Raw genomic sequence first — 55,399 nt, 5'->3', positions numbered from 1 at the left:
TCCCGGAAATAGACGAGCAGCGGCGAGTACCAGATCGCCATGAGAAGCGGCAGCGAGAGGAGCATGCCGATGAGCAGCGCGCTCGAGACGGCCTGCGCGTCCTGCGTCGCACCGGCGGCACGGCCGGCCTGTGCGGCGGCCTTCAGCGCCGACATCGCCTCGCCGCCGATCGCGTTCACGACCATCATGACGCCCAGATTGCCCACGAGCGACACGCCGCCGACCGTGACCAGATGAGCGGCGTTACGGCGGAAGCCGCAGGCCAGATGCGCCAGCACGAGCGGCTCTCCGCGCTCGAGCGCCCGGCAGCCTTCCATCACACCGGCGATGAAGAGCGGCATCAGCAGCACGAACAGCAGGCCGAGCAGCGGCACCACGGCGAGCAGCCTGGTGCCGGCGAAGAGCAGCAGCACGATCGCGAGCCACCCGGCGGGACTCGCTTTGAACAGCGCGAAACCTTGCTTGATCCACATCCAGCCGTGACCGGCGCGGACTGTTCTGGGGTGCATCGTTATCTTTGCAGGTCGGGCGCGCGAGAGCCCGTATGGTACTTCAGGCGGACAGCGCGCGCGGATGCGCGAGGTGCCGTTCGAGGATGCGCTGGAAGTGCTTCGGGTCCTTGGCGTGCGTGAGCTCGCCGGGGCGGGGCAGGTGGAAGTCGTAAAGGCGCGATATCCAGAAGCGTAGCGCCGCCGCACGCAGCATGACGGGCCAAGCCTCCCGCTCGTGCGCGGTGAACGGCCGGATCGCGCGATAGGCGTCGGTCAGCGCGGTGCTGCGCTGCTCGTCGACGTCGCCGCCGGGATTCACGCACCAGTCGTTGACGCAGACCGCGACATCGAACAGGAAGGCGTCGGTGCACGCGAAATAGAAGTCGATGACGCCGGAGATGCGCTCGCCTTCGAACAGCGCGTTGTCGCGGAAGAGGTCGGCATGTATCGCGCCGGCGGGCAGGTCGGCGAAGCGCTGCGACGCCTGCAGATCCACTTCGCTCCTGAGGAGCGCGGCGTCATCGGGCGGGAGAAAGCCCGCGATCTCCGGCGTCACCGCCTGCCACCATTTCAGACCGCGCGGATTCTCCATGCGTGCGAGGTAGCTCGTGCCCGCGCGGTGGATGCGGGCGAGCACCGTTCCGACCGCGCGGCAATGAGAAAGACCGGGCTGCTCGATATCCTTGCCCGGCAGGAAGGACACGAGCGCCGTCGGCTTGCCGTTGAGCTCGCCGAGGAGCTCGCCTTCGAGGTCCGGGATCGGACGCGCGCTCGGAATGCCGTGGTCCGCGAGGTGCGCCATGAGGTTCAGATAGAACGGAAGCTCGGCGGGCGTGAGCTTCTCGAACAGCGTGAGCACGTAGCGCCCCGCCGTCGTGGTCACGAAATAATTCGTGTTCTCGATGCCGGCGGAGATGCCTTTAAGGTCGACGAGGGTGCCGACGTTGTGCTGGCCGAGCCAGACGCTGAGCTGCTCGGGGGTGACGGTGGTGTAGACGGACAATTCAGCGCGTGTTCACCACTGAAAGAGCACCCACATCGGGGGGCGCGTCATCGTGTCGTAGTTGTCGTAGCGCACGAACTCGCCGCGGCCCACGTTATCGATGAGGTAGTACGGCACGCCGTGGCTGGGCGTCACCTTGACCATGTAGAGCCGGCCGTTGAGGCGGTATTCCTCGACCGTCTGATCGGCGCGACGCTGGATCGTGACCTGCGGCTCGAGCGACGGGTCGAGCTCCATTCCCGGCGGCGGGGGCGGCGGCTCCGGAATCGGCTGGAGCTGCTGGTTGCCGCGGGTGAACGGCTTCCCGGCGGGAGCTTTCTGGGCGGGAGTCTGCGAGGGCAGCGCGCGGTCGTTCGGAGACTGGGCCAGAACGGGCAGCGCTAACCCGAGCAGCAATGTGGCGAATAGTGTGCGCATGAACCTTCCTTGATCGCTCGATTATCCGCGATGCACACCGAATCTCAAAGCACGATCCGTACCGCTCACAGGTTGAGCAGTATCTCTTCCTCGGCCTGCGACGGCTGGAATCCGCGCTTCTCGTAGTAATCGAATATCGCTTCTACGACCGAGCGCGGCTCGTCGATGAGCTGGATCAAACCCATGTCCTCCGGCGAGATCATGCCTTCGGCGACCAGCGTGGCGCGGAACCAGTCGATCATCCCGCGCCAGAAAGGCTCGTGGACGAGGATGATCGGCATCTTGCGCGTCTTGCCGGTCTGCACCAGCGTCAGCGCTTCGCTCACCTCGTCGAGCGTGCCGAAGCCGCCGGGAAACACCACGTACGCCATCGCGAACTTCACGAACATCACCTTGCGGGCGAAGAAATAGTGGAAGTTCTGCGAGACGTCCTGGTACAGGTTCGATTGCTGCTCGTGCGGGAGCTGGATGTTCAGGCCGACGCTCGGGCTCTTGCCTTCGTAAGCGCCCTTGTTGGCGGCTTCCATGATGCCGGGCCCGCCGCCCGAGATCACGCTGAAGCCCGAGTCCGAGAGCAGGCGCGCGGTCTCCTCGGCGAGCGTGTAATAGGGGTGTCCGGGCGCGGTGCGCGCGCTCCCGAAGAAGCTCACGGCAGGCCTGATCGCGGCGAGCTTCTCGGTCGCCTGGACGAACTCTGCCATAATACCGAGCACCCGATATGCTTCGCGCGCCGCCCACGATTTCTGGCTCAATTCGGGCGCAAGCGGGTGCGGGAATTTGTCAGTCATATCCTGTCGTGAAACGTGAAATGTGAAACGTGAAACGCGTTTCACGCCTCACGTTTCACTTTTCACCGTCCTTCAATGAAGACTCTGCTGCTCGTCGACGGCTCGTCGTATCTGTACCGCGCCTTTCACGCCCTGCCCGACCTGCGCAACACGCGCGGGGAGCCGACCGGCGCGATCTACGGCGTGATCAACATGCTGCGCAAGCTGCACAACGATACGCGCGCGGATTATAGCGCCGTGGTCCTCGACGCCAAAGGCAAGACCTTCCGCGACGACATGTACAGCGAGTACAAGGCGACGCGCGAAGCGATGCCCGACGACCTCACGTTCCAGGTCGAGGCGCTCAACACCACGATCCGAGCGATGGGGTGGCCGCTGCTGGTCGTCGGCGGCGTCGAAGCGGACGACGTCATCGGCACGCTCACCAAGCAGGCCGAAGCGCGCGGCATGCGCGTCATCATCTCGACCGGCGACAAGGACATGGCGCAGCTCGTGTCGCCCAACGTCTGCCTCGTGAATACGATGTCGAACGAGACGCTCGACGAAGCAGGCGTGGAGAAGAAGTTCGGCGTGAGGCCGCCGCAGTTCCTCGATTACCTCACGCTGATCGGCGACACCATCGACAACATCCCCGGCGTCGACAAAGTCGGGCCGAAGACCGCGTGCAAGTGGATCGCGCAGTACGGCTCGCTCGACGAGATCATGAAGCGCGCGAGCGAGATCGGCGGCGTGGTCGGCGAGAACCTCCGCAAGAAGCTCGACTGGCTGCCGACGGCTCGCGAGCTGCTCACGATCAAATGCGACGTGCCGCTCGACGTCACGCCGGAGCAGCTCGCGATCGCGGCGCAGGACAAGACGACCCTCGCCACGCTGTTCGAGCGCTACGAGTTCAAGACGTGGCTGCGCGAGCTTCGCGACGGCGGCGACGAAGCGGACCGCCAAGCGGTCGTCGAAGCGGCGGCGTCGATCATCACGCCGCGCGCGGCCGAAGCGTGCGATTACGAGACCGTGCTCACCGAAGAGCAGCTCAACTCGTGGGTGCTGCGCCTCGAAGGCGCGGAGATCGCCGCTTTCGACACCGAGACCACGAACATCGATCCCTTCCGCGCACAGATCGTCGGCCTCTCGCTGTCGGTCGAGCGCGCCTGCGCGGCCTACATCCCGGTCGCGCATACCTACGCCGGCGCGCCGGAGCAACTCACCGAATCCCTCGTGCTCGAGCGCCTGAAGCCGTGGCTCGAGGACTCCACCAGGCCCAAGGTCGGGCAGAACGTGAAGTACGACGTGCAGGTGCTCGCCAATCGCGGCATCCGGCTCGCGGGCGTGCAGCACGACACGCTGCTCCAGTCGTACGTGCTGGAGAGCCACAAGTCGCACGACATGGACAACCTCGCCGAGCGGCATCTGCAGCTCAAGACGACGACCTACGACGAGGTCACGGGCAAGGGCGCCAAGCGCATCCCGTTCGAGCAGGTGAGCGTCGAGACCGCGACGAGCTACTCGGCGGAAGACGCCGACATCACGTTGCGGCTGCATCGCTGCATGGCGCCGCAGGTCGAGAACGACGAGAAGCTCTGCCGCATCTACCGCGAGATCGAGATGCCGGTCATGAGCGTGCTCGCGACGATGGAGCGCAACGGCGTGCTGCTCGACGTGAAGCACCTCGCGGAGCTCTCGCGCGAGTTCGGCGGCAAGATGATGGACGTCGAGCGCCGCGCGCACGAGCAGGCGGGGCAGCCGTTCAACCTGAACTCGCCGAAGCAGATCCAGGACATCCTGTTCGACAAGGCGGGGCTGCCCGTCATCAAGAAGACGCCGTCGGGCACGCCGTCGACCGACGAGGACGTGCTCGCGCAGCTCGCGCTCGATCATCCGCTGCCCAAGCTCATCCTCGAGTACCGCGGGCTGTCGAAGCTCAAGTCGACGTACACCGACAAGCTCGCCGACATGATCAACCCGGCGACCGGCCGCGTGCACACGTCCTACGCGCAGGCGGTGGCGGTGACCGGGCGGCTCTCGAGCAGCGACCCCAACCTCCAGAACATACCGATCCGCACGACCGAAGGGCGCCGCATCCGCGAGGCTTTCATCCCGGTGCAGGGCTCGCAGATCGTGTCGGCCGACTATTCGCAGATCGAGCTGCGCATCATGGCGCACATCTCGCGCGACGAGAGCCTGCTGCGCGCGTTCGCGGAAGGGCGAGACATCCATCGCGCGACCGCGTCGGAAGTGTTCGGGTGTCCCGAATCGGACGTCACCTCGCAGCAGCGCAGCCACGTCAAGGCGATCAACTTCGGGCTGATCTACGGCATGTCGGCATTCGGGCTGTCGAGGCAGCTCGACATCGAGCGCTCGGCGGCGCAGCAGTACATGGACAAGTATTTCGCGCGCTATCCGGGCGTCGCGGAGTACATGCAGCGCACGCGCGAGCTCGCGCGCAAGCAGGGCTTTGTGGAAACGGTGTTCGGCCGCAGGCTATGGCTGCAGGAGATCCGCAGCGGCAGCCCGATGCGCCGCCAGGCGGCCGAGCGCGCGGCGATCAACGCGCCGATGCAGGGCACCGCCGCGGACCTCATCAAGCTCGCGATGATCCGCGTGCAGGACTGGCTGGAGAGCGAAACGCTCGGCACCAGGCTCATCATGCAGGTGCACGACGAGTTGGTGCTCGAAGTGCCCGACGCGGAAGTCGAACGGGTGCGGGAAGAGCTGCCGAAGCTCATGACCGGCGTGGCGGAGCTCGCGGTGCCGCTGGTGGTCGAGGTCGGCGTCGGGCCGAACTGGGAAAAGGCGCACTGAGAAGCCGTCATTCCCGAACCGCGGTAGCGGGACTATCGGGAATCCATTTTCGGAGCCTCCAACGTCAAAATGGATCCCCGCGTTCGCGGGGATGACGGTTGTCGCGGTCGCGACAACCGTCACTTCGCGGCGCTGAAGACGCGCTTGACAATATCGCTCGCCGCGCCCATCGGATTGGCACGAAATGCCTTCTCCTGTTCCGCGATCATGAGATACAGTCCGTCGAGCGCTTTCTCAGTGACGTAGCCTTCGATCGTCGATTGCTGCTCGCGGACGAGCCCGAGCTGCGCCGCCTGCCCGGCGAGGTTGTTGTACTGCTGCGCCAGCCCGACCTGATCGGTCGCCTTCTTCACGATCGGCCGGAAGCGCGTGGTGAGCTGCGATTGGGTGGTGCGCTTGAAGTAGTCGGTGGCGGCGGTGTCGCCGCCGGTGAGGATGCCTTTGGCGTCCTGCACGGTCATCTTCTTCACCGAATCGACGAGCAGCGTCTTCGCTTCGGGCACCGCCGCCTCGGCGGCGCGGTTCATCGCGACCACGAGCTCGTCCGCCTGGCGCTTCATGCCGGCGAAGCGCAGTGCGCTCTCGACGCGCTGGAGCGCAGGCGGCAGGGGGATCTTTACCTTGGGATTGTTGAGAAACCCGCCTTCCTTTCCGAGCTGGGCGACCGCAGCCGCGGAACCATCGGTGAGCGCCTGCTTCAAACCCGATGACGCTTCGCTGTTGCTGATGCCTGCGACGCCCGCGGCGACGGCGGAGCCCGCAGCCAGGCACGCCAGTAGAATCAGTATCCGACCCATCGATCCCCCTTTGACGCGGCATGAAATCGCGCCCTCTCATTCTAGGCCTGCTCGTGCTGGCCGTCGCCGGCTACGCCGGGTATCGCGCGCTGTTCGCGACGACGGCGGCGCCGGCGGTCGCTTTCACCTCGATCAAGGGCGAGCGCCTGACGACCCGGGACCTGCGCGGCCGCGTGGTGCTGGTCAACTTCTGGGCGACCGATTGCGTGGTGTGCATGAAGGAAATGCCGCGGATGGTGACGACGTACAAGAAGTACCAGCCGCGCGGCTTCGAGTTCATCGCGGTCGCGATGCGCTACGACCCGCCGAACTATGTCCTCAACTACACCGAGAAGAACGCGCTGCCGTTCCGCGTGGCGCTCGACCCGCTGGGTGAGATCGCGAAAGCGTTCGGCGACGTGAAGCTCACCCCGACCTCGATCGTCATCGACAAGCGGGGCAACGTGGTGGCGCGGATCATCGGGGAGCCCGATTTCGCGAAGCTCGATGCGTTGATCGAGGCGAAGCTGGCCGAGCAAGTCTAAAAAGCTGATATGAGACGACCGTGAGCAATGCCGCACCCATAATCACTGCAGCAGGCACATTCGATAGGAGCTTCGGCGGCGACGGGATCGTAACGACTGCCGTCGATCCTCAAGCGAACGATCAGGCGTTCGGCGTCGCGCTGGATGCGTCCGGCCGGATCGTCGTCGGCGGAAGCATGTCGCACGGGAGCGCGGGCTCTATTGGAGTCGGATATACCTTCGCACTCGCGCGATACAACCCCGATGGCGCACTCGATACCACGTTCGACGGCGACGGCAGGCGCCTCGACAATCCGGCTCTGTCCTCCCAGATACACGGCCTCGCAATCCAGGCCGATGGCAGGATCGTAACCGCAGGCTTCTTCCGCGTGGGCGGCCTTACTCAAGATTACGGGATTGTGCGTTACGAAGATGACGGCAGCCGTCAAGGCCTGATCGACGGCGACCCGAACTCCGCGTCTTTCAGCGACCTCGCGGCGGTCGCGTTGCAGTCCGACGGCAAGATCGTCGCCGTCGGTAACACGGACGGGCATAACCCCGGGGGCGCGCTCACCGACACGGTTCGGCTGCTGGTCGTTCGTTACAACGCCAGTGGTGCCATCGATAGCACTTTCGACGCCGACGGCCAGGTCATCGCTCCAATTGGAGGCTTAGGCTCCGCGATGGCACTGCAGGACGACGGCAAGATCGTCGCTGCGGGCCTGAGCATGATATACCGGCTGAACGCGAACGGCACGTTCGACTCGACGTTCGACGGCGATGGCATTCGCACCGACAGCGGCGGCTCGATCATCACGATCAAAGGCCTCGCGCTGCAATCGGACGGCAAGATCATCGTCGCGGGCACGGTCGGCACGTCCGGCCATTACGATTTCGGTCTCGCACGCTACAACACCGACGGCAGCCTCGATACCGCCTTCGGCACCGGCGGCAAGGTCGTTACCTCGATCGGCGCGAACGACGATGTGATCAACGCGGTGACCCTGCAAGCCGACGGCAGGATCGTCGTCGGCGGCTATACCACCAACGGCACGTACACCGACAGCGTGCTCGCGCGCTATAACGCGAACGGCACGCTCGACACGAGCTTCGACGGCGACGGCATACTCGTCCGGTCGTTGGGCGCGCAGGGGGACGTCATTACGAGCCTGGTCGTGCAAAAGGACGGCGCCATCGTCGGCGCCGGCTGGAGCCGCGAGGACGACGTCGAGTTCAACGACTTCGCGGTCGTTCGCGTGCTGGGCGGCGGGATTCCGGCAGCCTCCGCGACTCCGAACGCGTTCTTCGGCTATACCCTAAACGCAAACACGTTCAGCGACCCGGACGGCGACGCGCTGACCTACAGCGTCGCGGGCCTGCCGTCGTGGCTGAAGTTCGATGCCGCGACGCGCACGTTCTCGGGCTTCGCGCGACCGGACGATCTCGGCAGTTCGACTACGGTGACGGTCACCGCCACCGATCCGAGCGCGGCGAGCGTGAGCCAGAGTTTCGTGATCCCCGTCGTGGCGCCGCAAACCCTCACCGGCACATCGGGCGACGACCGGCCGCTCGGCAGCAGCGGCAACGATTTCTTCGTCAGCAGTGCCGGCAACGATGTCTACGAGGGGGGCGGCGGCAGCGACACGGTTTCATATGCCGCGAGCAGCGGCGCTGTTTCTCTGGACCTCACGATCACGACCGGGCAGTCGACGCCGGACGGCGTCGATACCCTGCTGCGCATCGAGAACCTGATCGGCGGCGGCGGTGACGATCGGCTGTCCGGCAACGCGAGCAACAACGTTCTCATCGGCGGTGACGGCGGCGATGTCCTGATCGGCCGCGGCGGCGACGACCTGCTGGTCGGCGGCAGCGGGTTCGACACGGCGCAATTCGCGGGTTTGAAGCACGATTACACCGTGACCAAGATCGGTCTCGATCTGGTCGTCACCGGCCCCGACGGCACCGACACGCTGAGCGGTATCGAGCGTCTCGCCTTCGACGACGTGCTGATGCGAGCCGGCCCCACGCCGGGCGACTACTACCCCGACGGCCGCGCGGACGTGCTGTGGCGGCATACCGATGGCACGGTGTTTTTCTGGCGTCTTCTCGACGACGCGGGCGGCATCGCGGGCGACAACGCGGGTGCCGTGGGCAACGACTGGCACATTGTCGGGACGAAAGGCGATTACAACGGCGATGGTGTGTCGGACATCCTGTGGCGGAACGACGACGGCCACACGTTGATCTGGCAGCTCGACGGCGCTGGCGGGCCGATGGCCGGGCCGACGTCCTCTGGCGCCACACCAATGGGGATGTGTTCGTCTGGCTCCTGAACGCCTCGGGCGGCGTGAATGGCGTCAATACCGGCAATCTCGGTGCCGATTGGCAGATTCTAGACGGCAGCGCCGATCACAACGGCGACGGTACGTCCGATCTCGTGATGCGCCAAACGAACGGCGACGTGAGCGTGTGGCTCATGGATGGGAGCAATCACGTAGAGAAGGCGCTGCCTCATCTCGACAACGCCGGGAGTCTCGTCAGCGCGAGAGGCGATTACAACGCCGACGGCATCTCGGATGTAATGTGGCGTCACACGGACGGGACGGTCCTGGAGTGGCTGATGGACAGCGTCGGGGATGTCGGCGCCAGTAACCAGTTCAGCGTCGACACGACGTGGAGCATCGTCGATGCAGTCGGCGATCGGGACGCCAACGGTAGCTCAGACGTGCTGTGGCGCAGTTCCGGCGGGACCGATGAGCGGGTCTTCCTGTGGCACATGGACCCGACCAGCGGCTCGCTCGCGAGCGGCCACTATGTCGGCGGAGCCGTGACCAGCGACTGGCAGATCGCCTGATCTGAAGTAGTACTCCTGAGGTCTAAACGACCCCCGCTCCGTGCGCCTGCTGGTCGGCGTGGTAGCTCGAGCGCACGAGCGGGCCGCAGGCGGCATGGACGAAGCCCAGGGCTTCGGCGGTGCGCGTCCATTCCTCGAAGATTTTCGGCTCGACGTAACGGCGCACCGGCAGGTGGTGCGCCGACGGCTGGAGATACTGGCCGATCGTCAGCATGTCGACGTCGTGCGTGCGCAGGTCGCGCATCACTTCGACGATCTCTTCGTCGGTCTCTCCCAGGCCCACCATCAGGCCCGACTTGGTCGGGATCTCCGGGAACCGCGCCTTGAAGTCCTTCAGCAGCTTGAGCGAGTGCGCGTAATTCGAGCCGGGCCGCGCTTCCTTGTAGAGCCGCGGCACGGTCTCGAGATTGTGGTTCATGACGTCCGGCGGGCATTCCGACAGCACATCGAGCGCGACGTCGAGGCGGCCGCGGAAATCGGGCACCAGGACCTCGATGCGCGTCTTCGGTGAACGCGCCCGCACTTCGCGGATGCAATCCTTGAAGTGACCCGCGCCGCCGTCGCGCAGGTCGTCGCGGTCCACGCTCGTGATCACGACGTATTTCAGGTTCAGCGCCGCGATCGTGTCGGCGAGATGCCGCGGCTCTTCCGGATCGGGCGGCAGCGGACGGCCGTGGGCGACGTCGCAGAACGGGCAGCGCCGCGTGCACAGATCGCCGAGGATCATGAAGGTCGCGGTGCCTTTGCCGAAGCACTCGCTGATGTTCGGGCACGTCGCTTCTTCGCAGACCGTGTGCAGCTTCTGCTCGCGCAGGATCGACTTGATCTCGTGAAAGCGCGTCTGGTCGCCGAGCTTCACCCGGATCCAGCCGGGCTTCTTCAGCCGCTCGGCGGGGACGATCTTGATCGGGATGCGCGAGGTCTTCGCGGCACCCTTCTGCTTTGCGCCGGGTGCTTTGTCGGGCGCAGCGTCTTTCGTGCCGGGTGCGCTCATTTCAACAGCCTCATCAGGTGTTGGGTCACTTTATCGGCGACGAGTTCAAAAGGCGCGTCGACACCGAGGTCCTTGAGCCGGGTCACCGAAAGTCCCGGATAGCCGCACGGGTCGATGTCGCTGAAAGGGGAGAGGTCCATGTCGACGTTGAGGGCGAGGCCGTGATAGCAGCACCCGCGGGTGACGCGCAGGCCCAGCGCTGCGATCTTGGCGGCGCCGACGTAGACGCCGGGCGCTTCGACCCGGCCGGCGGCCGCGATGCCGAAATCGGCGAGCGAGTCTATCACGGCGGTCTCCATCAGCCTAACCAGCGGCCTCACGGTGATCCCGCGCCGCTTCATGTCGAGGAGCAGGTAGACGACGACCTGGCCCGGTCCGTGATAGGTGATCTGTCCGCCGCGGTCGATGCGTACGAGCGGGATGTCGATGCGCTCGCGAGGCAGGTGCGCGCTGCGTCCGGCGACGCCGACGGTGTACACCGGCGGGTGCTCGACCACCCACAGCTCGTCGGGCGTTTCCTCGCTGCGCGCGGCGGTGAACGACTGCATCGCGCGCCACGTCGGCTCGTAATCGGCGCGGCCGAGATGTTTCACGCGGATCGGTCTGTCGCTGCCGGCGGCGCTCGCGCGGTTCAGACTTTGCATCGGTCCTGTCGGGTTGTTTCGTGCGATCAACGGTAGCACAATGCGCAACCATTCCTTTCCGGATTCCCAAATGCGCAGTCGGTGGTGGACGGCCGGGGCGTTCGTCGCCTCGTTTCTATGCACGGCTGCCGCGAGCGCGGCAGTGACGGCGAGCGAATATCGCACCAGCCTGCTGGAGGTTTACGGACGCTATCAGGCGGTGTTCGCGCTGCGCGACGCGTGCAGCACGGCATTTCCGGCGATGAAAGCGGCGAACGAAAAGGCGTTCACGGGCTGGCAATCGCGCCACCGCAGGCTGCACGACGAGCTCGACCAGCGCTTCGCGCTGATGATCCGCGCGTATTCGAAGGACGACAAGGATTACGCCAGGAATTTCGGCAAATACAACGGTGCCGTGCTCCGGCAGCGCGACGAGGTGAAGCAGTCGCTGCTCGCCGACCGCGGCGACCTCGAAGTGCGCTGCAAAGGGCTTCCCGAATTCCTCGCCGGCCGCGACTCCGATCTCGAGACCGAGTTCGCGAACGAATGGCTGGTATTGCGGCAGTGGCAGCTTCCTTCAAAGTAAGGAGCATCACAGTGTGCGCCTCGCCAGCAATCCGACTCCTGCCGTAGTTCAACTTAGCGCGGGCTGAGTCTTAATTCCAGCTCGTAGCAGCTACAGGGGTTCGTGCACTTGAGTAGCCACGATCAACCGTTCGCTGCGGGTGCCGAGGGCAGTGCTTTCAAGATTGCAGCGGAACGCTGTGCTAGCTACGCCGCGCGTGTCCACGGCAGGTCCTCCATTGTGAACGCAGCACCCCTGCGTTAGCCTTTAGGTATATGTTAACGAGAAGAACGATTGAGACCTAGGATCGTGCAATCAGCCGACGAAAGTGATATCGCGATTGAAGAGCTTGATGCGGTTGTCCTGGTGGATTACGACAACATTAAGCCCTCAGATGAGATTACGACAAAAGACGCCGCGGACAACCTGATACAAATCAGGGCATGGGTCGATCAAGCTCTCGCTCAACTTCCCGTCAGAATAAGGGAGGTTCAGTTCCGCATTTACGGCGGCTGGACAGACGAGCGCGGCGGATTTACCAGACGAGGAAACTGGGTGTTAGCTAGCTTATCCCATGTCCGTGGGTTGCTTTCGGGTGTGCGCTATCTGCCGGCGCTGCCCACGTCAATAGCCGCAAAACAACTGCGCCTCCGTGGATTGTATCGCTCTGCCGGTGCGGCGATGATCCAGAAAATGGTCGATACCCTTATGGCTGTTGATGCAATGCATTTTTGCGAAAGCGAGCCGATTGTGCTTGCGATCGCAACAGACGATGACGACTTGGTGCCTGCGCTAATGGCGGCGTCTATCAAGACAAAAGTTTGTAAGGTTTGTTGTCTTTTGAGAGTGCGGGCAACCGGCGCCGCGATCAACGACGATGGCTTGCAAGCCGAAGGCGTTCGCATTGTTCAAGTTGGAGTCTAGACCAATGAGTACAAGCGGGCTCGAGTATCAGCAGTTTTTCGATTACTGGATGACGCGGCTGGAGCGCGACCTTACGCCATTCATAGATCCCGGTACCACTTTAGAGTTGATGCCGAAAAATCGATCTGTGATCGCCTCATTCGCACGCCGGGGTCGCGTGAGGACGATTAATTTCGCTATTTCACGGGAAAACGGTGTCGAGGCTGGTTTCGAGAATAAGAACATGCCATATCGCGCGTTCATGGCGAGTCCCGACATGGCTGATTTGCTTGCGCTGGCGAAGATGACGCTGCAAGCGCAAAAGGACCGGATCTTCGTTGAAACGAAAGCGCGAAGATTTGACAAAGCCAACGCCGAGCCAGCATTGGGTGTGCTGCAGAAAGCTTTAACCGAGGGCGCTGACAGCGATGCTACTGTCGTGGTAATGGTCACGGGGGAGGCAGGGACTGGCAAAACGAGCGTCTTGAAGCAGCTGGTGAAGATGCAGAGTGAGTCGTATACGCGTGGCCAGACCCAGTGTCTTTATCTTTACGTCAACGCGCAGGGCCGGGCTCTGGCGCGATTTAATGAGGCACTAGCAACTGAATTAGATGAGCTACGCGCTGCGCTTACGTTTCATGAAGTAGCTCCGTTGGTTCGATCTGGCCTTCTAATTCCGATTATCGATGGTTTTGATGAACTGCTCGGTGTTGGTGGCTACGACGATGCGTTCAGTTCACTGTCTGCTTTCATCGAGGAATTGGACGGCACCGGGCACCTAATCGCGTCAGCACGAAGCACGTATTACGAACAGGAGTTCGTTGCCCGTGCGAATAAGTCGTCTTCGTTGGGCTCGCACGTATGGCGTCAAATCCCTGTGGAAATTCTGGAGTGGGGAAAGGACGAATTTGATGACTATGTCAGTAAGCGTTGCGAGGCAGAGCAACTAGACGAGCCTCGTAGTGAGCAGCTTGTTTCTGACATCGAAGAGCTGTTTGAAGGGTCTAACGAGGCGCTTCGGTCAAAGCCTTTCTTCGTCTCGAGAGCGGTAGATCTGGAACTTAAGGGGCAGCGCGTCCTACGAAGCGGCAATTTGCTTGAGCAACTAGTCGACAATTACGTCGAACGCGAGAGAACGGAAAAGCTTCTGGATCGTCAAGAAGCGCCAATGCTGACGAACGCGCAGATCCGCGGTCTCCTGATTGAACTCGCCGAGGAGATGTGGAATCAAGAAACGCGGGAGCTGGACCAGCGGTCAGTGCGTGAGGTGGCTGACTATTATCTTCAAACGTGCGGCCTTGCGGAAAACACTCGACGGATCGTTACCGAGCGAGTTACTGCGTTCGCGTTCTTAATGGCGGGCGAACTAAAAAGCAGTATTGCATTCGAGCACGAAGTTTTCTTTGCCTATTTTTTGGCTCATCGAATCTGCCAAAGTGTCGAGAGCGGGGGCGCGCTCTCTAAGTTATTAGGCCGTTCGATTTTGCCGCTTGATACGGCAAGAATTGCGGCACAAATCCTGACGCGACCCGAACAGGCGCATAGCGTCCAACAAATACTCACACTTTTACGTAAGGCTGCCGTGACAGCATCCGTGCGGCAGTCCCAGACGCAGGAGAATGCTGGTGTGCTGAGTGGCACGACATTGGTGGCCGCAGCTGGCGCTGACGGCGTTGTGTCGAACGTCGAATTCGGCGATGTCGTAATTCCAGGGCTCGACTTGTCGGGTCTTCGCTTACGTGAGAGTCGGTTGGCCAATGTAACGTTCCGTAGAGTGGATCTCGCCGGCGCCCGCATGGAGAATTGCCGTGCGGATGGCGTTTCTATGATCGAGGTCACGATAGATCCGGCTGTTACGTACCTTGATGTCCAAGGGCTTGATATCGATCGTGATATTGTCGGGCTGCGTGTAAAGAGTGAGTCAGGCACGGAGACTACATACGATCCCGCACAAATCCGGTTGTTCTTACAGCAAATCGGGGTACCTGGCATAGACGTCGACGCTACCGATGAGGTGCGGCATGTGCGAAAGCATGTTGTCGCGTTAATGGAGCGCTTCGCTCGTATGTATCTTCGAAGCAACCCCGTGTGCGTTAGCGACGACAATTTACGCGGTGTATTTGAAGATCGCGACTGGAGCAGTATCCAAGACCTGCTGATTCGGTTTGAAGTGGTGACGCAGGAGTATCGCGCGACAAAAGGCCATGGGCCTAAGCTGTTTTTGAGGCGCCAGGTTTTGCCTGAAGAAATATTGGCCGGAATAAATCGCGACGCGACCGTGCCGTTGTCGGTACGTAAATTTTGGGAAATGCTGGAGAACGAATTCCCGGCGTCGGACTAGAGCTATCAGGAGAAATTTGATGGGCAAAGGCGACAAGCGTTCGCGCAAAGGCAAGATCTTCCTGCACTCGTACGGCAAGACCCGCCCCCACGACCCTGACAAGAAGAAGAAAGAAGCCGCGGCACAGGCGGGCGGCGCGAGGGCGCGCCCAGGGCGGCCTGCAGGGCGTTAGAGGTTTACAGCACCATGACCACCATCGGGTGGTCGCAGAGCTGTTGATACAGCGCGTCGAGCTGCTCGCGCGAAGTCGCGCGGATCACGCAGGTGACGGAGAGGTACTTGCCGCCCTTGCTCGACTTCATCTCCATCGTCGCCGCGTCGAAGTCGGGTGCGTGCGCCTTCACGATCGCCAGCACCGTCTGAGCGAATCCCGCCTGCGTCTTCCCCATGATCTTGATGGGGAAGTCGCTGGGGTATTCGATCAGACTCGGTTCGGCTGCCATCGGCTGAAAAAGTGACGGATGAAGCAGTGACGGATAAGGCGGTGACGGGTGAACCGGTGACGAAAGCCGTCAGGCGGCTGCCCGCATCACGTCACGTTTGAAGTCCTGATAGAGCTTGTGCATCTGCTTGAACACCGCGCCCGGCGTGCCGCCGCCGACCGCGCGCTCGTCGAGCGTGGTCACCGCCAGCACTTCCTTGGTCGATGAGGTCACCCAGATCTCGTCGGCGGCGCGCACTTCGGCTTCCGATACCGGCCGCACTTCGTGCGGCAGCCCGTGTTTCTGCGCGAGCTCGAGCACGACGTCGTAGGTGATCCCCGGCAGCACCAGGTTGTTCTTGGGCGGCGCGAGGATCACGCCGTTCTTCACCACGAAGACGTTGCTCGCCGAGCCTTCGGTGAGGAAGCCGTCGCGGAACATGACCACTTCCAGCGCGCCGGCGTCGGCGGCGACCTGGCGCAGCAGGCAGTTGCCGAGCAGCGAGGTCGATTTCACGTCGCACTTCAGCCAGCGGTAGTCGATCGTCGTGATCGCGTGCGCGCCTTTCTCGACGGCCTCGCGCGAGGGGGTGACGAGCGGGTTGCTCATCGCGAACACCGTGGGCTTCGTATCCTTCGGAAAGGGATGATCGCGCTTCGCGACGCCGCGCGTGACCTGGATGTAGATCGACTGGTCTTCGCCCGCGTTACGCGCGACGAGGTCCTCGACGAGCTTGGCCCACTCGGCGTCGCTCATCGGATAGGTCAGGCGGATCGCGTCGTGGCTGCGGCGAAACCGCGCCAGGTGCTCCTGCAGGCGGAACGGCCGCCTGGAGTACACCGGGATGACTTCGTATACGCCGTCGCCGAAGATGAAGCCGCGGTCGAGCACCGAGACCTTCGCGTCCGCGAGAGGGATGAACTCGCCGTTGAGATAAACGATTTCGCTCATGGATGTCCGTGTCTGTGTGAATGATCGGGCAGACCGCGCTGCGCGGTCCGTCGCTACTTGAAGAGGAGCCGGAGGCTGTCCCACCCGCGGCCGAGGATGCCCGCGAGCGGTACCTGTTCCAAGGCTACCACAGGGAATTCGCCGTAAGGTTTTCCGTCGAGCTGAACCTTGAGCACGCCGATCTTCTGGCCGGCCGCGATCGGCGCGAGGAGCGGCTGCTTCGTTTCCACCGTCGCCTTGAGCTTGTCGTTGGCGCCCTTGGGGATGCTGACATAGAGGTCGTACGGAAAGCCCGCATTGACCGTGTTCGAGCTGCCTTTCCAGACCTTGACCGTGGACACCGCCTGGTCCTTGTCATAGAGCTTCGCGCTGTCGTAGAACTGGAAGCCGTAGTTCAGCAGCTTCTGGCTCTCGGTAGCGCGCGCCGCTTCGGAGTTGGCGCCGAGCACGACCGAGACCAGGCGGCGGCTGCCGCGCCGCGCCGAGGTGACCAGGCAGTAGCCCGCGCCTTCGGTGTAGCCGGTCTTCATGCCGTCGACCGTCGGGTCCACCCACAGCAGCCGGTTGCGGTTCGACTGCGTGATGTTGTTGTAGCGGTATTCCTTCAGCGCGTAATACGGGTAGTACTCGGGAAAGTCGCGGATGATCGCCACGGCGAGCAGCGAGAGGTCGTACGCGGTGGTGTAGTGCTGCGCGTGCGGCAGCCCCGTGGCGTTCATGAAGTTGGTGTTGTTCATGCCGAGGCGCTTCGCTTCGCGCGTCATCATCTGCGCGAACGCTTCCTCGCTCCCGGCGATGGCCTCGGCGAGCGCGACGCACGCGTCGTTGCCCGACTGCACGATCATGCCCTTGATGAGCTCCTCGACCGCCACCGGTTTGTTCGGCTCGATGAACATGCGCGAGCCTTCGCTCTTCCACGCCCGCGGCGAGACCGGAACGATCTGGTCGGACCTGAGCGTCTTCTGCTTAAGCGCCTGGAAGGTGATGTAAGCCGTCATCAGCTTGGTCAGCGATGCGGGCTCGATGCGCTGGTTGGGGTTGTGCGCGACGAGCTGGCCGCCGCTGTTGTAGTCGAGGAGGACGTAAGCCCGGGCCGCGATCGGCGGAGGGCTCGGGACCTGCTGCGCGAAGGCCGAAAACGGGAGCAGCAGGAGCAGCAGGCGCAGCAGCGCGCGGAGTAGTGCCATGAGGTGCCGCGAAAAGCCGTGATTATACGTTGCGGGGTGCAGGGCAAGCTGGAACAATCCGGCGCTTTCGAGGACAAACGTTCCATGATCCGTGTTCATCATCTCCTTACAGGCCTCGGCGCGCTGCTGCTTGCGTCGGGTGCATTCGGCCAGTCGGTGAAGGTCGAGAACGCGTGGGCTCGCGCGACCGTTCCCGGACAGAAGACCGGCGGCGTCTATGTCGATCTCACGAGCCCCGCCGACAGCGCGCTGGTTGCCGCGGCCAGCCCGGTTGCCGCGCGCGGCGAGCTGCATTCGATGTCGATGGACGCCGGCGTGATGCGCATGCGCTCGCTGCCGCGCATCGAGCTTCCCGCGGGCAAGACGGTCAAGCTCGCGCCGGGCGGCTTGCACGTCATGCTCGTCGACCTGAAGCAGCCCCTGAAGGCGGGCGACAAGATCCCGGTCACGCTCTCGCTGCAGGGCCCGGGCGCGGCACCGACCACGCTCAAGCTCGAGGTCCCGGTGCGCGCGGCCGACGCCCCCGCGGAGCACGGGCACAAGCACTGACCGTCGCCAAGTACTTACCGTACAACGCGTTTTCTCCTCGTTCGCGAATCCGCGCCGAGACGCTTGAAAAACGTTTCGGGGCTCCCATATTCGTGACGTCGGCGCTGATCAAGGCGCCCCAACTTTCAAGGAGAACGCAATGGCCACTCTTACCCGTTTCGACGAGGCTTTCGACGACCTGCTGCGCGGCTTCTTCGTGCGCCCGGTCGGTTTCCAGGGCACGCATGCCGGTGACTCGGCTCCGGCGCAGTTCCGCGTGGAAGTGACCGAAGCCGAGCAGTCCTACACCATCCGCGCCGAGATTCCCGGCGTGAAGAAGGAAGACATCAACATCAGCATCGACGCCGACCAGGTCGCGATCAGCGCCGAGGTGAAGAACGAGAAGGACGTGAAAGACGGCGAGCGCGTGCTGCGCTCCGAGCGCTACTACGGCAAGGTTTACCGCGCGTTCGCGCTCGGCCAGCCGGTCGACGAGAACGGCGCGTCGGCGAAGTACGCCGACGGCATCCTCGAGCTCGTGCTGCCCAAGAAAGCCGCGGCGCAGGCGAAGCGCATCGAGATCCAGTAAAAAGCGACCGTCATCCCGGACGCGTTCGCGGTAGCGCACGCGATCCGGGATCCATTTTGACTTTCGTTCCAAAGTCAAAATGGATTCCCGCCTGCGCGGGAATGACGGTTTTTCATCCCTCGCCGCGCGGCGGCGACGCGCGTTGAAAAACGGCTGCCTTCGGGCAGCCGTCTTGCATCGTAGGAAGCTCCGAACCCACGCCGTTTACATTTCACGTTTAACGTTTCACGGCAGTTAGAATAAGCGCTCACTCACCGACCGCTCCAGTGCTCGCATGAACGCTCCGACTCCGCCCGTAGACACCCCGCTCAAGGCGCGCATCCTCGCCGACGCGCTGCCGTACATCCAGCGTTTCCACGGCAAGACGCTGGTCATCAAGTACGGCGGCAACGCCATGACGGACGAGAAGCTCAAGGAGAGCTTCGCGCGCGACATCGTGCTGCTGAAGCTCGTCGGGATGAACCCGGTCGTCGTGCACGGCGGCGGGCCGCAGATCAACGACATGCTCACCAAGGTCGGGAAGAAGGGCGAGTTCGTGCAGGGCATGCGCGTCACCGACGCCGAGACGATGGACGTGGTCGAGATGGTGCTCGGCGCTCAGGTGAACGGCGAGATCGTCCACCTCATCAACCACCACGGCGGGGCGGCGGTCGGCCTCACCGGCAAGGACGGCGGGCTCATCCGCGCCAAGAAGATGATGATGCGCGGGCCCGACGACGGGCTCATCGACATCGGCCAGGTCGGCGAGGTCGAGCAGATCGATCCGAAGATCGTGCAGACGCTGGTCGGCTCGGGTTTCATCCCGGTGATCGCGCCGATCGGCTTCGGCGCGCGCGGCGAGTCGTACAACATCAACGCCGACCTCGTCGCGGGCAAGGTCGCCGAGATCCTCAAGGCCGAGAAGCTCGTCGTGCTCACCAACACCGCCGGCGTGCTCGACAAGAACGGCAACCTGCTCACCGGCCTCACCGCGAAGAAAGTCGACGACCTCTTCGCCGACGGCACGATCCACGGCGGCATGCTGCCGAAGATCAGCTCGGCGCTCGACGCGGTGAAGAACGGAGTGAACACCTGCCACATCATCGACGGGCGGGTCGAGCACGCGGTGCTGCTCGAAGTGCTCACGAGCGAAGGCGTCGGCACCCTGATCCGCCGGCGTTGAAGCGCAGCGCGGCACCGCGTCGGGCCAATCGCGCGCTGACGCAGCCGCATACGCCGCGCCGCTGGTCGCACGCCTGGATCTTCGATCTCGACAACACCCTGCACGATGCGTCACCGCACATCTTTCCGCACATGGACCAGGCGATGACGCGCTACGTTCAGACCGCGCTCGGACTGCCGGCCGAGGAGGCCAACGCGCTGCGGCGGGAATACTGGCAGCGCTACGGCGCGACGCTGCTCGGCCTGATGCGCGTGCACGGCACCGACCCACAGCACTTCCTGCGCGAAACGCACCAGTTCCCCGAGCTCGACCGCATGCTCGTGCGCGAGCCGCTCCTGCGCTCGACGCTGCGCCGCCTGCCGGGGCGCAAGTACGTCTTTTCGAACGCGCCGGTGCATTACGCGCAGGCTGTGCTGAAAGCCCTACGCGTCGCCGATCTGTTCGATGCAGTCTTCTCGATCGAGCGCACGCGCTACCGGCCGAAACCGGACGCGCACGGCTTTTTGCGGCTGACGCGCGCTAACCACCTCAGGGCGCGGCGCTGTATCATGGTCGAGGACACCCTCGTCAATCTGCGCACCGCCAAGAAGCTGGGAATGAAAACGGTGTGGGTGTCGGGCGCGCGGCGCGCGCCGGCCTATGTCGACGTGAAAATCTCCAAGCTGAGCGATCTGAAGAACGCGCTGCCGCAGCTTGCATGAATAATCAAAGGGGAGCCCGGGGACAGAATGCCGAGGACGGGAGAGAGAAAGACGCAGATCCTGCAGACGCTCGCGCAGATGCTCGAGAATCCTGCGTCGGAGAAAGTGACCACTGCCGCGCTCGCGGCGAAGCTCGACGTGTCGGAGGCGGCGCTCTATCGCCACTTCACCGGCAAGGCGCAGATGTACGAAGGGCTGATCGAGTTCATCGAGCAGACGCTCTTCGCGCTCGTCAACAAGATCACCTCGGAAGAGAAGAGCGGCACGCGGCAGATCGAAGCGATCGTCGGCGTGCTGCTCGGCTTCGCGCAGAAGAACCGCGGCATGACGCGCGTGCTGATCGGCGATGCGCTGGTGCACGAGAACGAGCGGCTGCAGGCGCGCATCAACCAGCTTCACGACCGCGTCGAAGCGGCGCTGAAGCAGGCGATACGCTTCGGCGTCACGCAGAATGAGATCGCCGAGGACGTCGATGCGGCGGCGTGCGCCAACCTCGTGCTGAGCTTCGTGAGCGGGCGCTGGCACCAGTTCGCCAAGAGCGGCTTCAAGCGCGATCCGGTCGAGCTGTGGCCGAAACAGTGGCAGCAGTTGATGCAAGGCATAGCGGCGTAGCGCAGGCGCCCCGCCTGCAGAACAAGGCAGGCGAGGGCGCCTGCGCTCCATTGAGCGAGGAATAGACATGGCCGAGATCACCACCCAGCAGCTCGCGCAGATCCTCCTCGGCATCGCGCGCGCGCAGAACGCGATCGTCGAAGCGCTCGAGAATTCGAAAGCGGGTTTTCGCGCGACGCACTTCAGGCCCGCGGTCGAGACCGCTTCGCGCATCCGCGCCAATCGCCCGGATACGCTGGTCGACTATCCGTCGCGGCTGCTGCTGTCGATGCTCGGGCGCACCGCGCCCGACGCCGACGTCGTGCTGCGCGATCTGGAGCGGCTGCTCGCCGCGGCGCCCGCGGCGACCGCCGCCGCGCCTTCGGTCGGCGGTGCGTCGACCGGTGCCGCGGCAGCGGGCGACGACGATTCGCTCGATATGACGCGCTAGACGCGTAGAGGAGCGTCATTCCCGCGCAGGCGGGTATCCCCTTCCCCCTCAGGGGGAAGGTAGGATGGGGGTGGTTTTAAACCGTCAAAGTCAAAACGGGTCCCGGCTACGCGGGGACGACGGATCAGGAACACACTGCGCAGACCGGATCCTTCCGCAGCCTGATCGTGCGTATCTGCATCGTCAGCGCGTCCAGCAGCAACACGCGCCCCGACAGAAGCTCTCCGGTCTGCGCGAGCAGCTTCAGCGCTTCGGCCGCCTGTATCGTGCCGACGATGCCGGTGAGCGGCGCGAACACCCCCATGATCGCGCACGGCATGTCTTCGCTCTCGCCGCCTTCGGGAAAGAGGCACGCGTAGCACGGCGCGTCGTCGCGCCGCAGGTCGAACACCGAGATCTGGCCGTCGAAGCGCACCGCGGCGCCCGACACCAGCGGCGTGCGCTGCTCGACGCACGCGCGGTTGACCGCGTGGCGCGTCGCGAAGTTGTCGCTGCCGTCGAGCACCACGTCCGCGTCGGCGACGAGCTGCGACAGCCGCTCGCCCTCCACGCGCTCCACCAGCGGCACCACTTCGATCGTCGGGTTGAGCGAGCGCATCGTCGCCTGCGCCGAGCGTGCTTTCTCCTGCCCCACCGATTCGCTGCGGTGGACGACCTGCCGCTGGAGGTTGGTGAGATCGACCTTGTCGTCGTCGCAGATCGTGATGCGCCCGACGCCCGCCGACGCGAGATAGAGCGCGATCGGCGAGCCCAGCCCGCCCGCACCGATGACCAGCGCCTTCGCGCCGAGCAGCCGCTCCTGCCCCTCGATGCCGATCTCGGGGAGGAGGATGTGGCGGCTGTAGCGGAGGAGTTGGTCGTCGGTCATGGGTTGAAACAGTGACGGATGAAGCAGTGACGGATAAGGCGGTGACGGATAGAGCGGTGACGAGGGATGTTAGCAGCTGGCTCGCGTTTACCGGTTCATGCGTCACCAAACAAAAACGCCCGGAGAACCGGGCGTTTTTGCTCGAGCGGTAGCGAAAGCTACTTCGCCGCCGTCGCCGTCGCTCCTCTCGTCTTCAGGAAAGCCACCGCCTGGTTGAGCTCGTAGTCGTTCTTCGACACGATCTCGCCCGGCTCGGGCTTGAGGGTCTTCTCGTCGACGTCCTGGGGACGGGGCGCGGGCTTGAAGTTGAACTTCTGGATCGCCGCGGTGACCGCCTTCTCTTTTTCCTTCTCCGAAGGCGTCTGCTCGAGCAGGTGCTTGGTGAGGTCGGCCTCGCGCAGCTTCAGGCTCTTGTCGTTGTTCGCCTCGTCGAGCGGGATGTCGGGCGTGATGCCCTTGGCCTGGATCGAGCGGCCGCTCGGCGTGTAGTAACGCGCGGTGGTGAGCTTGATCGCGGTGTTGTTGCCGAGCGGCAGGATGGTCTGCACCGAGCCCTTGCCGAACGTCTGCTGGCCCATGACGACCGCGCGGTGGTGGTCCTGCAGCGCGCCGGCGACGATCTCGGAGGCGCTCGCCGAGCCGCCGTTCACCAGCACGACCATCGGCACGTTCTTCACTTCGGCGGGCAGGCGCTTGAGGTAATCGTCCTTCAGCCGGCCGCGCAGGTAGTGCTCGGGCGCGGCGGTGAGCTTCATGCGCGCATCTTCGGTCCGGCCGTCGGTGTACACCACGAGCGAGTTCGACGGCAGGAAAGCCGCGGACACCGCCACTGCGCCGTTCAGCAGGCCGCCCGGATCGTTGCGCAGGTCGAGCACGATGCCTTTCATCGGAGCGCCGTTCTGCTTGAACAGCGTCTCGAGGGCGCGGGCGAGCGACTCACCGGTCTGCTCCTGGAACTGCGAGACGCGGAAGTAGGCGTATCCCGGCTCGATCAGCTTGGACTTGACGCTCTGGATCTTGATGACGGCGCGGGTGAGGGTGACGACCACCGGCTTGGGCTCGCCCTTGCGCACGATCGTCAGCGTGATGTTGGTGTTGGGCTTGCCGCGCATCTTCTTGACGGCGTCGTTCAGCGTCATGCCCTTGACCGACGTCTCGTCGAGCTTGACGATCAGGTCGCCGGCCTTGACGCCTGCGCGGGAGGCGGGGGAATCGTCGATCGGCGCGACCACTTTGACGAAACCGTCTTCCATGCCGACCTCGATGCCGAGGCCGCCGAACTCGCCCTGGGTGCCGACCTGGAGCTCGCGGAAGGCTTCCTGGTCGAGATAGGCCGAGTGCGGATCGAGGCCGGTCAGCATGCCGTTGATCGCCTCGGTGATGAGCTTCTTGTCTTCGACCGGTTCGACGTAATCGCTCTTCACGCGGCCGAAGACCTCGGTGAAGGCGCGCAGTTCCTCGATCGGGAGGGGGAGCGCCCCGGTGCCGCGCTGCGCCACGGCCGAAAAGTTGAGACTGATCGCGACGCCGATCAAAACCCCGACGACGATCAGACCGAACTGACTGAATTTGTTGCGCATTACAGACCCCCTAATGGCGCGTAAGAACGTAGGCAAACCGGCGGACCTCGGAGTTGACGGACGAACGGCGAATCAGCGCACGCTTACCCACGTCATCGGGTCGAAAGGTCGACCCTCGTGCCTCATTTCGAAGTATAAACCCGATTCCGGATGGCCACCGGTGTTACCCACGGCAGCCACCCGTTCCCCGCCGCGGATCGTATCGCCGACCTGCTTGTAGAGCGTCTCGTTGTAACCGTAGAGGCTCAGGTAGCTGTCGCCGTGGTCGATGATCAGGAGATTGCCGAAACCGCGCAGCCAGTCGGCGAAAACCACCCGTCCTGCCGCGATCGCCCTGACTTCCTCGCCCGGCCGCGCTGCAATGAACAGGCCTTTCCAGACCACACCGCCATCCTGCCGTGGACTGCCGTATCGGTTGGCAAGTTCCCCCCGGACCGGTAGGGCGAGCTTACCTTTGAGCTGCGCGAAACGGCCTTCGTTCTCGCCGGTTTCGGGCACTCTGTCGACCTTGACCCTTGCGGTCGAGGGTGTTTCGCGGCGGCTCGGTCCTTTCGCCTCCGCGGGGGCACGCGCTTCGCGCGGGGGTTTCGCCTTGCGGGCGCGGGCCGCCGCCTCCTGCCGCGCCAGCTCGCGCGCGAGCTGGTCGATGAGCCGGGTGAGGCGGGTCTCGTCGCGCTTGAGCGACCCGACCTCGCGGCGCTGCTTGGCGATGTCGCGAGAGATGCGCGCCAGGACCTGCGAGCGCGAGCGCTTCTCCTGCTCGAGCTTGGTGCGCTGGGCTGCCTGCTCGGCGGTGATCGCCGCGAGCTCGGTCGCTTGCGCGCGGGCCTCCTCGGAGAGCTTCTGCAGCCGGTCGACGTCCGCACGAACCCGCGCGATCGCCTCGCCCCGCGCCCGGGCGACATAAGTGAGGTAGTGCAGGCGCCGCGCGACCGCGTTGGGATCGCCGCCGTTCAGCAGCACCGCCAGGGTCTCGGGGCGGCCGGCGACGTAGCGCTGATAGACCAGCTTGCCGAGCGACGCCTGGTGATTGCGCACGTCGCGCTCGGCGCGCTCGATGTCGGCGTTGAGGCGGGTGAGGGTGCTGTTGGCGCTGCGCGAGCGCTCGCCGAGATCGGCGAGGCTGCGGTTGGCATCGGAGATCGCGCGTTCCGACGCTTTGAGCGCGTCGCTCACCTCGTTCTTCGATTCCTCCGCTTCGGAGATGCGCTTCTGTACCGCCTGTATGCGGTCCTTGAGCTCGCGCAGCTCCTCTTTCGCGCTGTTTGCGCTCGCCGCAGCCTGCGCGCCTTCCGCGCACGCGCAGGCGGTGAGAGCGGCGACGAGCAGAAGAAAGCGGATCAAACGAAACGCACGAGCGGCTTGCCCGTCATCTCGGGCGGTTGAGGCAGCCCCATCAGCGCCAGCAGCGTGGGCGCGACGTCCTGCAGCGCGCCGCCGGGCGTCATCGTCGCCTTGCGCCCGATGTAGAGCAGCGGCACGACGTTCAGCGTGTGCGCGGTGTGCGCCTGATGCGTCGCGGGATCGGCCATCATCTCGGCGTTGCCGTGGTCCGCGGTGATCAGCACCTCGCCGCCGATCTCCTTCATCGCGGTCACCACCTTGCCGATGCATTCGTCCAGCACCTCGATCGCCTGCGTCGCCGCTTCGAGGTTGCCGGTGTGTCCGACCATGTCGCCGTTGGCGTAGTTGCAGACGATCGCTTCGTATTGGCGGCTCCTGATCGCTTCCACCAGCTTGTCGGTCACTTCGCGCGCGCTCATCTCCGGTTTGAGATCGTAGGTCGCGACCTTCGGCGAAGGCACCAGCACGCGGTCTTCGCCCGGATAGGGCGTCTCGACGCCGCCGTTGAAGAAGTAGGTGACGTGCGCGTATTTTTCGGTCTCGGCGATGCGCAGCTGCCTGTATCCTTTTTTCGACAGGTATTCGCCGAAGCCGTTCGAGATCGACTGCGGCGGAAACGCTGCGGGGATGTGCGCGTAGTCATCGCCGTAGCGCGTGAGCGTGCAGTAGTAGCCGAGCGCAGGCACGCGCGGCCGCTCGAAGCCGTTGAATTTCTCGTCGGTCAGCGTAGTGGTGAGCTGCCGCGCGCGATCGGCGCGGAAGTTCATGAACACCACCGCGTCGCCGTCGTTGATGCGCACCGCCTGCGCGCCGGGAGGAACGATCGCGGTCGCCTTGACGAACTCGTCCGCCTCGCCCCGCGCGTACGCCGCTTCGAGGCCGGCCACCGCGCTCTCCGATCGGTACTGGCCTTTGCCGTCGACGACGAGCTCGTACGCCTGCGACACGCGCTCCCAGCGCTGGTCGCGATCCATCGCGTAATAGCGGCCGCAGATCGACGCGGTGCGGCCGGCGCCGATCTCGCGGTATTTCGCTTCCAGCGCTTCCAGCGAAGGCTGCGCGCTCTTGGGCGGCGTGTCGCGCCCGTCGAGGAAAGCGTGGACGTACAGATTCTTCACGCCCGCTTTCGCCGCCATGTCGAGCAGCGCGTGGATCTGCGATTCGTGGCTGTGCACGCCGCCGGGCGAGACCAGCCCGAGCACGTGCAGCGCGCCGTTGCGGCCGGTGTCGACCGCCTGCTTCAACACCGGGTTGTCGAAGAACTCCCCGGTCTCGATGGCGTGCTCGATCTTGGTGTAATCCTGGTACACCACGCGGCCGGCGCCGATGTTCATGTGGCCGACTTCGGAGTTGCCCATCTGCGCGGCAGGCAGGCCCACCCATTTTTCGGAGGCATCTATCGTGGTGTGGGGATAGGTGCTCCAGAGGAAGTTCCACTGCGGCTTGCGCGCCTGGCAGATGGCGTTGTCGTCGCAGTCCTCGCGGTAGCCGAAGCCGTCGAGGATGATCAGAAGTACCGGCGTTATGCCCATGATTGCTCGCAAAAATCTTCAAAGCCGCAAGCCGCGGATTCTAATATAATTCGCCCCTTCGGCCGGTTTGCCCGTCGCATCCGGCCGCGCTTCGAACGCCCGCTAGCCCCCCAATGGATCAGCTCAATCAGTTCATAGTCTTTCTTCAGAAGAGCCCGATGAACATGGTGCTGCTCGCCACCGTGATCATCAGCGGCGCCCTGTTGATCTGGCCGGTGATCGCCCGCCTCATGCGTCCCGGGCAGGAAATCGGTCCCGCCGAAGCGGTGACCCTCATCAACCGCCGCGACGCCGTGGTGCTCGACGTGCGCGATGCGGCGGAGTACAAGTCGGGCCACATCACCAATGCGCGCAACGTGCCCGAAGGCGAGCTCGAAGCGCGCGCGAAAGAGCTCGAAAAGGTCAAAACGAAGCCGATCATCGTCAGCGACGGCCGCGGCAACCGCTCGGCGGCGATCGCCACGAAGCTGCGCAAGCTCGGTTTCGCCGAAGTCGTTTCCCTGCGCGGGGGGCTCGCCGCGTGGCAGAAAGACAATATGCCGCTGGAGAAATCGTGAAGGCATTGATGTACACCACCGCAGTCTGCCCCTATTGCATGATGGCCGAGCGCCTCCTCGTGTCCAAAGGCGTCGAGATCGAAAAGGTCCGCGTCGACCTGCAGCCGGAGCGCCGCGCTGAGATGATGGAAAAGACCGGACGGCGCACCGTGCCGCAGATCTACATCGGCGAGACCCACGTCGGCGGTTACGACGACCTCGCCGCCCTCGACCGCGCGGGCAAGCTCGATCCGCTGCTCCAGTCGGTCAAGTAACCTCCCAGGAAGTCCCATGAGTGAACAGCAGCAACCCCAGCAGCCGGGCGCGGACCAGCAGCCGCTCTTCGGCGTCGAGAAGATCTATCTGAAGGACATGTCGCTCGAGCTGCCGAACGCGCCGCAGGTGTTCTTCGAGCGCGAAGCGCCGCAGGTCGAAGTCAACATCCACAACGAAGCCGCGGGCCTGCCGCAGGAAGGCCTGTACGAAGTGGTGCTGACGGTCACCGTGACCGCCAAGATCGCCGAGCGCACGGTGTTCCTCGTCGAGGCGGCGCAGGCCGGCATCTTCCAGATCCGCAACGTGCCCCAGCCCGACCTCGAAGCGGTGCTCGGCACCCTGTGCCCGAACACGCTGCTGCCGTACGCGCGCGAAGCGGTGGCGAGCCTGGTGCAGCGCGCCGGCTTCCCGCCGGTCACGCTGCAGCACATGAACTTCGATCTCCTCTACCAGCAGCGGCTGGCGCAGCAGGCGCAGGAAGCCGCGGCAGGCGCGCAGCAGGCCCACTAGCGATGCGACACCCGGCGCGCATCGTCGTTGCCGCGGCGCTCGCCGCTGCGGCGGCGTGTGCTGCCGCGGCCGACTTTCGCACCGTGACCACGGATGCGGCGGTGCTCTACGACGCTCCGTCGACCCGCTCGAACAAGGTGTTCGTGGTCAACCGCGGCTATCCGCTCGAAGTCGTGGTGACGATGGAAGGCTGGGTCAAGGTGCGCGACGCCGCCGGCGCGTTCAACTGGATCGAAGCCAAACAGGTCACCGACAAGCAGCGGACCGTCATGGTGCGCGTGCCGGTCGCGCAGGTGCGCCAGAAGCCCGAGGACAACGCGCCGGTCGCTTTCCAGGCCGGCCAGAACGTCATCCTCGAAGTCGTCGACGCAACAGCGCCCGGCTGGGTGCAGGTGCGCCATCGCGACGGCGGCAGCGGCTACGTCAAGGCCGCGCAGGTGTGGGGCGTATAGCGGGCGCGATGAACGTCGCGGTGCTCGGTGGGGGCGCCTGGGGCACCGCGGTCGCCGTCAACCTCGCCCACAGACATCGCGTCACGTTGTGGGCGCGCTCGCCGGAGCAATGCGCGGTGATGAGCGCGCAGCGCGAGAACGCGCGCTATCTTCCCGGCTTCGGCTTCCCCGAAAACCTCGGCGTCTCTTCGAACCTCGCCGAAGCCATACGCACCAGCGAGCTGATCCTCGTGGCGGTGCCGACCGCAGCGCTGCGTGAGACCATCGCACGTGTCGCGCTCGCAGGCGTGCCGGCCCCGGTCGTCGCGCTGTGCAAGGGTTTCGAGCCGGCGAGCGCGAAGCTCGCCCACGAAGTCTGCTGCGAGGAGCTCGGTGCGGGCTCGCGCTGCGGCGTGCTCTCCGGACCGAGCTTCGCCCAGGAAGTCGCGCGCGGCCAGCCGACCGCGGTGACGCTCGCCTCCGCTTCCGCCGAGTTCGCGCGCGAGGCGGCGCTCGCACTGCACAGCCCCAGCTTCCGCGTCTATTCCAGCGACGACGTCGTCGGCGTCGAAGTCGCGGGCGCGGTGAAGAACGTGATCGCGATCGCCGCGGGCATCTCCGACGGTCTCGATTACGGCCACAACGCGCGCGCCGCGCTGATCACGCGCGGCCTTGCCGAAGTGACGCGGCTCGGCGTCGCGCTCGGCGGCCGCGCCGAGACTTTCATGGGCCTCGCCGGCGCCGGCGATCTCATCCTCACCTGCACCGGCGACCTGTCGCGCAACCGTCAGGTGGGATTGAAGCTCGCGCGCGGCCAATCGCTCGCAACGATCCTCACCGATCTCGGCCACGTCGCCGAAGGCGTCGGCACCGCGCGCGTCCTGTGCGCGCTCGCCGACGCGCGCGGCGTCGAGATGCCCATCACCCGAGCCGTCTGCAGGGTCCTCGACGACCATACGCAGGCCCGCGCAGCAGCCGATGCATTGCTTCGTCGCGAACCTAAGGCAGAGCGTTAAAAGCAAAAGCTAAAAGCTTTTAACCGCAGAGGACGCAAAGGACGCCAAGGAAAGCTAAACATCGCGAACTCATGACGACGCGACGTTAGTAAAAACCTTTGCGTCCTTTGCGTCCTTTGCGTCCTTTGCGGTTCATTTGCTTTGAATCCTAGGCGAACCCGTTCTGCCGCCACGCCTCGTACACCACGATCGCGACGGCATTGGAGAGGTTGAGGCTGCGGTTGCCGGCGCGCATGGGGATGCGGATGCGATGCTCGGCGGGAAAGGTGTCGAGCACGTCCTGCGGTAAGCCCCGAGTCTCCGGTCCGAACACCAAGACGTCACCGGGCTCGTAACGCGCTTCGTCGTGGCGCGCCGTCCCGCGCGTGCTCACGGCGAACATCCTCTTCGAGCCGAGCGCCGTCAGGCACGCGCTCCAGTCGTCGTGCACCGTCAGCGCTTCGAGATCGGAATAGTCGAGCCCCGCGCGCAAGAGCTGCTTGTCGGAGAGCGTGAATCCCAGCGGTCGCACGAGGTGCAGGCGCGCGCCGGTGTTGGACGCGAGACGCAGCGCATTGCCGGTGTTCGGAGGAATCTCCGGCTCGTAGAGCACGATCTCGAACACCTCGCTACGAGCTGAAGATCAGCCTTCCTCGGAATCGGTGCGCCGCGAGTTTGAAGGCTTGTCGGCGGACGCAGCGGGACGCGGCGCGGCTTTGACACGCTCGCGCGCGTTCAGACGAGTCGTGAACTGCTCGAGGCTGTCGACGCGCAGCCCCGCTTCACCGCTCGGCGCGGGCGCACGCAGGTCGCTCGCCCCGAGCTCGACGCCGAGTTTCGCCATCGCAACCTGCGCGTACGGCGTGAGCTCGTCCTGCCAGAAATACGCGGCGGCGCCGATCGCCAGCACGACCGCCGCGGCGGCGCTCCAGCGCGTGGCGCGGCTGCGGCGCGCGGCCCGCGGCTCGAAGTCGAGCGGCTTGTGCGTGCGTCCGCGACCGCTGGATGCGCGGCGGCGGGCGTCGCGCACGCCGTCGGCTTCGCGCTTCGCACGCTCGGCCTCGGCCTTGTGCGCCGCGGCCTGCGCTTCGGCATTGGCGCGCTGGATGGCGGCAGCTTCGAGCTTGCGCTCTTCGTCGAGCTTCGCTTCCGCTGCACGCGCGGCGGCGGCTTCGGCCTCGGCGCGCTGCTGTGCGAGTGCGGCGCGCTCGAGCTCGGCGGCGGTCTTCGCCTTGGCGCTCGCGGCGGCCGCTTCGTCGTGCTCGGCGCGTTTGCGCGCCGCCGCGACCGCATCCCGTTCGGCCTGCGCCTGCGCGGCCGCGCGCTCGGCTTCGTGCTGCTCGGCCTCGAAGCGCTCGGCCGCGGCGCGCTCGGCGCGCTGCTCGGCTTCGAGCCTTTCCTGCACCGCGGCGAGCGCCGTGAATTCGGCTTCGGCGCGCCGTTCCGCTTTGGCCTTCTCTTCGATGTCCAGCGCTTCGCGCTCGCGCGCGGATTCGGCCGCGCGCAGATCGGCGTCCGCACGGGCCCTTGCCGCGGCTTCGGCGGCCTGCTCCGCTTCGATCGCCGCGCGGGCACGCGAGGCGGCTTCGGCGTTGGCGGCGGCCTGTTCGTCGGCGCTGCGTCCCGCGAGCTCTTCGGCGTGCTGCTTGGCGAGCGCGGCGGCTTCCGCTTCCTTCGCCGCTTCGAGCCGGCGTTCCGCGGCTTCGGCCGCTTCGATCTGCGCCCGCCCGCGCTCGCGCGCGGCGATCTCGGCGTTCTGCTCCGCTGCGCGCAGCGCCTGCTCCTGCCGCAGCGCTTCGGCTTCGGCTTCGGCCCGCAGCTCTGCTTCCTGCGCCAGATCGTAATCGGCGGTCTCACGCTCGCGGGCGGCTTCGGCTGCGCGCGCATCGGCCTGCGCCCGTGCCGACGCGGCCGCGGCGGCGTCGCGCTCGGCTTTGGCGCGGGCGGCCGACTGTGCGGCGCCTTCCTCGTCCGCTTTCGCGCGCTCGAGCGCGGCGGCTTCGGCGCGCCGTTCGGCTTCGGCGCGCGCTTCGGCGGCGGCGAGCGCGTCGGCATCGGCCTGCGCCGTGCGCTCGGCCTGGCTCTGCGCCTGAGCTTCGGCGGCTGCGCGCGCCTCGGCGGTCTCGCGCGCCCGCGCTTCGGCTTCGGTGCGTGCACGCGCGGCTGCTTCGGCGGCACGATCGGCCTCGGAGCGCTCCTGCGCCGTACGCGCGAGCTCCGCATCGGCTTTGCTGTGCGCTTCGGCGGCGTCCGCTGCCTCGCGATCGGCGACCGCGCGCGCTTCGGCGGCAGCCCGCTCGCGTCGCTCGGTTTCGATGCGCGCCCGCGCGGCGGCTTCGGCCTCGCTGTCGGCTCGTGCGGCGCGCTCCGCCAGCGCGCGCGCTTCGTTCTCGGCGCTCTCGCGAGCCTGCGCGGTTTCGCGTGCGCGATCCTCGGCGGCGGCGCGCTCGCGCGCGGCGGCTTCGGCCGCACGCTCGGATTCGCCGCGCTTCTCGGCTTCGCGCAACAGCTCCGCATCGGCGGCGCGTCGCGCCTCGGCGGCGGCCTGCGCTTCCTGTTCCGCGGCGCTACGCGCGTGGGCGGCAGCGTCCGCACGCCGCTCGGCCTCGATCCGCGCCTGAGCGGCTTCCAGTGCCTCGGCTTCGGCACGCGCGGTCGCTTCGGCCTGCGACTTCGCTTCGACTTCGGCGGCTTCGCGCGCAGCGGCCGCTTCGGTCGCACGGCGCTCGGCTTCACCGCGCTCGCGCGCGGCCGCTTCCGCGGCGCGATCGGCTTCGGCGCGCGCGGCTTGCTGCTGCGTGAGCTCGTCCTCGGCCTGCACGCGTGCGCGTGCGGCTTCGCGCGCTTCGAGCTCCGCAGACTCGCGTTCGCGTGCCGCGGTTTCGGCGCGCTGCTCGGCGTCGAAGCGCGTGACGGCGACCGCGTGCGCCTCGTTCTCGGCTTTGGCCGTGGCTTCGGCCTGCGCCTTCGCCTCGCGGTCCGCGGTTTCACGCGCCGCCGCCGCTTCCGCCGCGCGCGCATCGGCTTCGGCGCGGGCCTTGGCGGTCGCTTCGGCGTGCCGGTCGGCGTTCAGACGCCCGATCGCTTCCTGCTCGAGCTCGGTCTCGGCGTGCTCGCGTGCGCGCGCCGCGTCGAGCGTCTGCTGCTCCGCGGCCGCGCGCGCTTCGGCGGCGAGCCGCGCGTCGCGCTCGGCGCTCGCGTGCTCTTCGGCCTCACGCTGGGCCGCGATGAGGGCGGCGCTGCGCGCTTCGGCTTGCGACTGCGCTTCGCGCTCGGCGGCCTCGCGAGCGCGCGCAGCGGCGGCGGCCTGCGCTTCGACCCGTTCGCGTGCGCGGATCTCCTCGGCCGCACGCGCATCGGCTTCGGCGCGGATCGCGGCTTCTTTCTCGAGGACCGCTTCGGCGCCCGCGCGCTTCTGCGCCGCAATCGCCGCTTCGCGCTCCGCGGTCACGCGCAGCGCGGCTTCCTCGGCGCCCTGCGCCTCGGCCTCGATGCGCTGGCGTGCATAGTCTTCGGCGCGCTGCTCGGTCGCGGTGCGCTCTTCGGCGAGCCGGCGCGCTTCGGTTTCGGCCGCGAGCCGGCTGTCGGCCTGTTCCTTGGCGTGGAGCTCGGCGGCTTCGCGCGCCTGGGCGTAGATCAGCGCGCGCTCGTCGGCTTCGGCGCGCGCCTTCGCGACCGCTTCGACCGCACGATCCGCTTCGGCGCGCGCAGCCGCTTGTTCCTGCAAGGCGCGCTCGGAGCTCGCGCGCGCGTTCGCGGCCTCGAGCGCCTGCTGCTCGACGGCGTGACGCGCGAGCGCCGCGGCTTCGGCTTCGCGCTCGCTCTGCACGCGCGCGGCCGCTTCCTGCGTCGCTTGGCGATCGCGCGCGGCGCGTTCCATCGCGGCGTTCTCGGCGCTCTGCTCGGCTTCGAAGCGCGCCTGCGCGAGCTCGCGCGCCTCGGTCTCCGCTTTCAGCTTGCGCTCGGCCTGCGCTTTGGCTTCGAGCTCGCTCGCTTCGCGCGACTGCGCCGCCTGCATGGCCTGCCGGTCGGCGTCGGCGCGCGACTTCGCCGCGGCTTCCGCGGCGCGATCGGCTTCGATGCGCTGCGCGGCCTGGTGCGCGAGCGCGGTGTCGCTGTGCTCCCGTTCCCTGGCGGCGTCTTCGGCGCGCTGCTCGGCGATCTCGTGCGCGCGCGCGGTCGCTTCGGCTTCGCGCTCGGTCTCGGCGCGCGCGCGCGCCTGCTCGGCGGCGTGGGCTTCGGCCGCGGCGCGCTCCTCGGCCGCCTGCTGGGCGCGGCGCTCGGCTTCCAGGCGCGCCTGGGCGAGCGCCTGTGCCTGGGCGTCGGCTTCGGCGCGGCGCTCCGCCGCGACCTTGAGCTCGAGCTCGGCCGCTTCGCGCTCGCGCGCCGCTTCCGCCGCACGCGTTTCGGCGGCGATGCGATCGGCGGCGGCCTGCTCGGCTTCCTGCTCGGCTTGTTGGCGCACCGCGGCATCGCTCGCCGCGGCGGAATCGGCCGTGCTGCGTTCCTGCGCAGCGCGCTCCGCGCGTTGCTCAGCTTCCAGCCGCGCTTGCGCGAGCTCCATCGCCTGCGTTTCGGCGGCGCTCTTCTGTTCCGCCTGTGCCTTGGCGTCGAGCTCGAGCGCTTCGCGCTTTTCGGCTTCGGCGAGCGCATGCGATTCGGCCTCGGCGCGCGCCCGGGCCGCCGCTTCGGCTTCGCGATCGGCGGTGAGACGGGCTTCGACCTGCTGCTGGAGCTCGGCCTCGGCCTGCGCGCGCTCGGTGGCGGCGGTCAGCGCGCGCTGCTCCTGCGCTTCGCGCGCTCGCGCCGCGAGCTCCGCGCGCGCTTCGGTGTCGGTGCGGGATTGCGCTTCGCTGCGCGCGAGGTCTTCGGCTTCGGCGCGGCGCTGTGCTTCCGCCGCAAGAGCGGCTTCGGCTTCGGCGCGCTTCTCCGCATGAGCGGCGAGCTCGCGCTCCGACTCGGCGCGCGCGCGCTCGGCGGCGGCCGCGTCCGCTTCGGCGCGCTCTCGTGCGCGCAGAGTCTCTTCGGCGCGCGCTTCGGCGTCGGCGCGCGCTCGCGCGGCCTCGTCGGCGGCGCGCTCGGCGGCGGCGCGGGCGGTGGCTTCTTCGGCCGCGCGGATTTCGGCGGCGGCGCGCTCGGCGGCGGCAGCGTCGGCCTGGCGGTCGGCTTCAGCGAGCGCTTCGGCGATGCGCCGCGCCTCGTTTTCCGCCTGGAAGCGCAGGTCGGCTTGCGCTTGCGCCTCGCGCTCCGCGACTTCGCGCGCCGCTGCGGCGTCGCGGGCGCGGGTGTCGGCCTGGGCGCGCTCGTTCGCCGTGGTTTCGGCGGCTCGATCCGCTTCGGTCCTCAGCGCCGCCTGCTGTTGCAGCTCGGCGTCGGCGCGCTCGCGAGCGCGCGCAGATTCGTTCGCTTCCTGCTCGGCGGCGGATCGCGCCTTGGCGGCGCCGATGGCGCTCGACTCCGCGGCGGCCTTGGCACGCGAGATCGCTTCGGCGTTGCGCTCGGCTTCGATACGCGCGGTCGCCTGCCGCTCGAGCTCGCCTTCGGCCGCGGCGCGGGCGGTCTCGGCTTCGAGCGCGTTCTGTTCCGCCGCCGCCCGGGCCTTTGCGGCTTCGGCGGCGCGCGCTTCGGCGGCGGCGCGCGATTTCGCAACCGCTTCGGCCGCGCGGTCGTTCTTGCGGCGGACGGCGGCCTGCTGCTGGGCTTCGGATTCGCTGGCGAGGCGGGCGTGGGCAGTCTCTACCGCGCGCTGGTCGGCGGCGCCGCGCGCTTGCGCGGCGGCGGATGCTTCGGCTTCGGCCTGCGCGCGGGCATCGGCTTCCTCGATCGCGCGCATGTTGGCGGCGATGCGGCTTTGCGCGCGAAGCTCCGCCTGGCGCTCCATCTCGGCGCGCTGCAGCGCAAGCCGCGCCGAGCTGCGCTCGGCTTCGGCGCGGGCCTGGGCTTGTTGCGCACCGGCGCTTTCGGCGGCGCGGCGTGCGCGCGCCGCGGCGAGGGCGCGACGCTCGCCGTCGGGCGTGAGGCGCTGGCTCAGCGCTTCTTCGGCGGCGGTGTGCTCGGCTTCGGCGGCTCGCAGCGCGCGGTCGATGGCGTCGTCTTCGGCTGCCGCAGGGTCGATGCGTTCGGGCGCGGGCGGGCGTTCCGGCGCGCCGGGCACGCCGCGCTGGTTCTGTTGTTCGCGCCGCACGAGCTCCGCGCGACGGATATCACGGAACAACTTGCTCAATCTCTTCTCCGCGCCGCGTTGGTTCGAGCCATTATACGAGCTAGTTCATACGCAAGAGCGTGTTAGCGAGCGAAATTCATGCGAATACGAAGCGCCGCGGCACGCTCGCGTCGTGCCCCGGTTTGGTTTATCGTGTCGGCGGCTGGAGAAAGAAATTCGAGAACGGAATGGCGGTGCGGAAGGGATCGAGCCGAACGACAGCGACAGCGATTGAATCCGAAGCGGAGCGCCGCGAAGCGCGGCATCCCGCGGGCACGGTGATCCTGCGATGAGCGCGTCCGCCGACCCGCTCGAGTTCGCGCCGGAGCGCAGGCTTTCCGGTCCGACCCTGCTGGTCCTCGCGTTCGTCATGGGAACGCTGTTCGCGCTCCTGCCGATGTACTACCTCTACAGCACCCGCGGCTCGTCCACCGCTCCCGCGCAACTGCCGTCTGTCCCTGCGGCTTCGATATCCAGCGACTCACTGCTGCGCGACACGTCTTCGGACGCGGTGCCCGTGCGATTCGCCGCGCGCATGACGTACGAGCTGAGCCACGCGCCGGCCGAGCCTCCGCCCGCGCCGGTCAGGGTGACCACGAAAGCGGAGCCGATCGTCCCGCGCGCCGCGCCGGCGCTCGCGCCGCCGCCACAGGCGCCTCGTGCCGATGCCGCGCCGCGCGTCGCCAACGCGAAACCGATCATCGCGACCCCGCCCGATCCGCGCGACACCACGCGCGAGATGGAGCGCGAAGCGCGCCGTCCCGACTATCGCGAGCCGCCGCGGCAGGTCGCGCAGGCCACGGTCGAGACGCCCGCGGCACCGCCGAGAGTGTTCGAAGGACGCGATTTCGTGCTGCCGCCGAAGCCGGTGCCGACGCGGCCCATCGCCGCGCCCGAGAACGACGCCGCCAAACGCGCGCCTGAAGCGCCTTCGAACGGCCGTACGACCCTCGCGACGGCGACGGTGATCCCGGGCGTGAGCCCGATCGCGCCGCCGCCTGAGGCGAAAGCGCCCGCCGAGCCGCCGAAGCCGAAGCCCGAAGCGACGCCCGCCGACGTGCTCGCCAACCGGCTCACCGCCACGCGCGAATGGCTCGCCGGCGCCGCGCAGACCACGCACACCATCCAGATCATGGGCTCGGCGAACGAAGAGCACCTGCGCAACCAGTTGAAGGCGCTCGCCAGGCAGCTCGACGCGAGCAAGATCTACGTGTACCGAACCGTCGCCCACGGCAAGCCTTCGATGACCGTGGTGTACGGCGCTTACGCGGACAAGGCCGCGGCGATCCAGGCGCTGGAGAAGCTGCCGCCGGCAGTCTCCGTGAACAAGCCGGTGCTGCGCACGGTCAACGGCATCCGCGCCGAGCAGAAGCAGCACGGCACGAGCTAGCGCAGCGTCCTCGCCACCACCCAGCCGCTGATGCGCGCCGCGCCGGCGCGCTTCACCACCCGCGCCAGCTCGTTCAGCGTCGCACCGGTCGTCATGACGTCGTCGACGATCGCGATGCGCTGTCCCGGGAGATCGGCCTCGCAGACGAACGCGCGCCGCACGTTGCGCACGCGCTGCGCGAGGGTGAGCCCGGCCTGCGGCGTCGTCTCGGCGACCTTGCGGCAGGCGCCGGCGAGCACGGGCACGCGAAGCGTGCGGCCGAGATGCCGGGCGATCTCGTGCGCCTGGTTGAACCCGCGCTCGGCGAGGCGCGAAGCGGAGAGGGGCATCGCCACGATCGCATCGACGTCGGGCCTGACGCAACGTGCAAGCTCGCACGCGAAGAGCGGCGCGAGCGTGAGATCGCCGCCGTACTTGTAGGCCTGCACCAGCGCGTCCACCGGAAACTGGTACGGGAACGCGGCCGCGACGGCGTCGTAGCTCGGCGCGCGGGCGAGGCATTCGGCGCATACGCGGCCGCTCGCGAGCGGCAGGGCGCAGCGGGCGCAGCGCGCCGCGGGCATGGCCGGCAGGTCGCCGCGGCACGGCGCGCACAGGCGCGATCCCGCGGTGCGCCCGCCGCACAGCACGCACGAGGACGGCAGCAGCGCGTGCGCAGCGCGCGAGCAGCGGTTCAAAAACGCGGCCATCCGATTTGACATCGCCCCCTCGCTCCGCGAAGATTCGAGCCCCATTGCAACGTGGCACTCCATGGACGCTCTCACCCCTACCTTTAACGAGCAGTCGCCGACCCGCGCCGACACGCCGCGCCTACGCTGGACGGTCGATGCGATCGAAGCGCTCTACACCCTGCCTTTCAACGATCTGCTGTTCCGCGCGCAGAGCGTCCATCGCGAGCACTTCGATCCGAACGCGGTGCAGCTTTCGACGCTGCTGTCGATCAAGACCGGCGGCTGTCCCGAGGACTGCGGCTATTGCCCGCAGGCCGCGCGCTATCACACCGGCGTCGACAACGAAGCGCTGATGTCGGTCGACGACGTCGTCGCGGCGGCGCGCTGCGCCAGGGAGAAAGGCGCGACGCGCTTCTGCATGGGCGCGGCCTGGCGCGGTCCGAAACAACGCGATCTCGATCGCGTGACCGAGATGGTGAAAGCGGTGCGCGCGCTCGGCATGGAGACCTGCGCCACGCTCGGCATGCTCAAGCCCGGCCAGGCTCAGCAGCTCAAGGATGCGGGGCTGGATTACTACAACCACAACATCGACACCGCGCCGGAGTTCTACGGCGAGATCATCCACACCCGCACCCAGGACGACCGCCTCGATACGCTGGGGCAGGTGAGAGAAGCCGGGCTGCACGTGTGCTGCGGCGGCATCGTCGGCATGGGCGAGACGCGCCGCACGCGCGCCGCGCTGATCGCCCAGCTCGCGAACATGGACCCGTATCCCGAATCGGTGCCGATCAACAACCTGGTGCAGGTGGAAGGCACGCCGCTCGCCGGCACCGAAGCGCTCGACCCGTTCGAGTTCGTGCGCACCGTCGCGTGCGCGCGCATCGCGATGCCCAAGGCGGTGGTGAGGCTGTCCGCCGGACGCCAGGAGATGCCCGAAGCCATACAGGCGCTGTGCTTCCTCGCCGGCGCGAACTCGATCTTCTACGGCGAGAAGCTGCTCACCACCGGCAATCCCGAAGCGCAGAAGGACGCGGCGCTCTTCGCGCGGCTGGGCTTGCACGCGATGGAGCCGAACGCGGAGTAAATGGCGTCACCGGCAACGCTCGCGCGCGATCTCGCCGCGCTCGAAGAGCAGGGACTGAAGCGCCGCCGGCGCGTGCTCGAATCGCCGCAGCGCGCGCGCGTTAAGGTCGACGGGCGCGACTACGTCGCATTCTGCAGCAACGACTATCTCGGTCTCGCCGCGCATCCCGAGCTCGTCGCAGCGGCGCGCGAAGGCGCCGAGCGCTACGGCGTCGGCGCGGGCGCGTCGCACCTCGTGCTCGGCCACACGTTCGCACACCATGCGCTGGAAGAGGCGCTCGCACGTTTCGTGCGGCTGCCGCGCGCGCTGTACTTCTCCACCGGGTACATGGCGAACCTCGGGATCGTGACGGCGCTCGCGGGTCGCGGCGACGCCGTCTTCGCCGACAAGCTCAACCACGCTTCGCTCAACGACGCCGCGCTGCTGTCGCGCGCGGATTTCAAGCGGTATGCACATTGCGACGTCACGGCGCTGGACCGGCTGCTCTCGGCCTCGAACGCGAAGGCGAAGCTCATCGTCACCGACAGCGTGTTCAGCATGGACGGGGACATCGCGCCTTTGCCGGAATTGCTCGTGCTCGCCGAGGCGCACGACGCGTGGCTCGTGATCGACGATGCGCACGGCTTCGGCGTGCTCGGGAAGAGCGGTCGCGGCGCGCTCGAACGCTTCGATCTGCGATCTCCGCGGATCGTCTACATGGGAACGCTGGGCAAGGCGGCGGGCGTCTACGGCGCTTTCGTCGCGGGCGAGCCCGAGCTGATCGACACGCTGGTGCAGCGCGCGCGGACGTACGTGTACACCACCGCGACGCCGCCGCTGGTCGCGCACGCGCTCCTCAAAAGCCTCGAGCTGATCGAGCGCGGCGCCGCACGCCGCGAGCGGCTGCGCGATCTCGTCGCGCGGCTGCGGCGAGGCCTCGCGGACAGCCCCTGGAAGCTGCGGGAATCGCAGACTGCGATCCAGCCGCTCGTCATCGGCGGGAGCAAGGAGGCGGTGCGCGTGTCCGAGAAGCTCGCCGCGCGCGGCGTGCTCGTGCCCGCGATACGACCGCCGACGGTGCCGCAGGGCACCGCGCGGCTGCGCATCGCGCTCTCCGCGGACCACACGGTCGAAGACGTCGACGTGCTGGTGGAAGCTCTGAACGCGATCGGAAGCGATGCGTGACAACACTGGTGCTCCTGCACGGCTGGGGCATGACGCCCGCCGTGTTCGACGAGATCGGCGCCCGGCTGCGCGGCGTGTGCGACGTGCACGCGCTGCCGCTTCCCGGCTACTGCGGCACGCCGTCGGTTTCGCCTTATACGGTGCAAGGCATCGCGCAAAGCATCGCCGCGCGCGCGTCGGCCCGTTGTGTCGTCGCGGGCTGGTCGCTCGGCGGCCAGGTCGCGCTCGAATGGGCGCGGCAGGCGCCTGCGCAGGTCGAAGCGCTGGTGCTCATCGGCTCGACGCCGAGCTTCGTCGCTCGCGAGGGCTGGCCGCATGCGGTCGAGCCTCGCGTGCTCCAGGGATTCGCTGACGCGATGGCCGCGAATCGCGGGTCGACGCTGAACCGCTTCGCTTCGCTGCAGGCGCAAGGCGATGCGGCGATGAAAGCCGCGGCGCTGCGTTTGCGCGCGGCGCTGTGCGACGAGTCCGACGCGAGCACGCAGACGCTGTGCGACGGATTGAACGTGCTGCTCGACACCGACCTGCGTGCGACGCCCGGTCAGATCGAGCAACAGGCGCTCGTGATCCACGGCGAGCACGACCGTCTCGTGCCGTTCGCCGCCGGCGAGCATCTCGCGCGCACGTTGAAGCGCGGCACGCTGGCGAAGATCGCCGGCGCGGCGCACGCGCCTTTCGCCACTCAGCCTGACGCGGTAGTGCGTGCTCTCGAGGCTTTTCTCGCATGAACGCCGATCCGGCTCTCGACAAACGCGCGGTGAGGCGCTCGTTCGAGCGCGCGGCGGAGCGTTACGACGCGGCCGCGATCCTCCAGCGCGAAGTGTGCGGGCGCATGCTCGAGCGTCTCGAGTACATCAAGCTCGAGCCGGGCGCGATCCTCGACGCGGGGAGCGGTACCGGCAACGCGATTCCGGGGCTGCTGGCGCGCTATCCGGGGACGCCGATCGTCGCGCTCGACCTCGCGGTCGCGATGCTCGAGCGCACGCGCGGACGCCTCAAATGGTGGCAGAGCGTACCCGGCCTGCGGCCGCCGCTGCATGCCGTCGCCGGGGACATCGAGCGCCTGCCGCTCGCGGACGCATCGGTCGGCCTGGTGTGGTCCAACCTCGCGCTGCAGTGGATGAACGACCTGCCGGCGACGTTCCGCGAGATGCATCGCGTGCTCGCCCCCGGCGGGCTCCTCATGTTCAGCACCTTCGGTCCGGACACGCTCAAGGAGCTGCGCGCGGCGTACGCCGGCGTCGACGAGCGCGCTCACGTCAACCGCTTCATCGACATGCACGACATCGGCGACATGCTCGTGCACGGCGGCTTCGCCGACCCGGTCATGGACATGGAGCCTTTCACGCTCACCTACGACGATGCCCGCGCGCTCATGCGCGATCTCAAGGCGATCGGCGCGCACAACGCGAGCACCGCGCGGCCGTCGACGTTGAGCGGCAAGTCGGCGCTCAGGGCCGTCGAAACGAACTATGAGCGCTTTCGCCGCGACGGCAAGCTGCCGGCGACTTTCGAAGTCGTATACGGGCACGCGTGGAAGCCGATGCCGCGCGTGAGCCCGACGGGGCGGCGGGTCATCGATATCAAGAGTGCGTGAAGGGTGAAGGGTGAAGGGTGAAGGCGTGAAGGGCGTGTTCGTCACCGGTATCGATACGGGTGTGGGCAAGACCCTGTTTACGTGCGCGCTGCTTCATGCGTACGCCCAGCGCGGCTTGCGGGCCGTCGGCATGAAGCCGGTCGCAGCAGGGGCGACGGTCGAGAACGGCGTGCTCGTCAACGAAGACGTGATCGCGATGCGCGCGGCGGGCAACGTCGATGCAACGCTCGACCTGGTCAACCCGTACTGTTTCGAGCCGCCGATCGCGCCGCACATCGCCGCAGCGCAAAAAGGCGTGACGATCGACCTCGAGCGTATCGCATCGGCATACGCGGGGCTGGCGGCGCTCGCCGACCGCGTCGTGGTCGAAGGCGCCGGCGGCTTCCGCGTGCCGCTCGGGCCCGGCGTCGATACCGCAGACCTCGCGCGACGGCTCGCATTACCGGTCGTGATCGTCGTCGGCATGCGCCTGGGCTGTCTCAATCACGCGCTGCTCACCGCGGATGCGGTGCGTGCCTCGGGCTTGCACCTTGCAGGCTGGGTCGCCAGTCATGTCGACGCCGACATGATGTATGCCGAGGACAACGTCGAAGCGTTGAAGACGCGCCTGCGCGCGCCGCTCGTCGCGCGTATTCCGCATACGCGCACGCCGGAACCGGCATCGATTGCGCACTACGTGGACTCGACACGGATCGTGTAATCGGTGTAGCGATGCGTGAAGAGTCGCCCGTAATTGCCAGTCATCCTTCCACTATGTTAAATTCCGCGGGTTTTTTGGCTCGTGCGGCAACTCGAGGAATGCTCGGATGAAGTGCGTCGCCGGAGGGGAAACGGCCGAGTACGTTTATACCGCGCGCCGCAACAATTCCCTCTCTTCCTCCGGTCGGCAGCTCGTCTTCGCTTTCATTCTTTTCGTGTCGCTCGGCATCGCGACCGGTTTTTACGTGGTGTTCGATGCGTGGCCGGTGCTGCCTTACGCGGCGATCGAAATGACGGCGCTGTACTGCGCGTTTCGCTACATGGAACGCCACGCCGCCGATTTCGAGCGCATCACGATTCGAGGCGGTACCGTCGCGATCGAATCGCAGGACGGTCCTCACGTAAAGCGGCTGGAGCTCAATCGTCATTGGGCGAAAGTCGTTTGCGACGCGGACGGCGGGCATCTGGCGCTGCGTACGCATGGGCGTGAGATTCCGGTCGGGCGCCATCTGTGCGAGGAACGTCGGTTGGACCTCGCGCGCGAGCTGATGCGCGAGCTTCGCGGGTGACGGGTGATTTTCGCCCGCAGCCACGCGGGAAGTGACGGTGCGCGAGAAGCGACGCGCCAGAAGCGAATCAAACAGGACAGGTGAGGAAAGCATGAGCAGCAAGTCGGGGAGAACGTTCGCAGCCGCAACCGCGGCGGCGTTTGCGCTCATCACGGGCGCGGCGTGGGCGAATCAGTACAACCTGCAGCCTCCGCAGACGATCATCGCGAACCAGATCTACGATCTGCACACGCTGATCATGTGGATCATTTTCGCGATCTTCGTCGTGGTCTTCGGTTTCATGACCGTGGCGATCGTGAAGCACCGCAAATCGGTCGGGCACCAGGCGCAGCAGTTCCACGAGAACACCACGGTGGAGATCGCGTGGACGATCGTGCCTTTCCTCATCCTGATCGGCATGGCGTACCCGGCGACCAAGACCATCCTCGCCTACAAGGACACGTCCAATCCGGACATCACCATCAAGGCCACCGGCTACCAGTGGAAGTGGGGCTACGACTACCTCAACGAGGGCGTCAGCTTCTACAGCAACCTCGCCACGCCGCGCGAGCAGATCGACGGCGGCAACGAGGCCGCGCGCCAGGCGAACGAGCATTACCTGCTCGAAGTCGACAACCCGGTCGTCGTCCCGGTCGGCAAGAAGGTCCGCGTGATCACCACCGCCAATGACGTGATCCACGCCTGGTGGATTCCGGCCTTCGGCGTGAAACAGGACGCGATTCCGGGCTTCGTCCGCGATATTTGGTTCAAGGCCGACAAGGTCGGCACCTACCGCGGCCAGTGCGCGGAGCTCTGCGGCAAGGACCACGGCTTCATGCCGATCGTGGTTGAAGTGGTCGAGCAGCCGAAATACGACGCGTGGATCGCCGAGCAGAAGAAGAAAGTCGCCGCGACGAGCGCCGCCGCGACCGCGGCCGCCGATCCCGCCAAGCAGTGGACGCTCGACGAGCTGAAATCGCAGGGCGAGAAGGTCTACGCCGGCCACTGCGTGGCGTGCCACCAGGCGAACGGCCAGGGCATCCCGGGCACCTTCCCGGCGCTCTCCGGCAGCAAGATCGCCACCGGCGACAAGGCCGCGCACATCAACATCGTGCTGAACGGCAAGCCCGGCACCGCCATGCAGCCGTTCAAGCAGCTGTCGGACGTCGAGATCGCATCGGTCGTCACCTACGAGCGCAACTCGTGGGACAACAAGACCGGCGAGATGGTCACGCCCGCCGACATCAAGGCCGCACGTAAATAATCAGCGCATCAGGAGATTCATTGATGGAAGCCGCACACGCACACGATCACGGCCACGGCCACGGTGACCACGACCATGCGCATCACCCGACGGGATTCATGCGCTGGGTCACCACGACCAACCACAAGGACATCGGCACGCTGTACCTCTGGTTCAGCTTCTCGATGTTCATCGTGGGAGGCATCCTCGCGCTGATGCTGCGCGCCGAGCTGTTCCAGCCCGGCCTGCAGCTGTGGGAGCCGCACTTCTTCAACCAGCTCACCACGATGCACGGTCTCATCATGGTCTTCGGCGCGATCATGCCGGCGTTCGTGGGCTTCGCGAACTGGCAGATCCCGCTCATGATCGGCGCGCCCGACATGGCCTTCGCGCGGATGAACAACTGGAGCTTCTGGCTGCTTCCGCCGGCGGCGATCCTGTTCGTCGCCTCGTTCTTCGTTCCCGGCGGCGCGACCGCGGCCGGCTGGACGCTCTACGCGCCGCTCTCGACCCAGATGGGTCCGGGCATGGACCTCGCGATCTTCGGCCTGCACATCATGGGCGCCTCGTCGATCATGGGCTCGATCAACATCGTGACCACGATCCTCAACATGCGCGCGCCCGGCATGACGCTGATGAAGATGCCGCTGTTCGTCTGGACGTGGCTGATCACCGCGTATCTGCTCATCGCGGTGATGCCGGTGCTCGCGGGCGCCATCACCATGGTGCTCACCGACCGTCACTTCGGCACCAACTTCTTCAACGCCGCGGGCGGCGGCGACCCGGTCATGTTCCAGCACATCTTCTGGTTCTTCGGACACCCGGAGGTCTACATCATGATCCTGCCGGCGTTCGGCATCGTGTCGCAGATCGTGCCGGCGTTCTCGCGCAAGCCCCTCTTCGGCTACTCGTCGATGGTCTATGCGGTTGCCTCGATCGCGATCCTGTCGTTCATCGTGTGGGCGCACCACATGTTCGCCGTCGGCATGGGCGCGGCGAGCCTGCTGTTCTTCATGTACGCGACGATGCTCATCGCGGTGCCCACCGGCGTGAAGGTGTTCAACTGGATCGCGACGATGTGGAAAGGCTCGCTCACGTTCGAGACGCCGATGCTGTTCGCCATAGGGTTCATCTTCGTGTTCTCGATGGGCGGCTTCACCGGCCTAGTGCTCGCGATCATGCCGATCGACATCCAGCTCCAGGACACCTACTACGTCGTGGCGCACTTCCACTACGTGCTGGTCGCGGGCTCGCTGTTCGCGCTGTTCGGCGGCGTGTATTACTGGATCCCGAAGTGGACCGGCCACATGTACGACGAGAAGCTCGGCCAGTGGCACTTCTGGGGCTCGATGATCTTCTTCAACGTCGCGTTCTTCCCGATGCACTTCTCGGGCCTCGCCGGCATGCCGCGCCGCATCCCGGACTACTCGCTGCAGTTCGCCGACTTCAACATGATCTCGACGATCGGCGCTTTCGGCTTCGGCCTGTCGCAGCTCATCTTCCTGTGGGTGGTGATCAAGTGCATCAAGGGCGGCGCCAAGGCGCCCGACCACACCTGGGAAGGCGCGGAAGGCCTCGAGTGGACCGTGCCCTCGCCGGCGCCGTACCACACGTTCGAAACCCCGCCGGTGGTCAAGTAAAAAAGGCGTAGCCTGTCGATGGAGCGCGCGATGAACAGAAAGACGCGGACGGCGCTGATCCTGCTGTCCATCGCGCTCGCCTTCTTCGTCGGCATCGTGGCCAGATTCTGGTGGATGCGATGAACCCCGAAACGGACGATCGCAAGCGCGGCAACCGCACCATGCTGACCAAGCTCGCGGTGGTCACGTGCGTGATGTTCGGCTTCGGCTTCGCGATGGTGCCGTTCTACCGCACGCTCTGCGACCTCACCGGCCTGACCAACCTCGCGAGCGCCGACGACGTCGCGAAGAACACACAGGTCGACAAGTCGCGCACGGTGACGATGCAGTTCGACACCAACCTGCGCAGCGATCTGCCGTGGACCTTCCGGCCGCTCGCGCACCAGGTCACTTTCCATCCCGGCGAGCTCGTCACGGCCGACTTCGAGGTGCACAACAACTCGAACCGCGTGGTGACCGGACAGGCGATCCCGAGCTGGGGTCCGCAGGTCGCGGGGCGCCACATGAAGAAGCTCGAGTGCTTCTGCTTTTCGCAGCAGACGCTGCAGCCCGGCGAGACGCGCACCATGCCCGTGGTCTTCGTCGTTGACCCCCAGCTGCCCGAAGACGTGAACTTCGTGACCATGTCGTACACCTTCTTCGCGGTCGAAGGCCGCGACGGCAAGACTTCCGCGGCGACCGAGCGGACGGGGAGCGACGGGTGATCGCCGTGAGCGAGCCTTCGACCAAACGTAGCGCAGGACCGCTCGACGTCGCCAAAGCGGTGCTCTGGTCGTTCCTCGGGATCCGCAAGCGCGCGGCCCACGAGAAGGATTTCGTCACCCTCAAGCCGGTGCAGGTCATCGTGGCCGGCATCATCGGCGCGGTTATTTTTGTGATATGCCTCGTCACGCTCGTGCGGTTCATCACGAGCTGAGGTCAAGAATTCGAGAGTAGGGGAGCCTTGAGATGTTGAGCCAATCCACACGTTATTACGTCCCGCAGCCTTCTACGTGGCCGATCTTCGGCTCGTTCGCGCTGCTCCTGATGGCGCTCGGCGCCGCGTCGTGGTTCAACGGAGTCGGCTGGGCCAAGTACGTGACGTTCGCGGGCCTCTTCGTGCTCTTCTACATGCTGGCCGGCTGGTTCAGCACGGTCGCGCACGAGTCCGAAGGCGGCGCCTACAACAAGCAGGTCGACACCGGCTTCCGCTGGGCGATGGGCTGGTTCATCTTCTCCGAGGTGATGTTCTTCGGCGCGTTCTTCGGCGCGCTGTTCTACATGCGGGTGTTGTCGGTGCCCGACCTCGGCGGACTCGAAAGCCAGCAGCTGCTGTGGCCCGGCTTCAAGGCGGCGTGGCCCACCGCCGGCCCCGGCATCACCGAGCAGTTCACGCCGATGGAAGCGATGGGCATCCCGGCGATCAACACGCTGATCCTGCTGACCTCCGGCGCGACCGTGACGTGGGCGCACTGGGGCCTGCTCAAGAACAACCGCTCGCAGCTCATCTGGGGTCTCGTGCTGACGGTCGGGCTGGGCATCCTGTTCCTCTCGCTGCAGGCCTACGAATACATCCACGCGGCCGGCGAGCTCAACCTGAAGATCAGCTCGGGCGCGTACGGCTCGACGTTCTACATGCTGACCGGATTCCACGGCTTCCACGTGACGGTCGGCACGATCATGCTGATCGTGATCCTTTTCCGCAGCGTCGCCGGGCACTTCAAGCCCGAGCACCACTTCGGGTTCGAAGGCGTGGCCTGGTACTGGCACTTCGTCGACGTCGTTTGGCTGGGACTTTTCATCTTCGTCTACTGGCTATAACGCGCACAAAACCCCAACAAAAAGAACACGAAGAAAAAAGCGCGAAGAACAACGGTACTCGTCAGTCAGTAGGGAGGAACGCCGCACGAGTGACGTGCGGCGTTTTTTTTGAGGCCGTGAACGGATGAACCGGTGAACGGGTCGAACCCGTTCATCGCGCGATCAGAGCTTGTGGTGGAAAAGGCCGAGCTGGAAGCCGATCACGAGCATCAGGAAGAGCACGATGGAAAGGATGACGCGCACGGTGAGCGCTTTCACCGCACGGTCCGAACGGCCTTTGTCTTTCCAGACGTAGTACAGCCCGGAGAACAGGCTGAAGAGTATGAACGCGAGAAAGATGAACACGACCAGACGCATGCGGCCAGTGTACACGCTCGCCCGCGATGAAGCTGCCTGAAAAGCGCAGCCGCTGGTGGCCGGCGCTCGCGACTGCGATCGGCGTGGCCGTGACGCTCGCGCTGGGCAACTGGCAGCTCGACCGCGCCGCGCAGAAGCGCGCGATCAAGGAGCGCTACGAGACGATGGCCGCGCAGCCCCCGATCAACGTGGGACGCGAAGCCCTGTCGCCCGAGGGCATCGACCTGCGCCGCATCGAAGCGCGCGGCGTGTTCGAGCCGCAGCGCGCGGTGTTCGTCGACAACCGCATTCACCACGGCGTGCCGGGCTACCACGTCGTGATGCCGCTGAAGATCGAAGGCAGCGAGGTGCGCGTGCTGGTGAACCGCGGCTGGGTGGCGCGGCCGGCCCTGCGCTCCGAGCTGCCCGCGGTGAAGACCCCGCGGGGACCGGTCACCGTCTCCGGCACTGCGACCGTGCCCCACCGCGGCGCCTTCGAGCGCAGCGACACCGTCGTCGAAGGCCGCATCGTGCAGAACCTGACCATACAGCGCTACACCCAGATGACGCCGATCGCGGTGCAGCCTTTCGTGCTGCGCCAGGACAGCGCGCTCGACGACGGCCTCCAGCGGGAATGGCCCGCACCCGACTTCGGTATCGAAAAGCATTACGGCTACGCATTCCAATGGTTCGCGCTCGCCGCCACACTCACGATCTTCTATGCCTACACTCAGCTCAAACGCAAACGACCAAACCCCGGCGCCGAACCGCCCGCGGCGTAACCGACTCACCCTGTGGCTGGTGCTCGCGCTGTGCGCGGCGCCGGTCGTCGCGTCGTTCGTCGCGTACTACTGGCTCCAGCCGAGCGGCCACGTCAATTACGGCGAGCTGCTCACGCCGCAGCCGGTGCCGGCGGCGACGCTCGCCGGCGTCGACACGCGGCCTTTCAGCTTCGCGGATCTCAAGGGCTCGTGGGTGCTCGTCAGCATCGACGGCTCGGCGTGCGACGAGCGTTGCCGTACCAAGCTCCTCTACATGCGGCAGGTGAGGCTCGCCCAGGGCAAGAACAGCGATCGCATCGAGCGCGTTTGGCTGGTGAACGACGACATGTTCCCGAACACCGCGGTGGTCGGCGAGCACCCGGGGCTGCGCGTGGTGCGCGCGCCGGGGAGCGCGGTGCTCGCCGCGTTTCCCGCGCCGACGACGCCGACGGCGCACATCTACGTCATAGATCCGCTCGGCAACCTGATGATGCGCTTTCCCGAAAATCCCGATCCGCGCGGCGTCCTGAAGGACGTGTCGCGCCTCGTGCGCTATTCCGACTGGAAATGAACACGCTCTACAAAAGGCTCGCGCTGGCCGCTGCGTGCCTCGCGTTCGTCGTGGTCGTGGTCGGTGGTTTCGTGCGCTTGATGGATGCCGGGCTCGGTTGTCCCGACTGGCCGGGCTGCTACGGCGAGCTCTCGCCCGCGCATGCCGAAGAGAGCATCGCGAAAGCCGTGCAAGCGCAGGGCGGCGAGCACGGCCCGGTGTCGATGAGGAAAGCGTGGAAGGAGATGTTCCATCGCTACATCGCCAGCACGCTGGGGCTGCTGATCCTGGGCCTCGCGGTGCTTGCGTGGCGCTGGCGCGAGAAGCTTCCGCGCTCGCCGGCGCTCGCCTCCACGCTGTTCGTGCTGGTCGTCCTGCAAGGCCTGTTGGGCATGTGGACGGTGACGCTGCTGTTGAAACCGGTGATCGTCACGCTGCACCTGCTCGGGGGCATGACCACGCTGGCGCTGCTGGTGTGGCTCTTCCTGCGGCAGCTCGATGGGCGGCCCGCCGTCGATCGGACCGCCGCCCGCAAGCTGCGGCCGTGGGCGCTCATCGCCATCGCGGTCGTGTTCACGCAGATCGCGCTCGGCGGGTGGGTTTCGAGCAACTACGCGGCGCTCGCGTGTATCGATTTCCCGACGTGCCACGGCGTGTGGCGGCCCGACATGGATTTCCGCCACGGCTTCCAGCTCGTGCGCGAGCTCGGCCGGACCGCGGCGGGCGAGCACCTCGCGTACGAAGCGCTGACCGCGATCCACTGGACGCATCGCGTCGGCGCGCTGGTGACGCTGATTTACGTGGGGACGCTCGCTTTTGCACTGTCGCGCGCGCGCGGCCTCGGCCGTTATGCGGCGGCGCTGGCGGTGGTGCTGATCGCGCAGATCGCCCTCGGCGTCGCCAACATCCTGGCCGGACTGCCGCTGCCGGTCGCGGTCGCCCACAACGCCGTGGCCGCGATTTTGCTGGTGACGCTCGTGATGATAAACTTCGCCCTTTCCCGCGCTGACCTCCCGCCGACGCCCTGATGTCCACGAGCGTAGCAGGGCAGCCTTTCGGCTCCCGCCTCCAGCAGTTCTACCAGCTCACCAAGCCTCGCGTGGTGTCGCTCATCGTCTTCACGGCGGTGATCGGCATGTTCCTCGCGGTGCCCGGCGCGGTGCCGCTCCAGCCGCTGCTTGCCGCGACCGTCGGTATCGCGCTCGTCGCGGGCGCCGCGGCTGCGGTGAACTGCCTCGTCGAGCAGAAGATCGACGCGATCATGCTGCGCACCAGCCGCCGCCCGCTGCCGCGCGGGCAGCTCACCTCGCGCGAGACGTTCGCCTTCGCGGGCGTCATCGGCGGGATCGGGCTCGCCGTCCTGCACCAGTTCGTCAACCCGCTGACGATGTGGCTCACGCTCGCCACGTTCGTCGGCTACGCGATCGTCTACACCGTGATCCTCAAGCCGCTCACGCCGCAGAACATCGTGATCGGCGGCGCCTCGGGCGCGATGCCGCCGGTGCTCGGCTGGGCGGCGGTCACCGGCGAAGTCACCGCCGACGCGCTGACGCTCTTCCTCATCATCTTCGCGTGGACGCCGCCGCACTTCTGGGCGCTCGCGCTGTATCGCAAGAACGAATACGCCAAGGCGGGTCTGCCGATGCTGCCGGTGACGCACGGCGACAAGTTCACGCGGCTGCACGTGCTGCTCTACACCGTGATCCTGTTCGCGTGCTCGCTGCTGCCGTTCGTGGTGCGCATGAGCGGGCTGATCTACCTCGCCGCGGCGGTGGTGCTCGGCGGGATGTTCCTGCGCTACGCGATCCGCATCTACCGCGACTACAGCGACACGCTCGCGCGCCGCACCTTCCGCTTCTCGATCACGTACCTCGCATCGCTGTTCGCGGCGCTGCTGATCGACCACTACTTCAAGGTCCTCGTCTGACTGCGGAAGCGCCTCGATGAGACGCCTCTTCGCCGTCGCGCTCGCCGCCGTCCTGCTGCTCGCGGCCTGCGGCCGCGAGCAAAGCAAAAGCTTTCAGCTCACCGACGTCACCGGCGCGCCGTTCGGCAAGTCGCTCGAGCTCACCGACCACAACGGCCAGCGCCGCACGCTCGCGGATTTCAAAGGCAAGGTGGTGGTGCTGTTCTTCGGCTTCACGCACTGCCCGGACGCGTGCCCGACGACGATGGCGGAGCTTGCTGCGGTGGCCAGGGAGCTCGGTTCCGACGCGGACAAATTCCAGGTGCTCTTCGTGACGGTCGACCCTGAGCGCGACACGCCGGACGTGCTGAAGCAGTACGTGCCGGCCTTCTACCCGACCTTCCTCGGCATGTCCGGAACGCCCGAGGACCTCTCGCGCACCGCCAAGGAGTTCAAGGTGTACTACGCCAGACAGCAGCAGCCCGGCGGGAGCTATACCATGGACCACTCGGCGGGAACGTTCGTGTTCGACAAGCAGGGGCGGCTGCGGCTGTTCGGGCAATACGGCGCCGGGGCGAAGGCGATCCTGAACGACGTTAAAGTCCTGCTGAAAGAGTGAGCGCGCCGTCATCCCCGTGAAGGTGACGCGCAGCGTCATCCCCGTGAAGGTGACGCGCAGCGTCATCCCCGCGAAGGCGGGGACCCACCTTGACTTTGCCGCCATGAAAATGGATTCCCGACAGCTTCCGCTATCGCGGTTCGGGAATGACGAAAAGAAAAAACCCGGCCGCAGCCGGGTTTTTCATTTCATGTAGCGCCGCCGGGCGCATAAGCGCGCGGAGACCTTTTACGCGGCGGCCGCCATCGAGCCCTTCATCTTCGAGAGCGCCTTCGACTCGATCTGCCGGATCCGCTCCGCCGACACGCCGAACTCGCTGGCGAGCTCGTGCAGCGTCGCCGACTGCTTCTCGTTCAGCCAGCGCGCTTCGATGATGCGGCGGCTGCGCGCGTCGAGCGCGGCGAGCGCCTGCTCGAGACCCTGGCTGCGGCGCTGAGTGGTCTCCTCGCGCTCGAGCAGTACGCCGGGCTCGGCGTCCTCCGCCGCGAGGTAGGCGATCGGTGCGTACGGCCTGTCCTCATCGTCCTCGCCGAGCGGCTCCAGCGCGATGTCCTGGCCGGAAAGCCGGGTCTCCATCTCGACCACTTCCTCGCTCTTGACCCCGAGCTCCTCGGCGATCCGGTTGGCCTCGGTCGTGCCGAGCGCGCCCAGGCCCGGCTTCATGCTGCGCAGGTTGAAGAAGAGCTTGCGCTGGGCCTTGGTCGTCGCGACCTTCACGATGCGCCAGTTCTTGAGGATGAACTCGTGGATCTCCGCGCGGATCCAGTGCACCGCGAACGACACCAGGCGCACGCCGCGCTCCGGGTCGAAACGCTTCACGGCCTTCATGAGGCCGATGTTGCCTTCCTGGATGAGATCGGCCTGCTGCAGGCCGTAGCCCATGTAGCCGCGGGCGATCGACACCACCACGCGCAGGTGCGACACCACGAGGTCGCGCGCGGCTTCGAGGTCGTTGCGCGCCTGGTAGCGACGGGCCAGCGCGGTCTCCTGCTCCTGGGTCAGCATCGGAAAGCGGTTCACCGTCTGAACGTAGCTCTCCAGGCTGCCCGCTGCGGGTATGGGTAAAGCGAAAGCCGTCATAGTCCTGAACCTCCCTCGTTGCATGGATTCCAGTCTAGCACTCAACTACTAAGAGTGCCAGCAAGAGGGATTAGTTCCGTGCCGTGAAGCGCTAAAAAGCTTGATTGTCCAATGACTTGAGCGTCGAAGCTCGGGTGGCGCCACCATTGGCTGTGAGCGCCCACTAACATGAAAAAACTCAGCGCGGGCGGGCGTTTGCGAGATGCCGCCCGACCGACAGCCAGGCGCCCAGCCAGCCGAGGAGAGCGGCGAAGCCGAGCAGGCTCAGGCTGTCGCGCAAGCCGAGCTGGCCGAGCTCCCAGCGGGCGCCGTAGAGGTACGACAGGTCGACCAGCGCGCCGTTCAGCACCGCCGTCGCCGCCCACACGAAGCCCCACGCCGCCAGTCCTCCCAGCAGCCCCAGCGCCCCTCCGTAGTAGAGGAATGGCCGGCGGATGAACGCGTCGGTCGCGCCGATCAGGGTGGTGACCTCGATCTCCTCGCGCTGGGTCAGGATCTGCAGGCGGATGGTGTTGAAGGTGATGGCGACCAGCGCGAACGCGAGCACGGTGCCGAAGAGCATCAGCGCCGCCCGTCCGAGCTTGAGCGCCGCGTCGAGACGCTGCGCCCATTCGGCGTCGAGCTGCACGTGCGTGACCTTGGGCCACGCGGCGAGCTCCGCCCGCAGCTTCTCCATCGCTTCCGGCGCGCCGTCCGACGCATCGATCACGAACGCGTCGGGCAGCGGGTTGCTGTCGAGCGCCTCGGCGACGCCGCCCATGCCGGTGGAGCGCTTGAGGTCTTCCAGCGCGCGCTCGCGCGGCACGTAACGCAGGCGCGCGACCTGCGGATGCTGCTTGAGCCGGGTGTCGATCGCGCTCGCGTCGGCCTTGGTGGCGTCGAGCGCCAGGAACACCGTGAGCTGCGGCTCGGGCGACACCGTGCGCACCGCTTTCTGGATGTTGACGAGGCCGACGTAGAGCCCCGCCGGCAGCGCGAGCGCGATGCCGACCACGATCACGTTGAGCAGCGTGGTCAGCGGTGCGCGGCCGAGCTTGCGCAACGTCGCGGCCGCGGCGCGGCCGTGCTGCGTGAGCCAGGCGCTCATGCGGCGGCGGCGGCGGGGATGCCGTCGATGCGGCCGCCGGCGATGGTGACGATGCGCGGCGCCAGCCTCTCCGCGAGCTGCAGGTCGTGGGTCGCGATGACCACGGTGGCGCCGACCTGGTTGAACGAGCGGAAGAGCTCGCCGATCTCGGCGGCGTACGCCGCGTCGAGGTTGCCGGTCGGCTCGTCGGCGAGGAGCAGCGCCGGACGGTGCACCACCGCGCGCGCGATGCACAGGCGCTGCTGCTCGCCGCCCGACAGCGTGATCGGCAGCGCTTTCTCGTGCGCGAGCAGCCCCACCTTGTCGAGCGCCGCACGCGCGCGCCGCGCCGCCTCGCGCCGGTCGTAGCCGTGGATCTCCAGCGGCAGCATCACGTTGGCGAACGCGTTGCGGTCGAAGAGGAGCTTGTGGTCCTGGAACACCAGGCCGAGATTGCGCCGCAGGTACGGCAGCGCCCGGCCTTTGAGCCTGCCGACGTTCTGTCCGTTGACGAGCACCGTGCCCGCACTGGGCCGCTCGATGCCCGCGATCAGCTTGAGCAGCGTGGTCTTGCCGGCGCCCGAATGGCCCATGACGAAGACCATCTCGCCGCGCTGCACCGAAAGGTTCGCGTCGCGCAGCGCTTCGTGCCCGCCCGGATAGCGCTTGGCGACGCCTTTGAGCTCGATCATTCCTCGTCGCCGAGCAGCGCGGCGACGAAATCCTGCGCGTCGAAAGGCCGCAGGTCGTCGAGCCCCTCGCCGACGCCGATGAAGCGCAGCGGGATCGGATTCTTCGGATCGGCTTTGGCCCGGGTATGGGCGATCGCCGCGATCACGCCGCCCTTGGCCGTGCCGTCGAGCTTGGTCATGACGAGCCCGGTCACCTGCAGCGCGTCGTCGAACGCTTTCACCTGCGTCAGGCCGTTCTGCCCGGTGTTGGCGTCGAGCACGAGCAGCACTTCGTGCGGCGCGCCGGGCATCGCCTTGTCGATGACGCGTTTGACCTTCCTGATCTCGTCCATGAGGTGCAGCTGTGTCGGCAGCCGTCCCGCGGTGTCCGCGAGCACGATGTCGATGCCGCGCGCGGTGGCGGCGTTGATCGCATCGTAAATGACCGCCGCGGCGTCGCCCGACTGCGGCGCGACGACCGCGACGTTGTTGCGCTCGCCCCACGCGATGAGCTGCTCGCGCGCCGCCGCGCGAAACGTGTCGCCGGCCGCGAGCAGCACTTTCCTGCCCTGTTTACCGTAGTAATGCGCGAGCTTGCCGATCGACGTCGTCTTGCCGGCGCCGTTGACGCCCGCCAGCATGA

General features: G+C 66.6%; 57 protein-coding genes and 2 pseudogenes (2 of these 59 cut by a window edge). 37 read left to right on the top strand and 22 right to left on the bottom strand.

Annotation, left to right across the window (positions count from 1 at the left end):
* The 4 genes from VHP37_28880 to VHP37_28865 all read right to left on the bottom strand — a co-directional run.
* Positions 1-509, bottom strand: partial view of a BPSS1780 family membrane protein gene (locus tag VHP37_28880; protein ID HEX2830386.1) — the 5' portion only. It extends 238 nt beyond the left edge of the window; only the first 509 of its 747 coding nucleotides appear in the window; its start codon is at positions 507-509; the stop codon falls past the left edge of the window.
* Positions 510-552: 43 nt separating this feature from the next.
* Complete coding sequence (locus tag VHP37_28875; protein HEX2830385.1) at positions 553-1,494, bottom strand: homoserine kinase; 942 nt, start codon at positions 1,492-1,494, stop codon at positions 553-555.
* 12 nt (positions 1,495-1,506) lie between these two features.
* Positions 1,507-1,911 carry a DUF2782 domain-containing protein gene (locus VHP37_28870; GenBank protein HEX2830384.1) on the bottom strand — a complete coding sequence of 135 codons (405 nt, stop codon included), beginning with the start codon at positions 1,909-1,911 and terminating at the stop codon, positions 1,507-1,509.
* A gap of 65 nt (positions 1,912-1,976) precedes the next feature.
* A complete protein-coding gene (locus tag VHP37_28865; protein ID HEX2830383.1) occupies positions 1,977-2,699 on the bottom strand; it encodes a TIGR00730 family Rossman fold protein in 723 nt (240 codons plus the stop codon).
* A 75-nt stretch (positions 2,700-2,774) separates the two neighbouring features.
* On the opposite strand from VHP37_28865, the gene polA reads away from it, so the two are divergent.
* Positions 2,775-5,495: a DNA polymerase I gene (gene polA, locus VHP37_28860; GenBank protein HEX2830382.1), complete on the top strand. Its 2,721-nt coding sequence runs from the start codon at positions 2,775-2,777 to the stop codon at positions 5,493-5,495.
* Positions 5,496-5,614: 119 nt separating this feature from the next.
* Here polA and VHP37_28855 read toward each other — a convergent pair whose 3' ends face one another.
* On the bottom strand, positions 5,615-6,292 hold the full coding sequence (locus tag VHP37_28855) for a DUF4197 domain-containing protein (GenBank protein HEX2830381.1): 678 nt from the start codon (positions 6,290-6,292) through the stop codon (positions 5,615-5,617).
* A 20-nt stretch (positions 6,293-6,312) separates the two neighbouring features.
* On the opposite strand from VHP37_28855, the gene VHP37_28850 reads away from it, so the two are divergent.
* The 3 genes from VHP37_28850 to VHP37_28840 are packed head-to-tail and all read left to right on the top strand — an operon-like array spanning position 6,313 to position 9,649.
* Positions 6,313-6,816, top strand: coding sequence for a TlpA disulfide reductase family protein (locus VHP37_28850; GenBank protein ID HEX2830380.1), 504 nt, complete (start codon positions 6,313-6,315; stop codon positions 6,814-6,816).
* A 20-nt stretch (positions 6,817-6,836) separates the two neighbouring features.
* On the top strand, positions 6,837-9,128 hold the full coding sequence (locus VHP37_28845; GenBank protein HEX2830379.1) for a putative Ig domain-containing protein: 2,292 nt from the start codon (positions 6,837-6,839) through the stop codon (positions 9,126-9,128).
* On the top strand, positions 9,110-9,649 hold the full coding sequence (locus VHP37_28840) for a hypothetical protein (GenBank protein ID HEX2830378.1): 540 nt from the start codon (positions 9,110-9,112) through the stop codon (positions 9,647-9,649). The genes VHP37_28845 and VHP37_28840 overlap by 19 nt, the downstream gene beginning before the upstream one ends.
* A gap of 22 nt (positions 9,650-9,671) precedes the next feature.
* Here the strand turns inward: VHP37_28840 and lipA are convergent.
* Positions 9,672-10,595, bottom strand: a pseudogene (gene lipA / locus VHP37_28835) (lipoyl synthase).
* A gap of 44 nt (positions 10,596-10,639) precedes the next feature.
* A complete protein-coding gene (gene lipB, locus VHP37_28830) occupies positions 10,640-11,287 on the bottom strand; it encodes a lipoyl(octanoyl) transferase LipB (protein HEX2830377.1) in 648 nt (215 codons plus the stop codon).
* 70 nt (positions 11,288-11,357) lie between these two features.
* On the opposite strand from lipB, the gene VHP37_28825 reads away from it, so the two are divergent.
* The 4 genes from VHP37_28825 (at position 11,358) to VHP37_28810 (ending at position 15,247) form a co-directional block, all read left to right on the top strand.
* Positions 11,358-11,852 (top strand): hypothetical protein, encoded by a 495-nt coding sequence (locus VHP37_28825; protein HEX2830376.1) that lies wholly within the window; start codon positions 11,358-11,360, stop codon positions 11,850-11,852.
* A gap of 288 nt (positions 11,853-12,140) precedes the next feature.
* Positions 12,141-12,755 carry a hypothetical protein gene (locus VHP37_28820; protein HEX2830375.1) on the top strand — a complete coding sequence of 205 codons (615 nt, stop codon included), beginning with the start codon at positions 12,141-12,143 and terminating at the stop codon, positions 12,753-12,755.
* A gap of 4 nt (positions 12,756-12,759) precedes the next feature.
* The gene (locus tag VHP37_28815) at positions 12,760-15,075 is read left to right on the top strand and encodes an AAA family ATPase (GenBank protein ID HEX2830374.1); all 2,316 of its coding nucleotides are present in this window, start codon (positions 12,760-12,762) and stop codon (positions 15,073-15,075) included.
* A 19-nt stretch (positions 15,076-15,094) separates the two neighbouring features.
* Positions 15,095-15,247 (top strand): 30S ribosomal protein THX, encoded by a 153-nt coding sequence (locus tag VHP37_28810; protein ID HEX2830373.1) that lies wholly within the window; start codon positions 15,095-15,097, stop codon positions 15,245-15,247.
* 4 nt (positions 15,248-15,251) lie between these two features.
* Here VHP37_28810 and VHP37_28805 read toward each other — a convergent pair whose 3' ends face one another.
* The 3 genes from VHP37_28805 to VHP37_28795 form a co-directional block, all read right to left on the bottom strand.
* Positions 15,252-15,518, bottom strand: a complete 267-nt coding sequence (locus VHP37_28805) for a DUF493 domain-containing protein (GenBank protein ID HEX2830372.1) — start codon at positions 15,516-15,518, stop codon at positions 15,252-15,254.
* Positions 15,519-15,587: 69 nt separating this feature from the next.
* On the bottom strand, positions 15,588-16,448 hold the full coding sequence (locus VHP37_28800; GenBank protein ID HEX2830371.1) for a D-amino acid aminotransferase: 861 nt from the start codon (positions 16,446-16,448) through the stop codon (positions 15,588-15,590).
* Between the two features lie 53 nt (positions 16,449-16,501).
* The gene (locus VHP37_28795; protein ID HEX2830370.1) at positions 16,502-17,635 is read right to left on the bottom strand and encodes a D-alanyl-D-alanine carboxypeptidase family protein; all 1,134 of its coding nucleotides are present in this window, start codon (positions 17,633-17,635) and stop codon (positions 16,502-16,504) included.
* A gap of 84 nt (positions 17,636-17,719) precedes the next feature.
* Between VHP37_28795 and VHP37_28790 the strand changes: the two genes are divergently transcribed.
* The 6 genes and pseudogenes from VHP37_28790 (at position 17,720) to VHP37_28765 (ending at position 21,657) form a co-directional block, all read left to right on the top strand.
* On the top strand, positions 17,720-18,184 hold the full coding sequence (locus VHP37_28790; GenBank protein HEX2830369.1) for a copper chaperone PCu(A)C: 465 nt from the start codon (positions 17,720-17,722) through the stop codon (positions 18,182-18,184).
* Between the two features lie 139 nt (positions 18,185-18,323).
* The gene (locus tag VHP37_28785; protein HEX2830368.1) at positions 18,324-18,752 is read left to right on the top strand and encodes an Hsp20/alpha crystallin family protein; all 429 of its coding nucleotides are present in this window, start codon (positions 18,324-18,326) and stop codon (positions 18,750-18,752) included.
* Between the two features lie 274 nt (positions 18,753-19,026).
* On the top strand, positions 19,027-19,914 hold the full coding sequence (gene argB, locus VHP37_28780; protein HEX2830367.1) for an acetylglutamate kinase: 888 nt from the start codon (positions 19,027-19,029) through the stop codon (positions 19,912-19,914).
* Positions 19,911-20,615 carry a pyrimidine 5'-nucleotidase gene (locus tag VHP37_28775; GenBank protein ID HEX2830366.1) on the top strand — a complete coding sequence of 235 codons (705 nt, stop codon included), beginning with the start codon at positions 19,911-19,913 and terminating at the stop codon, positions 20,613-20,615. Before argB ends, VHP37_28775 begins: the two co-directional genes overlap by 4 nt.
* A 24-nt stretch (positions 20,616-20,639) precedes the next feature.
* Positions 20,640-21,227 (top strand): annotated as a pseudogene (gene slmA / locus VHP37_28770) (nucleoid occlusion factor SlmA).
* A 67-nt stretch (positions 21,228-21,294) separates the two neighbouring features.
* Positions 21,295-21,657, top strand: coding sequence for a hypothetical protein (locus VHP37_28765; GenBank protein HEX2830365.1), 363 nt, complete (start codon positions 21,295-21,297; stop codon positions 21,655-21,657).
* A gap of 124 nt (positions 21,658-21,781) precedes the next feature.
* Here VHP37_28765 and moeB read toward each other — a convergent pair whose 3' ends face one another.
* The 4 genes from moeB to gpmI all read right to left on the bottom strand — a co-directional run bounded on the left by moeB (position 21,782) and on the right by gpmI (position 26,981).
* Entirely contained in the window at positions 21,782-22,525 is a 744-nt protein-coding gene (gene moeB / locus VHP37_28760) for a molybdopterin-synthase adenylyltransferase MoeB (GenBank protein ID HEX2830364.1), read from the bottom strand.
* A 158-nt stretch (positions 22,526-22,683) separates the two neighbouring features.
* Positions 22,684-24,105: a S41 family peptidase gene (locus VHP37_28755; GenBank protein HEX2830363.1), complete on the bottom strand. Its 1,422-nt coding sequence runs from the start codon at positions 24,103-24,105 to the stop codon at positions 22,684-22,686.
* A gap of 72 nt (positions 24,106-24,177) precedes the next feature.
* Entirely contained in the window at positions 24,178-25,449 is a 1,272-nt protein-coding gene (locus VHP37_28750; protein HEX2830362.1) for a peptidoglycan DD-metalloendopeptidase family protein, read from the bottom strand.
* Positions 25,446-26,981, bottom strand: coding sequence for a 2,3-bisphosphoglycerate-independent phosphoglycerate mutase (gene gpmI / locus VHP37_28745; GenBank protein ID HEX2830361.1), 1,536 nt, complete (start codon positions 26,979-26,981; stop codon positions 25,446-25,448). Before gpmI ends, VHP37_28750 begins: the two co-directional genes overlap by 4 nt.
* A gap of 113 nt (positions 26,982-27,094) precedes the next feature.
* Here gpmI and VHP37_28740 point away from each other — a divergent pair, with 113 nt between their 5' ends.
* Genes VHP37_28740 through VHP37_28720 form a run of 5 tightly spaced genes read left to right on the top strand, consistent with a single transcriptional unit; the run spans position 27,095 to position 29,750 of the window.
* Complete coding sequence (locus VHP37_28740; GenBank protein ID HEX2830360.1) at positions 27,095-27,538, top strand: rhodanese-like domain-containing protein; 444 nt, start codon at positions 27,095-27,097, stop codon at positions 27,536-27,538.
* Positions 27,532-27,792, top strand: coding sequence for a glutaredoxin 3 (grxC, locus tag VHP37_28735; GenBank protein HEX2830359.1), 261 nt, complete (start codon positions 27,532-27,534; stop codon positions 27,790-27,792). The genes VHP37_28740 and grxC overlap by 7 nt, the downstream gene beginning before the upstream one ends.
* A 16-nt stretch (positions 27,793-27,808) precedes the next feature.
* On the top strand, positions 27,809-28,303 hold the full coding sequence (gene secB, locus VHP37_28730) for a protein-export chaperone SecB (GenBank protein ID HEX2830358.1): 495 nt from the start codon (positions 27,809-27,811) through the stop codon (positions 28,301-28,303).
* A gap of 2 nt (positions 28,304-28,305) precedes the next feature.
* Complete coding sequence (locus VHP37_28725) at positions 28,306-28,755, top strand: SH3 domain-containing protein (protein ID HEX2830357.1); 450 nt, start codon at positions 28,306-28,308, stop codon at positions 28,753-28,755.
* 8 nt (positions 28,756-28,763) lie between these two features.
* Positions 28,764-29,750, top strand: coding sequence for an NAD(P)H-dependent glycerol-3-phosphate dehydrogenase (locus VHP37_28720; protein ID HEX2830356.1), 987 nt, complete (start codon positions 28,764-28,766; stop codon positions 29,748-29,750).
* Between the two features lie 148 nt (positions 29,751-29,898).
* Here the strand turns inward: VHP37_28720 and VHP37_28715 are convergent, their stop codons facing one another.
* Both VHP37_28715 and VHP37_28710 read right to left on the bottom strand, forming a co-directional pair.
* A complete protein-coding gene (locus VHP37_28715; protein HEX2830355.1) occupies positions 29,899-30,354 on the bottom strand; it encodes a tRNA (cytidine(34)-2'-O)-methyltransferase in 456 nt (151 codons plus the stop codon).
* Positions 30,355-30,372: 18 nt separating this feature from the next.
* Positions 30,373-35,952: a hypothetical protein gene (locus VHP37_28710; GenBank protein ID HEX2830354.1), complete on the bottom strand. Its 5,580-nt coding sequence runs from the start codon at positions 35,950-35,952 to the stop codon at positions 30,373-30,375.
* A 268-nt stretch (positions 35,953-36,220) separates the two neighbouring features.
* Between VHP37_28710 and VHP37_28705 the strand changes: the two genes are divergently transcribed.
* Positions 36,221-37,321 carry an SPOR domain-containing protein gene (locus VHP37_28705; GenBank protein ID HEX2830353.1) on the top strand — a complete coding sequence of 367 codons (1,101 nt, stop codon included), beginning with the start codon at positions 36,221-36,223 and terminating at the stop codon, positions 37,319-37,321.
* Here VHP37_28705 and VHP37_28700 read toward each other — a convergent pair.
* Positions 37,318-38,010, bottom strand: a complete 693-nt coding sequence (locus VHP37_28700) for a ComF family protein (protein HEX2830352.1) — start codon at positions 38,008-38,010, stop codon at positions 37,318-37,320. The genes VHP37_28705 and VHP37_28700 overlap by 4 nt on opposite strands.
* Before the next feature lie 61 nt (positions 38,011-38,071).
* On the opposite strand from VHP37_28700, the gene bioB reads away from it, so the two are divergent.
* From bioB to VHP37_28640, 12 genes are all read left to right on the top strand, one after another.
* Positions 38,072-39,076 (top strand): biotin synthase BioB, encoded by a 1,005-nt coding sequence (gene bioB / locus VHP37_28695; protein HEX2830351.1) that lies wholly within the window; start codon positions 38,072-38,074, stop codon positions 39,074-39,076.
* Positions 39,077-40,240, top strand: coding sequence for an 8-amino-7-oxononanoate synthase (bioF, locus tag VHP37_28690; protein HEX2830350.1), 1,164 nt, complete (start codon positions 39,077-39,079; stop codon positions 40,238-40,240). It abuts the gene before it with no gap.
* Positions 40,237-40,968 carry an alpha/beta fold hydrolase gene (locus VHP37_28685; GenBank protein ID HEX2830349.1) on the top strand — a complete coding sequence of 244 codons (732 nt, stop codon included), beginning with the start codon at positions 40,237-40,239 and terminating at the stop codon, positions 40,966-40,968. The genes bioF and VHP37_28685 overlap by 4 nt, the downstream gene beginning before the upstream one ends.
* On the top strand, positions 40,965-41,837 hold the full coding sequence (gene bioC / locus VHP37_28680; GenBank protein ID HEX2830348.1) for a malonyl-ACP O-methyltransferase BioC: 873 nt from the start codon (positions 40,965-40,967) through the stop codon (positions 41,835-41,837). Before VHP37_28685 ends, bioC begins: the two co-directional genes overlap by 4 nt.
* Positions 41,838-41,847: 10 nt before the next feature.
* Positions 41,848-42,537, top strand: coding sequence for a dethiobiotin synthase (gene bioD / locus VHP37_28675; GenBank protein HEX2830347.1), 690 nt, complete (start codon positions 41,848-41,850; stop codon positions 42,535-42,537).
* A 106-nt stretch (positions 42,538-42,643) separates the two neighbouring features.
* Positions 42,644-43,105, top strand: a complete 462-nt coding sequence (locus tag VHP37_28670; protein HEX2830346.1) for a DUF2244 domain-containing protein — start codon at positions 42,644-42,646, stop codon at positions 43,103-43,105.
* Positions 43,106-43,196: 91 nt separating this feature from the next.
* Entirely contained in the window at positions 43,197-44,348 is a 1,152-nt protein-coding gene (coxB, locus tag VHP37_28665; protein ID HEX2830345.1) for a cytochrome c oxidase subunit II, read from the top strand.
* A gap of 23 nt (positions 44,349-44,371) precedes the next feature.
* Positions 44,372-45,967, top strand: a complete 1,596-nt coding sequence (gene ctaD, locus VHP37_28660; GenBank protein ID HEX2830344.1) for a cytochrome c oxidase subunit I — start codon at positions 44,372-44,374, stop codon at positions 45,965-45,967.
* Positions 45,968-45,997: 30 nt separating this feature from the next.
* Positions 45,998-46,090 (top strand): cytochrome oxidase small assembly protein, encoded by a 93-nt coding sequence (locus VHP37_28655; protein ID HEX2830343.1) that lies wholly within the window; start codon positions 45,998-46,000, stop codon positions 46,088-46,090.
* Positions 46,087-46,671 carry a cytochrome c oxidase assembly protein gene (locus VHP37_28650; protein ID HEX2830342.1) on the top strand — a complete coding sequence of 195 codons (585 nt, stop codon included), beginning with the start codon at positions 46,087-46,089 and terminating at the stop codon, positions 46,669-46,671. Before VHP37_28655 ends, VHP37_28650 begins: the two co-directional genes overlap by 4 nt.
* Positions 46,671-46,883: a DUF2970 domain-containing protein gene (locus VHP37_28645; GenBank protein HEX2830341.1), complete on the top strand. Its 213-nt coding sequence runs from the start codon at positions 46,671-46,673 to the stop codon at positions 46,881-46,883. Before VHP37_28650 ends, VHP37_28645 begins: the two co-directional genes overlap by 1 nt.
* Positions 46,884-46,915: 32 nt before the next feature.
* Positions 46,916-47,767, top strand: coding sequence for a cytochrome c oxidase subunit 3 (locus VHP37_28640; protein ID HEX2830340.1), 852 nt, complete (start codon positions 46,916-46,918; stop codon positions 47,765-47,767).
* Positions 47,768-47,929: 162 nt separating this feature from the next.
* On the opposite strand, the gene VHP37_28635 is transcribed toward VHP37_28640, so the two are convergent.
* Positions 47,930-48,124 (bottom strand): twin transmembrane helix small protein, encoded by a 195-nt coding sequence (locus VHP37_28635; protein ID HEX2830339.1) that lies wholly within the window; start codon positions 48,122-48,124, stop codon positions 47,930-47,932.
* Positions 48,125-48,150: 26 nt separating this feature from the next.
* Between VHP37_28635 and VHP37_28630 the strand changes: the two genes are divergently transcribed.
* The 5 genes from VHP37_28630 to VHP37_28610 are packed head-to-tail and all read left to right on the top strand — an operon-like array spanning position 48,151 to position 51,939.
* Positions 48,151-48,885, top strand: coding sequence for an SURF1 family protein (locus VHP37_28630; GenBank protein HEX2830338.1), 735 nt, complete (start codon positions 48,151-48,153; stop codon positions 48,883-48,885).
* Positions 48,824-49,435 (top strand): cytochrome C oxidase subunit I, encoded by a 612-nt coding sequence (locus VHP37_28625; GenBank protein HEX2830337.1) that lies wholly within the window; start codon positions 48,824-48,826, stop codon positions 49,433-49,435. Before VHP37_28630 ends, VHP37_28625 begins: the two co-directional genes overlap by 62 nt.
* Positions 49,432-50,442: a COX15/CtaA family protein gene (locus VHP37_28620; GenBank protein HEX2830336.1), complete on the top strand. Its 1,011-nt coding sequence runs from the start codon at positions 49,432-49,434 to the stop codon at positions 50,440-50,442. The genes VHP37_28625 and VHP37_28620 overlap by 4 nt, the downstream gene beginning before the upstream one ends.
* Positions 50,442-51,341: a heme o synthase gene (cyoE, locus tag VHP37_28615; GenBank protein HEX2830335.1), complete on the top strand. Its 900-nt coding sequence runs from the start codon at positions 50,442-50,444 to the stop codon at positions 51,339-51,341. The genes VHP37_28620 and cyoE overlap by 1 nt, the downstream gene beginning before the upstream one ends.
* 16 nt (positions 51,342-51,357) lie before the next feature.
* The gene (locus VHP37_28610) at positions 51,358-51,939 is read left to right on the top strand and encodes an SCO family protein (protein ID HEX2830334.1); all 582 of its coding nucleotides are present in this window, start codon (positions 51,358-51,360) and stop codon (positions 51,937-51,939) included.
* 228 nt (positions 51,940-52,167) lie between these two features.
* Here the strand turns inward: VHP37_28610 and rpoH are convergent, their stop codons facing one another.
* The 4 genes from rpoH to ftsY all read right to left on the bottom strand — a co-directional run.
* Positions 52,168-53,019, bottom strand: a complete 852-nt coding sequence (gene rpoH / locus VHP37_28605) for an RNA polymerase sigma factor RpoH (GenBank protein HEX2830333.1) — start codon at positions 53,017-53,019, stop codon at positions 52,168-52,170.
* Positions 53,020-53,197: 178 nt separating this feature from the next.
* On the bottom strand, positions 53,198-54,106 hold the full coding sequence (gene ftsX, locus VHP37_28600) for a permease-like cell division protein FtsX (protein ID HEX2830332.1): 909 nt from the start codon (positions 54,104-54,106) through the stop codon (positions 53,198-53,200).
* Positions 54,103-54,777, bottom strand: coding sequence for a cell division ATP-binding protein FtsE (gene ftsE / locus VHP37_28595; protein HEX2830331.1), 675 nt, complete (start codon positions 54,775-54,777; stop codon positions 54,103-54,105). Before ftsE ends, ftsX begins: the two co-directional genes overlap by 4 nt.
* A protein-coding gene (gene ftsY, locus VHP37_28590) for a signal recognition particle-docking protein FtsY (protein ID HEX2830330.1) crosses the window boundary here: on the bottom strand, positions 54,774-55,399 show its 3' portion. The gene runs 424 nt beyond the window's last position; only the last 626 of its 1,050 coding nucleotides appear in the window; its start codon lies beyond the right edge, outside the window; the stop codon is at positions 54,774-54,776. Before ftsY ends, ftsE begins: the two co-directional genes overlap by 4 nt.

Source organism: Burkholderiales bacterium (assembly GCA_036262035.1).
GTDB lineage: Bacteria > Pseudomonadota > Gammaproteobacteria > Burkholderiales > SG8-41 > JAQGMV01.
This window is presented reverse-complemented; position numbering and strand designations above follow the sequence as displayed.

Bases quoted from the DNA above. Each gene is read 5' to 3' on its own strand.
- coxB (HEX2830345.1), top strand. From the start codon at position 43,197: ATGAGCAGCAAGTCGGGGAGAACGTTCGCAGCCGCAACCGCGGCGGCG.
- VHP37_28625 (HEX2830337.1), top strand. From the start codon at position 48,824: ATGCCTACACTCAGCTCAAACGCAAACGACCAAACCCCGGCGCCGAAC.
- VHP37_28635 (HEX2830339.1), bottom strand. From the start codon at position 48,124: ATGCGTCTGGTCGTGTTCATCTTTCTCGCGTTCATACTCTTCAGCCTG.
- VHP37_28800 (HEX2830371.1), bottom strand. From the start codon at position 16,448: ATGAGCGAAATCGTTTATCTCAACGGCGAGTTCATCCCTCTCGCGGAC.
- ftsX (HEX2830332.1), bottom strand. From the start codon at position 54,106: ATGAGCGCCTGGCTCACGCAGCACGGCCGCGCCGCGGCCGCGACGTTG.
- VHP37_28765 (HEX2830365.1), top strand. From the start codon at position 21,295: ATGGCCGAGATCACCACCCAGCAGCTCGCGCAGATCCTCCTCGGCATC.
- VHP37_28855 (HEX2830381.1), bottom strand. From the start codon at position 6,292: ATGGGTCGGATACTGATTCTACTGGCGTGCCTGGCTGCGGGCTCCGCC.
- lipB (HEX2830377.1), bottom strand. From the start codon at position 11,287: ATGCAAAGTCTGAACCGCGCGAGCGCCGCCGGCAGCGACAGACCGATC.
- VHP37_28650 (HEX2830342.1), top strand. From the start codon at position 46,087: ATGAACCCCGAAACGGACGATCGCAAGCGCGGCAACCGCACCATGCTG.
- VHP37_28785 (HEX2830368.1), top strand. From the start codon at position 18,324: ATGGCCACTCTTACCCGTTTCGACGAGGCTTTCGACGACCTGCTGCGC.
- bioF (HEX2830350.1), top strand. From the start codon at position 39,077: ATGGCGTCACCGGCAACGCTCGCGCGCGATCTCGCCGCGCTCGAAGAG.
- secB (HEX2830358.1), top strand. From the start codon at position 27,809: ATGAGTGAACAGCAGCAACCCCAGCAGCCGGGCGCGGACCAGCAGCCG.
- moeB (HEX2830364.1), bottom strand. From the start codon at position 22,525: ATGACCGACGACCAACTCCTCCGCTACAGCCGCCACATCCTCCTCCCC.
- VHP37_28740 (HEX2830360.1), top strand. From the start codon at position 27,095: ATGGATCAGCTCAATCAGTTCATAGTCTTTCTTCAGAAGAGCCCGATG.
- VHP37_28725 (HEX2830357.1), top strand. From the start codon at position 28,306: ATGCGACACCCGGCGCGCATCGTCGTTGCCGCGGCGCTCGCCGCTGCG.
- gpmI (HEX2830361.1), bottom strand. From the start codon at position 26,981: ATGGGCATAACGCCGGTACTTCTGATCATCCTCGACGGCTTCGGCTAC.
- VHP37_28630 (HEX2830338.1), top strand. From the start codon at position 48,151: ATGAAGCTGCCTGAAAAGCGCAGCCGCTGGTGGCCGGCGCTCGCGACT.
- VHP37_28720 (HEX2830356.1), top strand. From the start codon at position 28,764: ATGAACGTCGCGGTGCTCGGTGGGGGCGCCTGGGGCACCGCGGTCGCC.
- bioB (HEX2830351.1), top strand. From the start codon at position 38,072: ATGGACGCTCTCACCCCTACCTTTAACGAGCAGTCGCCGACCCGCGCC.
- VHP37_28790 (HEX2830369.1), top strand. From the start codon at position 17,720: ATGATCCGTGTTCATCATCTCCTTACAGGCCTCGGCGCGCTGCTGCTT.
- ftsE (HEX2830331.1), bottom strand. From the start codon at position 54,777: ATGATCGAGCTCAAAGGCGTCGCCAAGCGCTATCCGGGCGGGCACGAA.
- VHP37_28870 (HEX2830384.1), bottom strand. From the start codon at position 1,911: ATGCGCACACTATTCGCCACATTGCTGCTCGGGTTAGCGCTGCCCGTT.
- VHP37_28670 (HEX2830346.1), top strand. From the start codon at position 42,644: ATGAAGTGCGTCGCCGGAGGGGAAACGGCCGAGTACGTTTATACCGCG.
- VHP37_28620 (HEX2830336.1), top strand. From the start codon at position 49,432: ATGAACACGCTCTACAAAAGGCTCGCGCTGGCCGCTGCGTGCCTCGCG.
- VHP37_28805 (HEX2830372.1), bottom strand. From the start codon at position 15,518: ATGGCAGCCGAACCGAGTCTGATCGAATACCCCAGCGACTTCCCCATC.
- VHP37_28705 (HEX2830353.1), top strand. From the start codon at position 36,221: ATGAGCGCGTCCGCCGACCCGCTCGAGTTCGCGCCGGAGCGCAGGCTT.
- VHP37_28810 (HEX2830373.1), top strand. From the start codon at position 15,095: ATGGGCAAAGGCGACAAGCGTTCGCGCAAAGGCAAGATCTTCCTGCAC.
- VHP37_28825 (HEX2830376.1), top strand. From the start codon at position 11,358: ATGCGCAGTCGGTGGTGGACGGCCGGGGCGTTCGTCGCCTCGTTTCTA.
- ctaD (HEX2830344.1), top strand. From the start codon at position 44,372: ATGGAAGCCGCACACGCACACGATCACGGCCACGGCCACGGTGACCAC.
- bioC (HEX2830348.1), top strand. From the start codon at position 40,965: ATGAACGCCGATCCGGCTCTCGACAAACGCGCGGTGAGGCGCTCGTTC.
- rpoH (HEX2830333.1), bottom strand. From the start codon at position 53,019: ATGACGGCTTTCGCTTTACCCATACCCGCAGCGGGCAGCCTGGAGAGC.
- VHP37_28655 (HEX2830343.1), top strand. From the start codon at position 45,998: ATGAACAGAAAGACGCGGACGGCGCTGATCCTGCTGTCCATCGCGCTC.
- VHP37_28755 (HEX2830363.1), bottom strand. From the start codon at position 24,105: ATGCGCAACAAATTCAGTCAGTTCGGTCTGATCGTCGTCGGGGTTTTG.
- argB (HEX2830367.1), top strand. From the start codon at position 19,027: ATGAACGCTCCGACTCCGCCCGTAGACACCCCGCTCAAGGCGCGCATC.
- cyoE (HEX2830335.1), top strand. From the start codon at position 50,442: ATGTCCACGAGCGTAGCAGGGCAGCCTTTCGGCTCCCGCCTCCAGCAG.
- VHP37_28850 (HEX2830380.1), top strand. From the start codon at position 6,313: ATGAAATCGCGCCCTCTCATTCTAGGCCTGCTCGTGCTGGCCGTCGCC.
- VHP37_28815 (HEX2830374.1), top strand. From the start codon at position 12,760: ATGAGTACAAGCGGGCTCGAGTATCAGCAGTTTTTCGATTACTGGATG.
- VHP37_28865 (HEX2830383.1), bottom strand. From the start codon at position 2,699: ATGACTGACAAATTCCCGCACCCGCTTGCGCCCGAATTGAGCCAGAAA.
- VHP37_28640 (HEX2830340.1), top strand. From the start codon at position 46,916: ATGTTGAGCCAATCCACACGTTATTACGTCCCGCAGCCTTCTACGTGG.
- VHP37_28795 (HEX2830370.1), bottom strand. From the start codon at position 17,635: ATGGCACTACTCCGCGCGCTGCTGCGCCTGCTGCTCCTGCTGCTCCCG.
- VHP37_28610 (HEX2830334.1), top strand. From the start codon at position 51,358: ATGAGACGCCTCTTCGCCGTCGCGCTCGCCGCCGTCCTGCTGCTCGCG.
- polA (HEX2830382.1), top strand. From the start codon at position 2,775: ATGAAGACTCTGCTGCTCGTCGACGGCTCGTCGTATCTGTACCGCGCC.
- VHP37_28700 (HEX2830352.1), bottom strand. From the start codon at position 38,010: ATGGCCGCGTTTTTGAACCGCTGCTCGCGCGCTGCGCACGCGCTGCTG.